A 55,397-nucleotide genomic window follows, 5' to 3' on the forward strand; every position below is an offset into this window, starting at 1 on the left:
GCCGCCATGGCGCATCTTCCGGCCGTGCTGCGCCGCTTTCTGGCCGATCACCCGACGATCGATATCGACCTGCAGGAAAAGCAGAGCCCGGATGTCGTCTCGGCTGTCGCGGGCGGTCTTGCCGATCTCGGCATTGCCGCAGATACGAGCGAGACAGGATCGCTCGAAACCCGCCCCTTCGAGATCGACCGCCTCGTCGTCGTGGCCGCGCTGGACCATCCGCTGGTCGCGGCGGGATCGGTGGCGTTCCGCGATATCCTCGGCGAACCCTTCGTCGGCCTCCCGGCGGACAGTGCGTTGCAGGGGCACCTGTCTGCGCATGCCGCCCGCGAGGGCCAGCAGTTCAAGCTTCGCGTGCGGCTCGACAGTTTCGAGGACATCTGCGCGATGGCCAGCAGCGGCGTCGGCCTCGCCATCGTTCCAGACGTTTATGCACGGCGCTATCAGGCCGAAATGGCACTCGGTGTGATCCCACTCACCGATGCCTGGGCGCTTCGCCATCTGCTGATCTGCGCCCGCAGCTTCGCCGCCCTGCCCGTCCATGCCCGCAAGCTGGTGGAGTACCTGACCAGCCCCTGAGGCTCAGCCGAAGGAGGCCGAGCGCTCGGCGGACATCGCCTCCCGCCGCGCGATTTCGCAGGCGAGCGCCCTCATGTCATAAGGCTTCGGCAGGAAAGCCGCTGCCGGACCCAAAGCGGAGATATCAACCTCCCGGCCCGAGGTGACCCAGAGCGGCAGCGACGGCCTTGTGGCCGCGAGCAGCCGGCTGAGATCCAGCCCGCTCAACCCACCGGGCATATCGACATCCGTCACGACGGCATCGATTTCGGCGCTCTTGCCGAGAACCGCGAGTGCCTCCAGCACATTGCAGCACTCGATCACCATATGCCCGCAAGCGATCAGTTCATCGGCCAATGCAAAGCGGATCAGGGCTTCGTCTTCCACGATCATCACGACTGCCATCCGGTTTCCCTCCGTTGTCGCATGATGGAGGAACGCACGGAAATGCGGATCGGAGCGCGGCCGATGATTAAGATTTTAGTTTATGTTTAACAAAATCCGAACGACCGGCAGGCGGTCACACCGCGCCCGTCCAGGCATAGATCTCGGCCGACTCCTCGACGCCCCGGAGCTTGAAATGTCCCGCCGCCCGGAAGGCGCCGCCGGTCTGGGCCGCAAATTGCGCCGAGGCCAGCAGGTTGGTTTCCAGCGCATCGGCGAGCTTTTCCATCCGCGACGCCTCGTTGACGGCCCGGCCGATGACGGTGAAATCGAGGCGCCGGTCGGTGCCGACATTGCCGTAGAAGATTTCGCCAAGATGCAGCACGATATCGACAAGGAGCTCAGGTTCGCCGCGTTCCCGCCTGCCCTGATTGAGCGCATCGTTCGTGGCGAGCGCCCTCTGCGCGGACGACAGCGCCAGACGGCAGGCCTGCGCTGTATCGGCAGCCTGCACCGGGAAGATCGCCAGCAGGCTGTCGCCCATGAATTTCAGGATCTCGCCACCTTCCTCGACAACCGGCTTGCCGATCGCGTCGAAATGCTCGTTCAGCCAGTCGACGATATCGTGCGGCTCATGCTTTTCATTAAGCGACGTGAAGTCCTTGAGGTCGGCAAACAGGATCGCGGCATAGATCGACGCGCCGTCGCCGCGCTGGATCTGCCCGGTCAGGATCAGCTCGCTCGTCCGCTCGCCGGTATAGACGGCGAGCACATCCTTCGCCACGCGGGTCATGGCGATGCGGCAGCAGGCGAGCGCCAGCGCGGGCATGACGCCCTCGAAACCGGCAAGCTGGCTCTCCGTAAAGCCGCCCGGCTGATCTGTGGCGATCGAGAAACTGGCGCCTGCCAGAGCGGTATCACCAGGAAAGGGCGTAATCTTGATGACGAAATCGGTGGCACCGAGATCGCTGAGATCTGTCAGAACCGGAAATGGCGGCGTCTCGGCATTGGCCGGAAGGCTCCAGCGCATGAATTCCAGCTGGTTCTGCAGCAGATAGGAAATTGGCGAGCGCCGGAACAGCGCCTCACCCTCTTCGCCATGCTCCTGCGCCTCCTTGGAGATGCCCGTGTCCCGGTACCAGGCAACCGAGAGACCGCGATGCTTCGGATCGATGGATGGCATGGCGATCGAGGCGCGCAGCAGCGGAAATCCCTGTTCAGTCAGGCGCAGCGAAAGGCCTTCGAGCAAGGCATCGATATCATCGGCGGCAAGTCCCTGCGCGATAATCCAGGCAATCAGGTCGGCCAAACCGTTCATCGAATCCCTCCGTCGTCACGCGATGATATCGCATAATTGCCATCCGCCCGAAACCAGACGCCGCCGCCCTGCCTTGCATAAGCAGGGTGGCTGCATTAGCTCAACGGGAAAGGGAGAACGGCCGATGATCTTGCTGATAGTCGCGATAGCGATTTTTGTGGTGTTCTTCTTCCTCTTCCCCCGGCCCGCGCTCGTGGCACTCGCCGTCATCATCGCCACCGTGGCCTGCATCGGAGCCTATCTCTACTACCAGCAGTCCGGCCGCAACACCTCTGCGAGCCTGGTGACCGCCACCAGCACCGGAACCCAAGGCTGCACCGATCCCGCCAAGCCGGTCTTCGTCGAAATCGCCAACGGCTCCGACCGCCAGGTGGACGCCGTCCGCTTCCGCCTCATCGCCAAACGCCCTGGCTACAGCGTCGAGGCCTATGCCGACTACCTGACGAGCTACAAGATCATCGAGCCCAAGGCCGTCTACGGCACCTGCTTCGCACTGAACCACTATCGCGGCCTCGACACACTCAACCTGTCGCCTGCCGACCTCGACTGGTCGGTAGAGATCTCATCGGTCGATTTTGCCGGGGATAACAGGTGATGGAGCTTATCGGCAGAACGTAACCGGTAGTCCTCCACCCTGCCTCGGCGCCCTCGCTGATTTCACAAACATGCAAATACACGCGCAGCCGCGTTGACTCCATTTTGCCTTTGTGATTTTGTTCGGTCATAGAACGAATTAATTGAGGACCTCGTGAGCGATACTCAGCGCATCTCCAGAAAGTTCTCCCAGCGCGCCGTCATGGAAGCGATCATCCAGAGCGGGCCGATCTCGCGCGCTTCGATTGCCAAGCAGACCAATCTTTCCAAGCAGACGATCTCGGAGATCGTCCGTCAGCTTGAGCTCGATGGCTGGATCCAGGAGACCGGACGCACGACGGGGCATATCGGCCGCAGCGCTGTGACCTATGAACTCATTCCCGATGCGGCCTTCATTGCCGCTGTCGACCTTGGCGGCACCAAGGTGCGGGTGGCGATCGCCGATCTCGCCTTTCATGTCTTCGCCGAAGAGGTGGCACCGACCGATCGCCGCGGCGGCCAGTTTGTCGTCGATCAGATCGCCGATCTTTGCTGGCAGGCTGCTGCGCGTCAGAATATCCCAAGAGAGAAGATCCGCATGGCGGTGATCGGGGCGCCCGGGGCGCCGGAGAAATCGACCGGCCGCATTCTTCTCGCTCCGAATATCCCCGGCTTCGACGCCATGGACGTGGCGTCTGCGCTCGAAAAGGCACTCGGCTTCAATGTGACGCTTGAGAACGACGTCAATCTCTGCGTCATCGGCGAGAACTGGCTCGGCCAGGGCCAGGGCATCGACAATCTCGCCTACATCGCCGTCGGCACAGGCATCGGCGGCGGTTTGATGGTCAACGGCCAGCTGGTGCGAGGCGTCGGCAATGCTGCCGGTGAGCTCGGCTTCCTGCCTTTCGGTGCCAATCCCTTCGAGCCGGAATCGCTGCGGACCGGCGCCTATGAGCGCGTCGCGGCCTCCTTCGGCATTATCGAGCGCTACCAGACGCTTTCCGGCCAAGCCGCGACGGTGCCTGAGATTTTCGAGAAGGCAGCGGGCGGCGACGGCGATGCCACCACCGTGCTTGACGACACCGCCAGGCTACTGGCGCAGGGTATCGCCGCCATTGCCGCGATCGCCAACCCGCAGAAGGTCATTCTCGGTGGCTCGATCGGGCTCCGCGATGAGCTGATCGAGCGCGTGCGGACATTCCTGCCGCAGTGCTTCCCCTACCCTGTCGAGGTCGAAAAGAGCGCGCTCGGCGCGCAGGCGGCGATCGTTGGCGCCATCGCGATCGGTCTCGGCCATCTGCACAATGCCCTGTTCGGCGCCGATGCCCCCGATAGCCGGATGTCTCTGCCGCCGGCGGAAACCATGCATTTCAGGGAGGCCGCCCGATGAGCGCAGACGAACTGACGAAGCGCCTGCGGGAAGCGCTCGACCGCGACGATGCCATCAGGCTGCTGCGCGCCGCGATCGGCCGCGACAGCATCACCGGCAACGAGGCCAATGTCGTCTCGCTGCTGAGGGATGAAATGGTCTCCCGCGGCATCGAGAACGTAAAGACCACTGATTTCCTTCCCGGCCGCCCGAATGTCTGGGGCGAACGCAAGGGTGCCGGTGGCGGCAAGCGGCTACAGTTCATCGGCCACACCGACACCGTCCACGTCGACGGCTGGCGGGAGCATTGGGCCGGGACCGAGCGTGAAGATCCCTTCGCCGCTCCGATCATCGACGGCCAGATCTGGGGCCGTGGCTCCGGCGATCTCAAGGCCGGGATCTGCACGTCGCTGGCGGCGCTGTCGCTGCTCGACAAGGCCGGCATCAGGCTGAAGGGCGATCTCGCCTTTGCCTTTGTCGGCGACGAGGAGAGCGGCCAGCCGGGCACAGGCATTTCCGCTGGCATCAAGGACTATGCCGCCCGCATCGAGGCCGGTGAAATCGAGCGGCCGGATTTCGTCGTCTACACCGAGCCGACGCAGCTTGCGGTCTATTCGGCGCAGATCGGCTTCTTCATCGCCGATATCACCATCACCGGCAAATCCGCCTATTTCGGCGTGCCGGAACTTGGCAAGGACGCGCTGAAGGCAAGCCATGCCGTCATGTCGGCACTCTGGAAACACTCGGACGAGATCGCCGCCCGCGGCGAGCATCCGCTGATCGGACGCGGTTTTCTGCTGATCACCGGCCTGACGGGCGGCGGCTTCATTGCGGTGCCAGAGGAATGCAAGCTTTCGCTGATCCGCAAGCTGCTTCCGGGCGAATCCCTCGACGATGCGGCGGCCGAGATGGAAGCGGTCATTCGCGGCGCCATCGCCGACCCCGAGATCAAGGTCGAGATTGCGTATCCCGCCGGACGCGACCATCGGGTCGGCGGGTCGGCAGCCGAGATCGATCCAAGCCTGCCTGCCGTGTCGATGCTCTGCGCGTCGGTCGCCCAATCCATTGCCGGACGTGGCGCGATCGAGGGCGCGCCGTTCTGGTCGGAATCGCCGTTCTTCGTCAACCGGCTGGGCATCCCGGCCGTCTATTGCGCGCCGGGCGATATCCGCAACTGCCACACATTCGAAGAGCATGTCGACATCGAGGAATACCTCGCCGGGATAGTCGCGTTCGCCAGCTTCATGGCGCGCTACTGCGGCGTGGCGGAATAAAGAGTGCCAAACCAACAACGACGAAAAAGGGAACATGACCATGCTGATGAGGAAGATTCTAAATGCCGCGCTTGTGACGAGCGCCCTGATCGCCGCGCCGATGCTGGCGCAGGCCGAGACCGTCGGCCCATCGGGAGAAGCCGCGACCAAGAGCGAGGAAATCAAGCTCTCCGACGCCGATCTCGCCAAGCTCAAGGGCAAGGGCTACAAGGCCGCCCTGCTCTGGCACACATCGTCGGATTTCACCAATGCCGTTTCGGCCGGCGCCAAGGATGAGTTCGCCAAGGCCGGAGTCGATATCGCCGTGACGACGGATGCCGGTTTCGACGCTGCCAAGCAGCGCAGCGACATCGAGACCGCGCTCGCCGCCAAGCCCAACGTCATCCTGGCGCTGCCGCTCGACCCGGCAACGTCGGCCGAAGCCTTCAAGCAGGCCGTCAAGGACGGCACCAAGCTGGTCTTCCTCTCCAACCTGCCCGCCGGCTACAAGCACGATACCGACTATGCGGCGATCGTCACCGACGACCTCTACCAGATGGGCAAGCAGGCAGCCGATGCGCTCGCTGCGGCAATCGGCAAGAAGGGCAAGGTCGGTTACATCTTCCACGACGCCACCTACTACGTCACCAACCAGCGCGACCAGGCGTTCAAGTCGACGATCGAGAAGGACTACCCGGATATTAAGATCGTTGCCGAGCAGGGCATCTCCGATCCGGCCCGCGCCGAGGAGCTGGCCAATGCGATGCTCCTCCAGCATCCCGATCTCGACGGCATCTACGTGACCTGGGCGGAACCGGCCGATGGCGTGCTCGCGGCCCTTCGTGGCGCCGGCAACAAGACGACCAAAGTGGTTACGCTTGACCTCTCGGAACCTGTCGGCCTCGACATGGTCAAGGGCGGCAACGTTACCGCTATTGTCGCCGACAAGGCCTATGAACTCGGCCGCGCCATGGCGGCTGCCGGACTGAAGTCGCTGATCGGCGAAAAGACCCCGCCCTTCATCGTCGCCCCGGCGCTGACGGTCACCAAGGCCAATGTCGCCGAGGGATGGAAGGAATCGCTCAACCGCGATGCGCCGAAGTCGGTTCTCGACGCCGCAAAGTGATTGCGCTCACCGGCGGCCTCTGCGGCCGCCGGCTCTCCGGAAACCGGGAGGCGGGTTCACCGCTCCCCTTGAGCATTCATGCCGTTCCAGCGGACGGCATGTCTATCGCCAGTAAACAGGCAGACCGGCCATGCCCCTGAAAATGCGCATCAATCTTCAACAGTATGTCGTCTATTTCGGCTTCGTCGCGATCTTCATCTTCTTCGCGGTGATGCTGCAGGATAGCGGCTTTCTGACGACCAGAAACCTTTCCAACATCGTGCTGCAGACCGCCCCGGTGACGATCATGGCGATCGGCCTGGTCTTCGTGCTTTCGGCAGGCGAGATCGACCTTTCGATCGGTTCGATCGTCGCGGTCTCCGCCCTCAGCGCCGCTGTCGTGATCGAGAGCTATGGCGTGGTGCCGGGCGTTCTCGCCGGCCTGGGCGCCGGGCTGACAATCGGCTTCGCCAACGGGGTGCTGGTCGCCTATGTCAGGCTGCCCTCCTTCCTCGTCACGCTTGCGACCATGGGCCTGTTTGCCGGTGTCGCCCGGTCGCTGACCAATCTGCGGTCTGTGCCTGTTACCGACGAGACCTTTACCGGCTTCTTTGGCTCGGGTTCGCTCCTCGGCATCCCGTCGCTGATCTGGTGGACCATTCTGGCGATCGCCGCCGGGCATATCGTCTATCGCGAGACCCGGTTCGGCGCGCATGTGCTGGCAGTCGGCGACAATGCGCGGGCCGCCAGCGTTTCCGGCATCAAGGTTCCGCACATCCGGCTGGCCGTGATGATGCTGAGCGGCGGTCTCGCCGGACTTGCAGGGCTGCTCTACTCCGGCCGCCTGCAGGCCGCCAAATATACGCTCGGCGAAACCGACCTGATGACCGTCATCGCCGCCGTCATCGTCGGCGGCACGCTGCTCAACGGCGGCAGAGGCTCGATCGTCGGCGCCCTCGTCGGTTCGCTGATGATGGGCATGCTCAACAACGGCCTGATCTTGATGGGTCTGTCCGTCTCCGACCAGATGATCGTTCGCGGCTTCATCATTCTTGCGGCAGTGGCCGTGTCCCTGCGCGAAAAGCTGCGCTGAAGAGAGGTTTTCCCATGTTTCTCGACGTTCTCCGCCGCCGTAACCCGAAGTTCATCGAAGCCGCCATCGCCCTCCATCGCGAAGGCCGGATCCCCGCCAATTCCTACGTGCTCGATCTCGATACGGTCGAGGCCAATGCCCGCGTCCTGAAGAACGAGGCCGACCGGCTGGGCCTGAAAATCTTCGCGATGACCAAGCAGGTCGGCCGCGCCAGCTCGTTTGCCCACGCCGTCATGCGCGGCGGCATCAACCGTTCCGTCGCCGTCGATATGGCCTGCGCCCGGGCGACCCACCGCGCCGGTCTCAAGGTCGGCCATCTCGGTCACCTGCAGCAGGTTGCGCGGCACGAGGCAAAGGCCGCCGCCAAGACCTTCCGCCCGGATTACTGGACGGTTTTCAACGATGAGAAGGCAGCCGAAGCCGCGGCTGGCGCCAAGGCCGCCGGTTATACGCAGAGCCTGCTCGCCCGTATCCGCGCCGAAGGCGACACCTTCTACCGCGGCCACGAGGGCGGCTTCGATGCGGCCGATGTCGCCGCAGTGGCAGAGCATTTCGACCGGCTCGACGGCGGCCGATTTGCCGGCATCACCACCTTCCCGGCGCTGCTTTTCGATCACCAGACGCGCAAGGTCATCCCGACCCACAATCTGGCGACGCTGACCAAGGCGGCCGAAGCGCTGGCCAAGGCCGGCCGCAAGGATATCGAGGTCAATGCCCCCGGCACCACTTCCTCCGTCCTGCTGCAGGCGCTTGCCGATGCGGGCGCCACGCAATGCGAGCCGGGCAACGGGCTGCACGGAACGACAGCGCTGCATGCCGTCGAGGACCTACCGGAACTGCCTGCCGTCTGCTACCTGACGGAGGTCTCGCACCTCTCCGGCGGCAAGGCCTATTGCCTCGGCGGCGGCTTCTATATCGACCCGATCTTCCCCGACTATGACGTCAAGGCGATCGTCGCCGACGAGCCGACAGTCGCAGCCTCCGCGCTGCGTAGCGTCGAGATCCCACCGCCCTCGATGATCGACTATTACGCGATGATCGATGCTGAAGGCGCCAAGGCGCCGAAGCCCGGCGACACCGCCGTATTCGGCTTCCGCGGCCAGGCCTTCGTCACCCGCGCCTATGTCGTCGGCGTCTCCGGCATCTCCAGGGGACAGCCGAAGGTCGAGAGCATCGAGAACGGCTTCGGCGAAGCCGAATCCTGGCCGGTCTGAGGTATTGCCGATGAACGCTTCCGCTCCCGTCCTGTCGCTGAAGGACATCAAGAAGAACTTCGACGCCGTGGTGGCGATCGAGAATTTCTCGCTCGACATTCATCCCGGCGAGATCGTCGCCCTCGTCGGCGACAACGGCGCCGGCAAGTCGACGCTGATCAAGATCATCTCCGGCGTCTATGCCCCCTCCTCCGGAACGATCACCATCGAGGGCGACACGGTGTCCATGTCGAGCGCAACGATGGCGCGCTCGCACGGCATCGAGGTCGTCTATCAGGATCTGGCGCTCGCCGACCAGCAGACCGTCTACATGAACATGTTCCTCGGGCGCGAACTGACCAACGGCCTCGGCCTGCTTGATCGCAAGACGATGATCGCCGAAACCGAGAAGCTGGTGAAGGAACTCGACGTCCGCATCCCGTCGGCACACGCGACGATCAAGGACCTCTCCGGCGGCCAGCGTCAGGGCGTGGCGATCGCCCGCGCCACCCGTTGGGCAAAGAAGCTGATCCTGCTCGACGAGCCGACCGCCGCACTTGGCGTTGCCGAAACGGCGAAGGTCGAGGCGATCGTGCAGTCGCTGAAATCGCGCAATATCGGTGTCCTGATCATCAGCCACAGCCTTGACCAGGTCTTCAAGCTCTCCGACCGCATCTGCGTTCTCAGACGTGGAAAGCAGATCGGCATCCGCAAGACGTCGGAAACCGACAAGAACGAGATCGTCTCGATGATCACCGGCGTGTAACGCACGCCGGCTGTTCTCAACGCCCGCCGCGCTTCGACCGTGAGTGCCGCGGCACGATGCGCCGCAAGAGCGATTTCGACTTCCGCTTTCGCGGGATGAGATCGATATCGCTGACGAGCTTTGCTCCGCCGTCGCGGCGTTCCAGGGTGATCTTGCGGCTGTGGAACGCTTCGAGCTCGGCCCGGTGGGCGACGCTGACGATGGTGACTTTCGGCAGTTCGCGGATGATCGTCTGCATCATCTGGTCTTGGCTCTTCTCATCGAGCGCCGAGGTTGCCTCGTCGAGCACGATGATATCGGGATCGTGGAGAAGCAGACGGGCGAAGGCGAGGCGCTGTTTCTCGCCGCCGGAGAGGGTCTGGTCCCAGGGCGCCTCCTCCTCGATCCTGGCGCTCAGATAATCCAGCCCGACGGATTTCAGCGCGCCCTTGATCTCCTCTTCGCTCCAGTCGTCGGCGGCACGGGGATAGGCCGTTGCCCGGCGCAGCGTGCCCGAGGGGATGTAGGGGCGCTGCGGCAGCATGAAGAGCCGGCTGCCGGCCCGAAAGTTGACGCTGCCCTGGCCCCAGGGCCAGAGACCGGCAATGGCGCGCACCAGCGTGCTCTTGCCCGTGCCGGATTCACCGGAGACGAGCACACGCTCGCCGGGTTCGATATCGACCTGCGTTTCCTTGACGACCGAGGTGCCGTCATCGAGCGACACCGAGAGATCGTTGAGGCTCAGCATCGCCTCGCCTTCCGTCTCGCCGTGCTGGATACGGCCGAGGGAGTCATTGTGTTCGGCGCGCTCGAGCCCATCGAGCGACATCATCAGCGAAGCGATACGGCGCGCGCTGGCGTTCCAGTCGGCAAGGCGTGGATAGTTGTCGACCAGCCAGCCGAAGGCCGCCTGGACGATGGTGAAGGCGGATGCGGCCTGCATGACCTCGCCAAGCGTCATGGCGCCTTCGAGGAATTTCGGCGCGCAGAGCAGGATCGGCACGACGGGCGCGATCAGGCTCGATCCCTGCGAGACCAGCGTCGTGCGCATATGCTGGCCGGCCAGCAGCGCCCATTGCCGGATAACCTTGCCAAATGTCCGGTCGACGTCGTTGCGCTCCTCCTCCTCGCCGCCGAGCAGCGCAATACTCTCGCCGTTTTCGCGCACATGCGTCAGCGTATAGCGGAACTCGGCCTCGGTCTGGTTCTTGACCTCGGAGACCGCGACGAAGTTGCGGCCGATGAAAGCGATCGAGGTCGAGGTAATCCCGGCATAGAGAACGGCGGCAACCACCAGAAAGCCCGGAATTGTGATCATCGAGCCGCCGACCGGCAAGGTCAGAGCGCCGCCGATCGTCCAGAGCACGACGATGAAGGTGGAGGCCGACAGGAAGGCGACGATGACACCGGCGATAAAATCGACCGGCGATTCCGTGGCGATCCGGAGGTCTTCGGAGATACGGGCCTCGGGGTTGGCGTGGTCGCCGCCGATCAGGTTCAGCTGATAATAGCGGCCATTGGCCAGCCAGCGCTGGATGACCGCCTTCGTCAGCCACGAGCGCCAGCGCCGCTGGATCATCATCCTGACCAGCACCTGTGCGGTGACGAGCGCCACGCTTCCGAGCACCAGCGGCAGGAACACCGCGCTCAGATAATAGACGGTGGCGGCATCATGCCGCTCGATGGCGTCGAAGATCTTCCGGTTCCAGAGATTGATGCCGTATTGGAAGCCGACATTGAGGACAATCATCGCCAGCAGCCCGAGCGTGCAGGGCCAGGCGAAGCTGTCGCCATGACGGCTCCAGTAGCCCCGCGCGCTGATCCAGAAGCGCCGCAGCAGATAGCGCTTGCGCGCATGCTCGGCTTCTTCCGGCGTCAGGCCCGGATCGGGTTCGGCAATATCCGGCGGCGGAGGGGCCTCAACAGTCGATCCCTCCCCTTGGTGCGACTTCGCGGCACCTTCCGGTTTGGTGCCATCGACCGATTTCGGTTTCAATTGAGCTTCGGCCATGAGCCGACAACGGCGCAAAAATCAAAAGGTTTCATGGACGCCTTGCGGCGCGTTGCGGCAAGACGTCCAATTCGCGTGGCGATCCCCTCAACCGAAGGTGAAGGCGTAGGCCTGCACGCCGGGATCGAGGAAATGGATCTCGAACGTGTGGTCGCCGACCGGGCCGGCCTCGCGCACCAGCTGGTAGAGCCTTTGGCCGGTTACCGTGCCGTTGCCGTCGGCATCGGTATCGACGCCGTGGCTATCCCCCGGAGGCTTGCCATCGACCGTGACCTTGAAGCGGATCGGCTTTCCGTCCGCATTCGGACCGAGAACGAGATGCAGGTCGCGGGCATGGAAGCGGTAGTAGATGCTGCCATCCTTGTCGTTGAGCCCGGCATTTTCGGCCCCGACCGTCCAGTTGCCCGTCAGGCCCCATTCGTTGAGCTTCGGCTCCGCCGCGCTATAGACATGCGGCGCATCGTTGACGGTACCCTTGGTGTCGACGAAGTTCTCGGAACGCTGCCAGCCGACATAGGTTTCGGGAGACTGCACGTCGTTCTGGTTCGATGCCGCCTCGGCGCCGGTCGCCTTCACATCGACGATGCCGCCCGCGACATTCAGCTTTCCAGCCTCGGCGAGCAGCTCTTGGATCACCCGCTCGGACTGATCGTATTCGCCCTCGCCGAAATGGTGATAGCGTATGCGGCCTTCGGCATCGATGAAATAATGCGCCGGCCAGTATTGATTGTCGAAGGCCCGCCAGATGGCATAGTCGTTGTCGATGGCAACGGGGTAGGTAATGCCGAGATCGCCGATCGCCTTCTTGACGTTGTCGACATTCTTCTCGAAGGCGAATTCCGGCGCATGCACGCCGATCACAACCAGCCCCTGATCCTTGTACTTTTCCGCCCAGGCTTTGACATAGGGAATGGCGCGGATGCAGTTGATGCAGGAATAGGTCCAGAAATCGACGAGCACCACCTTGCCCCTCAGCGCTTCGGCCGAAAGCGGCGGCGAGTTCAGCCATTGGATGGCACCGTCGAGCGGCGGCATCTTGCCTTCGACCGGCAATGCGTCCGCGGCCGCTTGCGGTTTTGCCAGCATCATCGTGTTGGCGCCGCTCATCATCATCTGGTTGCTGCCGCCACTCATCATCATCGCGCCGCCATCATTGCCGTTCATCACGACGGAAGACGGTTTCTGCGGCTGCAACTTGTCGATCAGTCCCTGCTCCAGCGATGCGGTGCTGGCGACCGACGCCTGTGTCAGGAAGCCGGTATCGAGGCCGAGGCCTATTGCGGCGGCGGCAACGAGAACCGCCACACCGACCCCGCGGCGCAGCCATTCGCCGACGCCGAGCGACCGCTTCATCGTCTGATAGACCTTGCCGCCGACAAGCAGCGCCAGCGCAAGAGAGGTCGCAGCGCCGAGCGCATAGGCAAGCAGCAGAAGCGTGGTGCCGACGCTGGCACCCTGAAGCGCCGCCCCGGTCAGGATGAGGCCGAGAACCGGTCCCGCACAGGGCGCCCAGAGCAGGCCTGTGGCAACGCCGAGAAGCAGCGAGGCGACGACGCTGGAGCCGCCGGCGCGGGCTCCCTTGTCGGCGGACTGCGACAGACGCGCGCCGAGCGAAACCAGCGGCCGCGTCAGATGATCCGACAAGGCGGGAAACAACAGGATGATGCCGAAGACGGCAAGCAGGGCCAGCGCGGCATAGCGGCCATACTCGTTCGCCTGCACCGCCCAGCCACCTCCGAGGGCGGCAAGTGTCGCGACCGCCGCGAAGGTCGCCGCCATGCCGATGAGCATCGGCAGGGTGCTGCGCATGAAGGGCTGCCCGGCGCGGGCGAAGACGAAGGGAAGCACGGGCAGAATGCAGGGGCTGACGATCGTCAGCACGCCGCCGAGATAGGCAAGGACGAAAAGGATCATGGAACTGTCTCTGGTCGATCAGGCCGAAGCCCTATGGAATGTCATGGCGACGCCATTCATGCAGTAGCGCAGCCCGGTCGGCTTCGGTCCGTCTTCGAAGACATGGCCGAGATGGCCGCCGCAGCGGCTGCAGTGAACCTCGGTGCGGATCATGCCCATCGAGCTGTCTCTCGTCGTGCCGACCGCGCCGTCGAGTGGCGCCCAGAAGCTCGGCCAGCCGGTTCCGCTCTCGAATTTCGTGTCCGACGAGAACGCATCCTGATCGCAGCCGGCGCAGGCGAACTTGCCTTTCCCATGCTCGTTGAGAAGCGGGCTGGTGAACGGGTATTCCGTCCCCTCCTTGCGGAGGACCTGATACTGGTCGGCAGTGAGCAGCTTCTGCCACTCCGCATCCGTATGGGTCAGCGGAAAATCTTGGGCGGCTTCGGCCGGCCGGGCCGAAAAGCCGAAGCGGAGCGCAAGGGCGCCAAGCCCGGCGCCAAAAAGGACATGACGTCTTCTGACCATGGTTTCAGTCTCCTCACCTGGTCTACCAAACGAGACATAAGACACGCTGGAGGGCGTTCTTATTCCATCACGCTATATTTTCCTGAATATAGCGCTGCCTGCATCTACGTGAGAAGCCTGCCGTTTGTTACACACGTCGCGGTGATCACACCAAAATGTGAACCAACGGCGCCTGCGCATGTTTTTCGAAGCGCGAGCAGGCGCCCGGCCGCGCCCTTTTGTCCCTTGCGAGACGGAAAACCGCGTCGTAGGGGAAATCACCAGACCCCGCGTTGGACCCGATCCGCCGATGATTGTTCGTGACAAGCCAAGTTTCCTCGTCCTGTTCTTCATCTTCCGGGGATCGGTGATCGAGCGCATCTATCCGCAGGTCCTGGCGGTGATGCTGCTGTCGGCGGTGATCGTCTGGGGGCACAACAACGATCCGGGCATCATTCCATCGGTGATCGGCGCCCCCTTCGCGCTGATCGGCATCTCGCTGTCGGTGTTTCTCGGCTTTCGCAACAGCGCCTGCTACGACCGCTGGTGGGAGGCCCGCAAGCTCTGGGGCCACCTCCTTGCCGTCAGCCGCGATTTCGCAAGGCAGAGCCTGCTGCTCGCCGGAAGCAAGGGCGGCAGCAAGCTGCGCCAGCATCTTCTCAATCTGAATATCGAATTCGCCGCAGAGCTCGTGCGCCACCTGCGTACCAGCGCGGAACCGGCCGGCTCGACAAGGCTGACCACCGACGAGGCCGCAGAACTTAGCAAGCAGCGAAACAAGCCGGATTATCTGCTGCGGCTGATGGGCGGCCTGCTCGCCGCCGAGCGCCATGCCGGGCGGATCAGCGATATCGAATTCACGCTGCTCGACCGCACCGTCAGCGAAATGAACGGCGTGCTGACCGCCTGCGAGCGGCTGCGCAACACGCCGGTGCCCTTCGGCTACATGCTGCTGCTCCACCGCACAGCCTATCTCTTCTGCTTCATGCTGCCCTTCGGCTTCGCCGACGTGCTCGGTTACGTCACACCCCTCGCCGCCGGCGTCGTCGCCTACACGTTCTTTGGCTTGGATGCGCTGAGCGAAGAGCTCGAAGAACCCTTCGGCACCCTGCCGAACGACCTGCCGATCGCCGCAATCGCCAAGGCCATCGAGCTTTCGCTGCGCGAAGCACTCGGCGAAAAGGACCTGCCCGAACTGCCGAAGCCGGTAAACTCGATCCTGCTTTGAACGATGCTAAGCCTTGTCCAAGTGGCGGATAAGGACCAGATAGTCGTCGCCAGCGAAACCCGGCCGCAATCCGCAGCCGAGTTCACCAGAGACATGCCTCAGTTCTGCGCCGGCTCGACCTTGTCCCAGAGCTCGTTGAAAGCGATGCTGTCGAAGAAAGCCGTTGCCTTCACCACCTTGCCGTCCTTCAGAGTCAGCAGCCAGACATAGCTGTTCTTGTAGGAGAAGCCGTTATTGGCCGTGCCGGCGCCGTCGAAATAGGCGGTGACCATGTCGCCGTCGGCATAGACGCCGTAGATCTTGGTCGGCCGGAAGCGGTCGCTCGATTTGTTGAAGCGGGCGCCGAAGGGGCCAAGCACCTTCTGCATCAGTTCGGCCCGGCCCTTCGTGGTGCCTGAGGCCGCCGAGTTGCCGGTTATCGTCCATTCGATGTCATCGGACAACAGCGGCTGCAGGGCGCCGCCATCGCCGTTCTTCCAGGCCGTGAGGACGGCTTCGACCGTTGCCTTGTTCTTCGTTTCCATGTCCAGGTTCCTTGTCTGCACCGCTGAAGTCTTTGCCGGTTCGGTAGCGGCTGCCGGAGCGAGCCCCATCAGTGCCACCAGCGCGCTGGCGGCCATGGTTCGAGCGAAATAGGTCGACATATGCGATACCCCCGTTGTTGAAGATCCCGTCGACGCAATGCGCGGCACCGCTGCCGTGGGATCCGCATTGCTGTGAAAGGAAATTTAGTGAGGGGTGATTACTGGGTCTATGCAGCAATATCTGCATGGGATACTGGCTTTTTCCCATGAATAGCAAGCGAGCGACCCTCACCGAACTCACGGCATTCACGACGATCGTTCGTCATGCGAGCTTTCGCGCCGCGGCCGACGAGCTCGCCATGTCGCCATCGACCCTCAGCCACATGATGCGCGGACTGGAGGAGCGGCTGGCAGTGCGCCTGTTCAACCGCACGACGCGCAGCGTCGCGCCGACCCAGGCGGGAACCAGATTGTTCCGCAGCCTCATGCCGATCCTCAGCGAACTCGATGCCGCACTCGCCGATGTCGATACGTTCAGCTCGCGCCCCTCGGGAAACCTGCGGATCAACGCGTCGGAATCGGCGACGCAGATGATGATGCAGGAGATCGTTCCGACATTCGTCGAGCGCTATCCGGACGTGCATCTGGACCTCGTCACCGAAGGCAAGCTGGTGGATATCGTGGCGGATGGTTTCGATGCCGGGGTCCGGCTTGCCGAAGCGGTGCCGCAGGACATGATCGCGGTGCCCTTCGGTACCGAAGGGCAGTTCCTCGTGGTGGCGTCTCCGGCCTATCTCGAGACATTCGGCGTGCCCCGCACCCCCGACGACCTGCATAATCATCGCTGCGTGCGCTTTCGCCTTCCGAGCGGCAAGATGTACCGCTGGGAATTCGAGCGGCATGAGCATTCGCTGAAGATCGACGTGCCGGGGCCGGTGACCATCGACCATATGGGATTGATGGTGCGCGCAGCGATCCAGGGCGTCGGCATCGCCTATGTCTCGGCCGACATCGCCCGGGAAGCCCTGGCAAAGGGCGAACTCGTCGCCGTGCTCACGGATTGGACACCGCCCTTTGCCGGGCAGTGCCTCTATTATCCAAGCCATCGCCTGGTTCCGCCCGGCCTGCGCGCCTTCGTCGACATCATCAAGGAAGTCCAGCGCAGATCGAGGCATGCCTGAGGCAGCGCCGGCGCTACGATTGCGAGGCGGCGAAATCCGTGGAAACCGATAGCGCCCGCCAGCTCTCGAGCTCGGCGCTCACCTGCTGATGCTTCGCTTCGATCGCCGCAACGGTATCGGAACCGAAGGGAATGCGCAGCGGCGGGTTCGGGGCATCGACAATCGTCAGCAGCGCCTTGGCCAGCAGCGCCGGATTTCCCGGCTGGTTGTGGTTCAGCGAGACCGCGAGCTTGCGGATTTCGCCGACGGTTTCGGCATAATCCACAATCGTGCTTTCGGTGGTCGTCAGCGACTGCGCGTCGAGGAAGTCGGTGCGGAAATAGCCGGGCTCGACGATCGTGACGTTGATACCGAGCGGCTTGAGTTCCATCGCCAGCGCCTCGCTGATCGCCTCGACTGCAAACTTGGTCGAAGCGTAGACGCCCCAAGCCGCCCAGCTGCGATATCCGCCGATCGACGACACGTTCAGGATATGGCCGGCGCGCTGGCGGCGCAGCTGCGGCAGAACCGCACGCGTGACGGCCAGCAGGCCGAAGACATTGGTGCGATAGACGGCCTCGACCTCCTTGCCGGAGATTTCCTCGATGGCGCCGATCACGCCGAAACCGGCATTGTTGACCACCACGTCGATACGGCCGAACCGCGAAACGGCCTGCGCGACCGCGTCCTTCGCCTGCTCTTCGTCGGTGACGTCGAGCTTGACGGCCAGGAGGTTCGGGCGCTCGCCGAAGCGATCGAGAATGGCCTTCGGATCGCGCGCCGTGGCGACGACATTGTCTCCGCGCTCAATCGCTTCCTTGACGAAGAGCGATCCGAAGCCGCGCGATGCTCCGGTGATGAACCAGGTTTTCATGGGTTGTGTCCTCAGGGGCTGAATGACCCCACTGGTAGACCACTTCGCCTCCCGCCTTAATCAGCCCAAACCGGCATTCCCTGCTGGCGATTCCCCAGCAATCGCCAGCAGGGTGGCCGCCTCATGAAGAAGCGGCCGATGCCGGTCGCAATTCCAGGGCGCGCGTGTGGGCGGCAGTCACCGCTTCGCGCAGGACATCGGCAAGCCGGTTGCCGCCGTTGAGCACGGCGAGCGCGGCTTCGGTCGTCCCGCCGCGGCTCGTCACCTGTTTGCGCAGCCCTGCAAGACTGCCGGGCTCCTTCAGCGCGAGTTCCCCGGCACCGACGACCATCTCCTTCGTCATCGCGAAGGCAAGCTCTTCGGAGAGCCCGAGCTGCATCGCAACTTCGGCGATGAGATCGACGATAAGGAAGATGTAGGCAGGGCCGGATCCGGAGACCGCCGTTGCCACATCGATCAGCTCTTCGCGGTCGACCGCATGCGAAAAACCGCCGAGCGCCAGCAGGTCCTGCACCACAGCCTTCTGCCCGGGCGTGACGAATGAGTTCGAGAACGACACCGTCGTCCCGCATCCGGCAACAACAGGAATGTTCGGCATGGCGCGGATGATCGGCCGGGGCCCGAGGCATTCCTCGAAGAAAGCGACGGGGACGCCGGCTGCAAAGCTGACGAAGACGGCAGACGACATCACGCTGTAAGGCGGCGTTACGGCGGCCAGCATATCCGGCTTCACGGCGAAGAAGACCGCGATGGGGTCGAAACCCTCCGGCAGCTCCGATGCCCCGGCATAAACCGTTGCTCCGGCCTGTCTGGCGCGCTCAGCGAGATCCGCGTTGGGCTCGACGACGTGATAGTCATTGCCCGTAGCATCACGGCGATCGAGCCATCGCTTCAGAAAGGCGAAGCCCATGTTGCCGCAGCCGACCAGAAGCACGCTCGCCCGCGGCGCGGAATTCGTGTTGGAACCAATGCCGGTCATTGATGAACCATCCCCGGGAAGGACTTGCGCAGGAAGGCTTTCGAGCGCTCATGACTCGGGGCGCTGAAGAAGGTGGCGGCAGACGCCGCCTCGACGATCTTGCCGCTTTCCAGGAAGAGGACGCGATCGGCAAAGCTTCGTGCGAAGCTCATTTCGTGGGTCACCACGATCATCGTCATTCCTTCCGACGCCAGCGACGCCATGACGTCGAGAACCTCGTGAACCATTTCCGGATCGAGTGCCGACGTCGGTTCGTCGAAGAGCAGAACCTGGGGCTTCATGCAAAGCGCGCGGGCGATCGCCACGCGCTGTTGCTGCCCGCCGGAAAGCTGCCCCGGATATTTGCCGCCATGAGCGGAAAGATGCACGCGCTCGAGCATCTTGCGGGCCAATGCATCGGCCTCGGTCTTGCTGGTCTTCAGAACCTTGCGCGGTGCCAGCGTCAGGTTTTCGAGAACGGTCAGGTGCGGAAACAGGTTGAACTGCTGGAAGACCATTCCGATCACGCCAGCCAGAACGCTGGCATTCGCACAGTCGCTGTCCAACCGGCGCCCAGCGATCGAAATCTCGCCCGAGACCCGCTTTTCAAGTCCGGCGATGCAGCGGATCAAGGTCGACTTGCCCGATCCAGAAGGCCCGCAGATGACGAGCTTTTCGCCCTTGCCAAGCTCGACATTGATATCGGACAGTGCATCGAACGTGCCGAACTTCTTGTTGACGTCGCGCACGGTGACGACGGGCGCATCGGTTGCTTGCCGAGCTGCAGGGCTCATGATCTTGCCTCCCAATAGGGCTTATTATGAAGCGCTTGCCGCACCGGGGCCGATGGGACCGAGCCTGCGCGCTTCGAGGAAACGGAAAACCTGTCCGGCAATCGAGCCGAACACGAAATAGAGAAGTCCGGCGACGGCAAAGACCTGGAAAGGCGCGTAGGTCTGCGCGACGATCGAGCGGGCGGCGCCCGTGACATCCATCACCGCGATCGCGCTGGCGAGCGTGCTGGCTTTCATGACGAGGATGAATTCGTTGCCGATCGCCGGAAAGATGGAGCGGTAGGCCTGCGGCAGAATGATGTAGCGCAGCGTCTGCCATTTGCTGAAACCGAGCGTCTGCGCGGCCTCGCGTTGTCCCGCCGCAACGCGCTGGATGCCACCACCGACGAGGGCGCCGGTGTAGGCCGCGGAATTCAGCGCGATGCCGATCGTCGCACAGACCAGCGGAGCGATCAGGAACGGCCATATGACAGTCCCCTTGAGGAGGGTCAGCCTTGGAAGGCCGTAGTAGATGATCAACAGCTGCACCAGCAGCGGAGTGCCACGCCAGACGAACGTGTAGATGCGGGCCAGCGTCTTGGCGGTGGTCGAATTTGAGCTGAGTGCGATGCCGACAGGCAATCCGAGGATCTGGCCGAACGCAAAGCCGAAAATCGTGAGCGCGATCGTCGTTCCGAAGGCTGCCAGGAGCGGCATGAATGTGGAAGCGAAAATGTCGAAATTCATCTGCATCCCCTAGACGAAGCGTGCTTTGACGGATCGCTCGAGAAGAGCGATCGACAGCACCGATATCGCGGTGATCACGAGATAGATGGCGGCGGCGACCAAATAGAAGGTCAACGGGCTGCGCGTCGCGTTGCCCGCCACTGCCGCACTGCGCATCACGTCCTCGATGCCGACGATGGAGACGAGAGAGCTGTCCTTCAGAAGGATCAGCCACTGGTTTCCAATACCCGGCAAGGCGCGATAGGCGACCTGCGGCAGCAGGATGCTTTTCCAGAGTTGCGCTTTGCTGAGCCCGAGAATCTGTGCCGCTTCGAACTGGCCGCGGGGAATGGATGAGATGGCGCCGCGGAAGATCTCCGAGGCATAGGCGCCGAAGACAATGGAAAGCGCAGCAGAGCCGGCCCAGAAAGCACTGATCTCGACGTGGCCGCCGAAGAGGCGGCTGAGCGCAACCGTGCCGCCGTAGAACAGCACAAAGATGATCAGCAGTTCCGGAAAGCTTCTGACGATGCCGGCATAGGCACCGACGAGGCGCTTCAGCCAGATATTGTTCGACACGGCCGCAATTGCCGCCGCGACGCCCAGGCCGGTTCCGATGACGAGACTCGTCACCGAAACCTTGACCGTTACCAATGCACCGTCTGCAAGCAGCGGCGCATATTTGAGGATATCAACCACGACGATCTGGCCTATTCGATGTTATAGGCAAACCAGTGCTGCCGGACCTTGTCGTACGTGCCGTCTTTGCGGATGGCCGCCAGGCCGTCATTGATGACACGCAGGCGGCATTCGTCGTCCTTGCGCAGGCCAAAGCCGTAGCCGTCTCCGAAGAGCTTGTCGTGCAGTTCCGGTCCGACGAAGGCGTAGGCTTCACCGCCGGCGAGTTTCAGGAAGCCTTCGGAAAGGCCAGGGGCATCGTTCAGGGCAAAGTCGAGACGGCCTGTCGCCAGGTCCTGGGTCATGCTGTCCTGGCTGTCGTAGAGCTGCAGCGTCACTGCATCGCCGAAGGACTTCTTCATGTAGGTTTCGCCGGTCTGGCCGCGCAGCACGCCGACGGTCTTTCCGGACAGGAATTCCTTCGTCAGCTGGAACTCGGCATCCTTCTGCCCGACGAAGCGCGCCGACGGATTGGCGTAGGACTGGCTGAACGCGATCTGCTTCTTGCGCTCGTCGGTGATCGACATCGCCGCCGAGATCGCGTCGATACGGCTCGTCACCAGGCTCGGGATCAGAGCGTCGAAGTCATTGATCACGAAGCTGCAGGTGGCGTTCTGCTGGGTGCAGATCGCCTTGATGAGGTCGATCTCGAAGCCCTTGGGCTCGCCGCTCTCGTCACGAAACGCGAAGGGTGCAAATCCGGCATCGGTTCCGAAGCGGATTTCCTTGCACTCCTGCGCCACGACCGGCGACGCGATCAGGCCGAGCATTGCGGCCAGAACGACATAGTTTCGCATGTAGTTTAACCTCCCGTGGATGCGTTCAAGGCGTAGCGCCTTAGAACGGACGATTGTTCTCCGACGCCATCAACTGGGCGACCCCCTCCGCCGCAGTCGATCCGGACGCCTTGAGATTTGAGATGACCCTGTCCTGCAGCTCGGGCGCCTTGTCCTGCCCGAGCTTGAAGGCGCCTTCGAGGGCGGTGACTTCCATGCGGAAGGCAACGACGCCAGAGGCGATGCGGTCGATATATTCAGCGGACGGGCCCGGATCCCACGCTGTCTGATACCGGTCCTCGAAGTAGTGAACCGTGCGCATCAGGACGCCGATGATCTCACCGACGTCGTGGATCCATTCGATCTTGCCGGTCGCCTGTACCGTCACGTAGTTCCAGGTCGGGACAAAGGGGCGCACGCCGTACCATGTCGGCGAGATATAGGCGTGGGGACCGTTGAAGATCGCCATCGCCGGCTTGTCCGCATCGGAAGCGCTCCATTGCAGATTGGCCTTGGCGAGATGCGATTCCAGGATCAGCGTATCAGGCCCCTCCGACAGGACAAGGAACGGGATCTGCGTCGCAAACAGCCCGCTCCCGCCACCCGTAACCAGCGTGCCGAAGCCGTTGTCGCGGATGACCTGTCCGAGCTTCTGGCGATCGGAACACCGGTATTCATCGGGGATGTACATGGCTTCAAGCCTGCGGACGGAAGGCGGAGATCAGGGGCTCGATAACATCGAGCGCCGTCGTGACGGCCGCCTGGCGCGCGTCGATGCTCTCCGGCGCCTCGAACTCGGCCACTTCGAGACCAAGAACCCGGTTGCTCGCGCCGATCGCCGAAAGCGCCTCGCGCAGTTCCGACGGCTGGAGGCCGCCCGGAACGACGTATTCGGTCGGGAAGGTCGAGGGATCCATGACGTCGCAATCGATATGAACCCAGATCGGATGCGAACCGATGGCCTTCTGCAGCTTCTCGATGAGACCCGGACCCGGCGGGATGATCGTCGCGCCGGCTTCGCGCAGCAGTTCTTCTTCGGGCGGATCGAGATCGCGGGCACCCACCAGCACGAACTGATCCGGGCGCATCTCCGTGCCGAAACCGGTATGCCAGTAGCCGCTCGCGCCGGTCAGCGTGATGCCGCCGAGATAGCGCGTGGTCGTGGTCTCCGGCGTATTGAAATCACCATGCGCGTCGAACCAGACGATCCGCGCATCCGGGTGCAGGCGGTGAACGACGGGGATCGTCCCGAGGCTGGTGGCGCACTCGCCGAGGCACAGGATCGGAAACTTGTTGCCCAGGAGGCCGTCCTCGATATGGGCAGCGGCCTTGGCGATCAGCGGCCGCGCCTGTTCGAGCGCGAAAGTCCAGTGATCGTCCAGTGGCTTCGACGGCGTGCCGTGCAGCGCAGCCGGAACACCAAGCTCGCGCTCCAGCGCCTTCGCCAGCAAGCCGGCGCCGATCATGCCACCGGGGCTACGGTCGGAGATGCGGCCCTGGATGGCGGCAACCGAAGGCTTTCTAGACGAATTTTCCACTGGCAATCTCCTTAAAAATCCACAATCGGATACATTGGATCCAATGTTGACGGTGTAGCCGGAGCGTGTCAAGAACGTTTTTGAAAATTGTTAGACAGACCCATCCGGACACCGAACGAGGCGACATACGAGCCAATGCCAACGCTTGCCGAGATTGCCGCACGACCCCGCGCCCGCTTCAAGACCGCGATGGAAATCGCCGTCGAAGGCCTCCGCGAAGCGATTCTGGAAGGGGCGATCAAGGCCGACTCCCCGCTTCGCCAGGAAGAGCTCGCAAAGGTTTTCGGGGTAAGCCGGATGCCGATCCGCGAGGCGCTGCGGCAGCTGGAAGCCGAGGGGCTGGTGCTGTCGGCACCTCACCGCGGCGCCGTTGTTGCCGAGCTGCTGCCCGCCGAAGTCCGCGAGATCGACCAGATCCGCTCGGCGCTGGAAACGCTTGCCCTCAGCCTGTCGCTACCCCTCCTCACCGACCGCCAGTTCGAGGAGGCCGAAGCGATACTCGACCGGATGGAGGCATGCCAGGATGCGGCGAAGTGGACGGCGCTGAACGAGCAGTTCCACAACAGCCTCTACGCTGGCACGGCATCGCCGCGCCTGAAGACGCTGATTGCCGGCCAGTATGTGGCGCTGGCGCGATATTCGAATGTTCACGTCGGCGCACTGGATTACCGGCGCCGCGCCGATGAGGAACATCGCGGGCTTCTGGAAGCCTGCCGCACACGCGACATCGCTGTCGCAACGTCGGCCCTCAGCAAGCACATCCGGGCAAGCGGCGAAGAGATCGCGAAAGTGCTGGAAGGCAGCCAGCAGGGCACATGAGAGCGGCGCCTCAAGAGCCTTCGGAGCCGATCACAGGTGGGTTTGGTCCCAGCCGTCCTTGACGGTTTCCATGGCCGGGTTGGTCGAGGTGCTCGCGACATGCGGCAGCGTCGAGATCTTTTCGCCGAGGACACGGCGGTATTTGGCGATGTCGCGGGTGCGGACCTTCAGCAGATAGTCGAAGCGGCCTGCGATCATGTGGCACTGCTCGACCTCCTTGATCTTCTTGACCGCATCGTTGAAGCTCTTCAGCGCGCCTTCGGTGGTATTCGAGAGTTTGACCTCGACAAAGGCGACGTGATCGAGTTCCATCTTGGCAGGATTGAGCACCGCCCTGAAACCTTCGATATAGCCTTCCGCCAGCAAGCGCTTGAAGCGAATCTGGCAGGGTGTATTCGACAGGCCGACGCGGGCAGCAAGGTCCGTGATGGACATTCGGCCGTCTTCCGAGAGGGCCTCCAGTATCTTCTTGTCGAACTGGTCAAGTTCACTAAAATTTGCCGCTTCTCTAGTCATGGCGCCTTCTCGAATGGGAATAGAATAGACGATTGCCACTGGATGATGCCGAAAGCAAGTTAGATCGACCTGAACCGGTCATGCTATGCTGCGCTTGCTGGTGACAGAGGGCTTTCGAGAAGCCCGAAGGCGCCGGCTTTTGGACGTTCAACAACCTTCGCCGCTAGGACCTTCCATGCTCAAAGACGTCGCCGACAACGCCTCCGGATCGAACCCGAATTCGCCCTTTGCCCAGTTTGCCCCGCCGATCCGCGAGCAGTCGGAGCTTCGCAAGGCGATCACCGCGGCCTACCGGCGTCCTGAGACCGAGTGCCTGCCACCGCTGGTCGCGGCCGCCAAGGTTCCCGACGATCTGAAGACGACGATCCGCGGCACGGCGCGCAAGTTGATCGAGGCGCTGCGCGCCAAGCACAAGGGCACAGGCGTCGAAGGACTGGTCCAGGAATATTCGCTGTCTAGCCAGGAGGGCGTCGCCCTCATGTGCCTTGCGGAAGCGCTGCTGCGCATTCCCGATACCGCGACCCGCGATGCGCTGATCCGCGACAAGATTTCCGAAGGCGACTGGAAGTCCCACGTCGGCGGCGGTCGCTCGCTGTTCGTCAATGCCGCGACCTGGGGTCTCGTTGTCACCGGCAAGCTGACCTCCACGGTCAACGACCGCAGCCTGGCGGCCGCGCTCACCCGTCTGATCGCCCGCTGCGGCGAACCGGTAATCCGCCGCGGCGTCGACATGGCGATGCGCATGATGGGCGAGCAGTTCGTCACCGGCGAGACCATCGACGAGGCGCTGAAGCGCGCCCGCCCGCTGGAGGCCCGCGGCTTCCGCTATTCCTACGACATGCTGGGCGAAGCCGCGACCACGGCGAAGGATGCCGAGCGCTACTATCGCGACTATGAGAACGCCATCAACGCCATCGGCAAGGCCGCCGCCGGCCGCGGCATCTATGAAGGCCCCGGCATCTCCATCAAGCTCTCGGCGCTGCATCCGCGCTATGTGCGCGCACAGTCGAAGCGCGTCATGGAAGAACTGCTTCCCCGCGTCCAGAAGCTGGCGCTGCTCGCCCGCACCTACGACATCGGCCTGAACATCGACGCCGAGGAAGCGGACCGCCTGGAGCTCTCGCTCGACCTCCTGGAAGAGCTCAGCTTCGATCCGGCGCTGAAGGGCTGGAACGGCCTTGGCTTCGTCGTCCAGGGATATGGCAAGCGCTGCCCCTTCGTGATCGACTATATTATCGACCTGTCGCGCCGCTCCGGCCGCCGGATGATGGTGCGCCTGGTGAAGGGTGCCTATTGGGATGCCGAGATCAAGCGCTCGCAGCTCGATGGCCTCTCGGATTTCCCGGTCTATACGCGCAAGATCCACACCGACGTCGCCTATGTCGCTTGCGCCCGCAAGCTGCTTGCGGCCACCGATGCGGTCTTCCCGCAATTTGCGACGCATAACGCCCAGACGCTGGCGACGATCTATCATCTGGCCGGCAACGATTTCCAGGTCGGCAAGTACGAGTTCCAATGCCTGCATGGCATGGGCGAGCCGCTCTATGACGAAGTCGTCGGCAAGGACAAGCTCGACCGCCCCTGCCGCATTTACGCACCGGTCGGCACGCATGAAACGCTGCTCGCCTATCTGGTCCGCCGCCTTCTCGAAAACGGCGCAAACTCCTCCTTCGTCAACCGCATTTCCGACCCGAAGGTCTCGGTCGACGACCTGACGGCGGATCCGGTCGACCTCGTCGAGGCGATGACGCCGCCCGGCAAGCCGCATGATCTGATCTCCCTGCCCGACGATCTCTACGGCGCGGAACGTCGTAATTCCGCCGGTATCGATCTGGCGAACGAGGCGGAACTGGCGCGCCTGGGCGGCAACCTGTCGAAGACTGTCACGATGACCTGGCATGCCTTGCCGCTTCTGGCGGACGGCGACACGCAGGGTGTGACGCGCCCGATCCTGAACCCCGCCGATCACGGCGATGCCGTCGGCGAGGTGACCGAGGTCGAACCGGCGGCCGTTGCGAAGATCGCCAAGCTGGCGGCGATCGGCGCCACCGAATGGGCCCAGGTCTCCCCGGCCGATCGCGCGGCCTGCCTCGATCGCGCAGCCGATATCATGCAGTCGCGCATCGAAACGCTGATGGGCGTCATCATGCGGGAAGCCGGCAAGTCGGCGGCGAATTCGATCGGCGAAGTGCGCGAAGCGATCGACTTCCTTCGCTATTACGCCGAGCAGGCCCGTCGCACGCTCGGCCCCTCGCACGCCCCGCTCGGCCCGATCGTCTGCATCAGCCCGTGGAACTTCCCGCTGGCGATCTTCACCGGCCAGGTCGCCGCGGCGCTCGTCGCGGGTAATTCGGTCATCGCAAAGCCGGCCGGCGTGACGCCGATCGTCGCTTTCGAAAGCGTCAAGATCCTGCACGAAGCAGGCATCCCCCGTCATGCCCTGCAGTTCACGCCCGGCGACGGCCCGCTCGGTGCCGCGCTGATCGACGCACCGGAAACGGCTGGTGTCATGTTCACCGGCTCCACCGGCGTTGCCCGCCTCATCCAGGCGCAGCTCGCAAACCGGCTTTCGAACTCGGGCAAGCCGATCCCGCTGATTGCCGAAACCGGTGGCCAGAACGGCATGATCGTCGATTCCTCGGCTCTCGCCGAGCAGGTCGTCGGCGATGTCATCGCCTCGGCCTTCGACAGCGCCGGACAGCGCTGCTCGGCGCTTCGCGTGCTCTGCCTGCAGGACGATATCGCCGACCGCACGCTCACCATGCTGAAGGGCGCATTGCAGGAGCTGTCGATCGGCCGCACCGACCGGCTGAGCGTCGATGTCGGCCCTGTCATCACCGCAGCGGCGAAGGCAGGCATCGACGGCCATATCGAGAAGATGAAGGCGCTCGGCTGCAAGGTGGAGCAGCTGCCGCTTCCCGAGACGGCCAACCTCGGCACCTTCGTGCCGCCGACGATCATCGAACTGAAGAAGCTCTCCGATCTCGAGAAGGAAGTGTTCGGACCGGTGCTTCACATCATCCGCTATCGCCGCGCCGATCTCGATCGTCTCATCGACGATATCAACGGCTCCGGCTATGGCCTGACCTTCGGCCTGCACACGCGCCTCGACGAGACGATCGCGCATGTGACGAGCCGGGTGCAGGCTGGCAATCTCTATGTGAACCGCAACATCATCGGCGCCGTCGTCGGCGTCCAGCCCTTCGGCGGGCGCGGCCTTTCCGGCACGGGTCCGAAGGCGGGCGGTCCGCTCTATATCGGCCGCCTCGTGCAGAAGGCGCCGGTGCCGCCGCAGCACAGCTCGGTCCACACAGACCCGGCGCTTGCCGATTTTGCCGTCTGGCTTTCGGGCAAGGGCAAAGCGGACGATGCCGAAGCCGCCCGCGAGCTCGGCAGCCTCTCGGCCGTCGGCCTGCAGAAGGAGCTCGTCGGCCCCGTCGGCGAGCGCAATCTCTACGCCCTCCATCCGCGCGGCCGCGTGCTTCTCGCCCCGTCCAGCGAACGCGGGCTTTACCGGCAGATCGCTGCGGGTCTCGCGACCGGCAACCAGCTCGTCATCGACGAGGCCTCCGGCCTTCGCCAGACACTGAAAGACCTGCCGGGCAGCGTCGCGCATCGCATCACATGGACCTCGGACTGGAACAAGGATGGTCCCTTCGCCTCGGCTCTCGTCGAAGGCGATGCCGAGCGGATTCTCAAGGTCAACAAGGCGATCGCCGCTCTCGACGGTCCTCTCGTTCTGGTGCAGTCGGCAACGACGGCGGAGATCGAGAGCGATATCGAGGCCTATTGCCTGAACTGGCTGGTCGAGGAAGTCTCGACATCGATCAACACGGCTGCGGCCGGCGGCAATGCCAGCCTGATGACGATCGGCTGATCGCCAGCACAATGGCGCCGGGGCGGCTAGTCGCCCCGGCGCGATCCATATTGAAAACTACCCCGCAATCGCCACAGCGTCGCTCCAGGAAGCGGCGATCTGCGCCCGGTCCATCGAGCGGGCAATACGCCCGGCATCCATGATGACGGCGCGGTCGCACATATGCGCGACAACGCCGGGATCGTGGCTGACGAGGACGAATGTCATGCCCTCGGATGCCTTGAGATCGTTCAGCAGATTGAGGATTCCGGCCTGTACGGAAACGTCGAGCGCCGAAGTCGGCTCGTCGAGCAGCAGCAGCTTCGGCTTCAAAAGCAGCGCCCGGGCGATTGCCACGCGCTGGCGCTGACCGCCGGAAAGCTGATGCGGATAGCGGCCGGTAACAGTTGCCGGAAGACCGACCCGCTCAAGCGCGGTCCGCACCTGACCCTCCATATCGCGTTCGCCACGCAGCGACAGCGGCTCACCGAGAATGCGGGCGATGCGATGGCGCGGGTGGAGCGAGGAATAGGGATCCTGAAACACCATCTGGATGCTGGCGCGTAGCGCTCCGGTGATCTTCCGTCCTGGCTGCAGCGGCTCACCGGAAACGGCAATCGAGCCCTGCCAGTTGGTGTTGAGACCGGCGATGGCGCGAAGCACTGTCGTCTTGCCGCAACCCGATGGACCGATCAGCCCGAAGGTCTCGCCCGCGCCGACATCGAAGCTGACATCCCGCACCGCGGTGAAGCCCTTGTCGCGCCCCTGAAAGGTTACGGAGAGATTGGTGACGGACAGCGCGCTCATGGCTGCTCTCCATAGACCGGCAATCTCATTCCGTAAGTCGCGGCCGACGGACGGGCAGCCCAGAGGGCACGCGTATAGTCCGACTTGGCATTTGCGAGATCGGCCGACGCCATCTGTTCGTCGATCTTTCCGCGGCGCATCACCATCACACGATCGGCGTAACGCGACACCTGCTGCAGGTCGTGGCTGATCAGCAGCAATCCCATGCCAAGCTCCTCGCTCAGCGAGCGCAGCAGCGTGAGGATCTGATCCTGCAGCCCGCGATCAAGCGCGGAGGTCGGCTCGTCGGCGATCAGGAGCTTCGGGCGGTTGATCAGCATCGCAGCGATCATCACGCGCTGCCCCATGCCACCCGACAGCGCCGCCGGATAGCTGGAATAGATACGGCCGACATCCGGCAGGCCGACCTTGTCGAGCATATCGAGTGCGCGCTCCCGGCGCTCGGCGGCCGAGAGCTTGGTGTGAAGAAGCAGGGCTTCCTCCACCTGGCGGCCGATCCTGTGTGCCGGGTTCAGCGAGTATTTCGGATCCTGAAGGATCAGACCCATGCCGCTGCCGCGCAGGCTGTTCCAGCCCTTTTCGGGGAGGGCCGTCAGATCCTGCCCGTCGAAGGAAAGGCGCGCGGCCGCGACCTGTGCCCGTGACGGCAGCAGACCCATGATGGCGCGGCCGGTCATCGATTTTCCGGAGCCGGATTCTCCGACGAGTGCCACGACCTCGCGGCCGACCGAAAAGGATACGCCATCGACGATCCGCACCGGTCCGTTCGCCGATGGAAAGGAGATCGACAGATCCTCGACCTGAAGCAAGGGATCAGTCATGGCGGGGATCCAAAATGTCACGCAGGCCGTCGGCCAGCAAATTGAAGGCAAAGGACGTGATCAGGATGGCGATGCCGGGAACGGCGGCCACCCACCACTGGTCGAAGATCACCTGCGTGCCCTCCGAAACCATCGAGCCCCATTCCGCCGTCGGCGGACGCACGCCGAGGCCAAGGAAGCCGAGGCCCGCGGCGGCAAGGATGATGCCCGAAAGATCGAGCGCCAGGCGGATGATCGCCGAAGGCAGCACGAGCGGCAGGATATGCCCCCAGAGCAGCCTGATGCCGCGAATGCCGACCATTTCGGCGGCGGCCAGATAGTCGCTGCGTCTCAGCGCTGCCGTCTCGACCCGGGCCTGGCGCGCATAGGCGGGCCAGCTCGTCAGCGCGAGAGCCAGCGCCCCGTTGATCAGCCCAGGCCCCATGATCGCGACGAAGGCAAAGGCAAGCAGCAGGCGCGGGAAGGACATGACGATATCGGTCAGCCGCATCAGCACGCGCTCGATGATGCCGCCGAAGAAGCCCGCGAGAATGCCGACGAGTATTCCAAGCGGCGCCATCAGCAGCACGACGACGAGGACGAGCAGCAGTGTCGGGCGCGCGCCGTAGATGATGCGTGAGAGAATATCCCGGCCGAAACCGTCGGTGCCCAGCCAATGGGCCGCATCCGGCGGCATCAGCCGATTGGCCGTTTCCTGCAAGTTCGGATCGTAGGGCGCGATCCAGGGCGCAAAGAGCGCCAGCGCAAGGATGACGACAACGACCAGGCATCCTACGGCAGCGGCCGGTGAGCGCAGCAGACGTTGCAGAAAGACGGATCCGCCGAGCGGCGGCTGAACGGTCTCGCTCATCGCTTCTTCCCCGCTTCCAGCCGTGCGACGCCGAGATCGGTCAGCGCGTTGAGCAGCACGAAGGAGGCGCCGACGATCAGTGTGGCGCCGAGAATGGCCGGCATGTCGCCGGAAAACATCGCCGTCGTCAGATAGCGGCCGATACCGGGCCAGGCAAAGACGGTTTCGGTCAGCACCGCGCCTTCGAGAAGGCTGGCATAGGAAAGCGCGATCACCGTCAGCAGCGTCCCTGAAATATTAGGGAGGATATGGACGAAGACGATGCGGCGCAGGCTCGCGCCCTTGGCACGCGCCGTCGTCACATATTCCTGGCCGAGCTCGGTCAGCACTGCCGCGCGCGTCAGCCGCGAAATGGCGGCAAGCGCATGAAAGGCAAGCACCGTCGCAGGCAGCACGAGATGCGCCAGCGCATCGCGGAAGGCGCCCGCCTTGCCCGACATCCAGGTATCGATCAGGGCAAAGCCGGTGACCGGCTTGACCGTGAATTGAAAGACGACGTCGGCCCGGCCGGGTCCCGGCGCCCAATGCAGCCGGGCATAGAACAGGAGCAGCATCAGCAGCCCCAGCCAGAAAATCGGCACGGAATAGCCGAAGAGCGAAACGAACCGCGCCAGGCTATCCACCCATGTCCCCTGCCGCATCGCGGCGGCGATGCCGAGCGACAGACCGACAATCGCGCCGATGACGATCGCTGCGGTGGCGAGCTCGATCGTTGCGGGAAAAGTGCGGGCGATATCCTTGGCGACAGGTTGGCCCGTGGAGATCGACTGCCCGAAATTGCCCGACAGCGCCGTCTCGACATAGCGCAGGAACTGCAGCGGCAGCGGCTGGTCAAGCCCGAGCTCGACGCGCGCCTGCTCGTAGGTGGACTTGCTTGCGTGATCGCCGACGAGCTGCAGCGCCGGGTCGATCGGCGAAAGCCGCGTCATCGCGAACGTCACCAGCGCCAGGCCGAAAAGGGTCAGCGCGAATGACCAGAACCACTTGAAAAGAGGCCAGATGAAAGACAACTCCCGCCAGCTGTTTCGCTGACGGGAGTCGGTCATGCCGGCACTATTGTTCGTTGCCGTTTGCGGCACTTATTTTTCTACCTTGTCGTAATAGACCTGGTCTGCGTTCAGACCCTGCGCATAGTTCTTCACCTTGTCGCTTAGCACGACCGGATCGTTGCCTTGAAGCGTAAAGATGAAGGGCGAGCTCGCCTGGATCTTCTTCTGTAGATCCTGATAGAGCGCGATGCGCTTGGCCGGATCCTGTTCCTTGACGGCAGAAAGCGTCTCGTCCGTCAGTTCCGGGATAACCCAGCCGGCATATTTCGCCGCAGTGTTGGTCGAGTTGTCCCTGTTGATCGCGAAGGCGCTGGCATTGGAATGCGGATCGAAATAGTCCGGGATCCAGTAGCGCAGCGTCATCTCGAACTTGCCGGAGCGGCCGCGGGCATAGATGTCGCTCGCAACACCCGGCTGGATGTCCAGCGTGATGCCGGCTTGCGCAAAGGTCGACTGAAGCGACTGCGCGATCGAGAGATAGGGCTGATCGTTGAAGACGATGAATTCGATCTTGAACGGCGTCTTGATGCCAGCGTCGGCCAGGATCTTCTTCGCCTTCTCAGGATCGAGCTTGAACGGCGTGTCCGTCAGGGCGCCCGGGAAGCCGACCGGAAGGAAGGACTGGTGGACGCTGCTCTGGCCGCGCAGGAGGTTCTTGGCGATACCGTCATAGTCGACGAGATAGCGTGCCGCCTCCCAGAACGCCGGATTGCCGAGCGTCGGGTTCGCCTTGGTGTTGAGCAGGATATAATCGGTACGGGCGGAAGGAACAGAGAGAACCTTGATGCCGCTCTTGTCCTTCAACGCTTCGATCTGGTCCGCAGAGAGACCACGGGCGATATCGGCATCACCCTGCTCGACGAGCAGACGGCGGGCACCGACGTCAGGCACGTTGCGGATGATGACGTTTTCGAGCTTCGGCTTGTCCGACGAATTGGCATTCGCCTGCAGCACGAGGGCTTCATGCGGCGTGTAGGCAGCGATCGAGAAGGCGCCGCTGCCGGCCGAATTGGTCTTCAGCCAGCCATTGCCGAAGTCGTTATCCTTGACGTTGGCAGACACCGTCTGTTCGTCGACGACGGAGGCAATCGGGGCGGTCAGCAGCGAGAGCGCAAAACCGGCACCGACATCGGCGCTCCAAGTGAGCTTCACATGCTTGTCGTCCACCTTGGTGACGGCGCTGTCGACGGTCTCGGGCTTCCAGCCGAGTTCGTTGAGGATGAAGGCCGGAGACTTGTTGAGCTTGACGGCGCGCGTCAGCGAGAAGACCACATCTTCAGGACGAACCGGATTGCCGGAGGCGAATTTTGCATCGGCGAGCGCAAAGGTCAGGCTCTTGCCATCGCTGCCGGCTTCCCAGGAGGCGGCGAGCGCCGGCTCGATCTTCGTGCCATCGTCGCGGTTGGACTGCACGAGACGCTGGTAGAGGTTGTTGAAGGACTGCACCGTCGTCAGCTCGAAACCTTCGGCCGGATCGAAGCTCGTCGCGTCATCGATCGACTGGGCAACGACGAGCGTGTCGTTCGGGGTTTCGGCGTGAGCGGCAAGCGGGCCGAGCGCAAGGCTGAATGCGGCGCCAAGAAGCGCTCCCCGCCAAGATTGCAGCAACATTTTCGTCTCCTGATTATATTTATATGCGCGTTGGACCCGGCAGAGCGCCGCACGCTAACAAGTGCAACTTACTGCGCAGCCTCACCTTTCATCAGGCCCGATCGTTGCGATTATCACGGTGAAGTGAGAAAAAAATTCCCTGAGAAAGCCGAAATCCGGCGCTCCACAGAAACAGCCAAACGGGTTCTGCAACTGAAAGCTGGTTGAAAGCTTCGACCGGATACCTACAAGGCCGCATCGTGGAGGAGGCACAATGTTCGTGGCGAAATGCGATGCGCCCATTTTATCCCGGAGGAGACCTTCATGCGTTTCACACGCAATCTATTCAATGGAATCGCCCTTTCTGCCGTCGTCACCGCCGCATCGCTTGGCGCATCCGCCGCACATGCTGCCGATAAGATCACCATCATGGTCGGTGGCTACGAGAAGCAGATCTATCTGCCCGCCAAGCTTGCCGAGAGCCTCGGCTACTTCAAGGATGAAGGCCTGGATGTCGAGCTTCTGAACGAAGCCGCCGGCGTCGATGCCGAAAACCAGCTGCTGGCTGGCGCCGTTCAGGGCGTCGTCGGCTTCTACGACCACTGCGTAGACCTGCAGGCCAAGGGCAAGTTCGTCGAATCCATCGTCCAGTTCAGCCAGGCGCCGGGCGAAGTGGAACTCGTTTCCACCAAGCATCCCGAAATCAAGTCGCCGGCCGACTTCAAGGGCAAGAGCCTCGGCGTCACAGGCCTCGGCTCTTCGACCAATTTCCTCACCCTCTTCATGGCTTCCAAGGCCGGCCTGCAGCCGGGCGACGTCGTGACGGTTCCGGTCGGTGCCGGCGGCACTTTCATCGCCGCCATGCAGCAGGACCAGATCCAGGCGGGCATGACCACCGAGCCCACCATCTCGCGCATGCTGAAGACCGGCGAAGCCAAGGTTCTCGTCGACATGCGCACGGTCGATGCGACCCGCCAGGCGCTCGGCGGCACCTATCCGGCAGCCTCGCTCTATCTCGAAAGCTCCTGGGTGGACGAGCACAAGGAAGAAACCCAGAAGCTCGCCAACGCCTTCGTGAAGACACTGAAGTTCATCAACACGCATTCTGCGGCCGAAATCGCCGACAAGATGCCGAAGGATTTCTACGTCGGCGACAAGGATGGTTACATCAAGGCGCTTGAAGAAGGCAAAGGCATGTTCACGCCGGATGGCGTGATGCCGGAAGATGGCCCGAAGACGGTTCTGGCCGTGCTGTCCGAGTTCTCGAAGAACGTGAAGGGCAAGCAGATCGACCTCTCCAAGACCTACACAACCGAGTTCGTCAAGAACGCGAAGTAACTTCTGTCGCGACGGCTCCCGCCGGATGGCGGGAGCGCAGCGCGCTATGGGCACTGCGTGCACGCCCGCAGAGGCACGCATAGGTATCGCCATGCAGCAGGAAAACATGAAGACGCCTGCGGTCGAGCTGATCAATGTCAGCCGCCGCTTTGTCTCGCCGACCGGCAAGTCCCTCACCGCTCTCCGCGACTTCAACATGACCGTCGAACGCGGCGAGTTCGTTGCCGTCGTCGGCCCGACCGGATGCGGCAAGTCGACGACGCTCAACCTCGTGACCGGGCTCGCCCGGCCGAGCGCCGGCGAGGTGCGCCTGATGGGCGGCCCGATCACCGGCATCGACCGCCGCGTCGGCTTCGCCTTCCAGACCGATGCGCTCTTTCCCTGGAAGAACGTCATCGACAACGTGATGGCCGGGCCGCTGTTTCGCGGCAAGTCGAAGACAGAAGCCGAAAAGAGCGCCAAGGACTGGCTGGCCCGCGTCGGCCTGTCGAAATTCCTGCATCACTATCCGCATCAGCTTTCGGGCGGCATGCGCAAGCGCGTCTCGCTGGCGCAGACCTTCATCAACGAGCCGGAAATCCTGCTGATGGACGAGCCCTTCTCGGCGCTCGACGTGCAGACCCGCACCGTCATGCATGAAGAGCTGCTGAAGCTCTGGGCCGAGCGCAAGGCATCGGTGATCTTCGTCACCCACGACCTCGAGGAAGCCGTGGCTCTCGCCGACAAGGTCTATGTGCTGACGGCAGGCCCGGCGACGGTGAAATCGGTCTACACAATCGATCTGCCGCGGCCGCGCGTCGTGTCCGAGATCCGCTACGAGCCGAACTTCATCGATTACTGCAAGACCATCTGGGACGACCTTCGCGAAGAGGTGGAAACCAGCTACCGCCGCGCAAGCGAAGCGGCCTGAGGGAGGGGACAATGACTGATACGACAATTGGCGCAGGCTCGGCCGCGCTGTTTCGCCCGGGAACCTCGGATGCGGAAATCGAGGCATCCGCGATGAAGGCGATGAAGCGGCGCACCGCGCTTGTCCGCTTCTGGCAGATCGCCATCCTCGTCTTCGTCATCGGCATGTGGGAGCTGTCCTCCAACATGCAGTGGATCGATCCGTTCTTCTACTCGAGCCCGAGCGGCGTCATCGAGCGCCTGTACGAATGGGCGACCGAGGGCACGACCGAAGGCTCGCTCTGGTACAATCTGTGGGTCACGATGGAAGAGGCGCTGATCGGCTTCTTCGCCGGCTCGATCACCGGCGTCTTCGTCGGCATCGGCCTCGGCCGAAACCGTTTCCTCTCGGATATCTTCTCGGTCTATATCAAGGCGATCAATTCGATCCCGCGCGTCGTGCTGGCGCCGATCTTCATCATGATCATGGGTCTCGGCCTACCTTCCAAGGTGGCGCTCGCCTTCATCATGGTGTTCTTCGTGGTCTTCGCCAACGCCTTCCAGGGCGTGCGTGAAGCCGACCGCAACATGATCGCCAATGCCCGCATTCTCGGCGCCTCCGACTGGCAGGTGACCCGCACCGTCGTCATTCCCTCGGCGATGAGCTGGATCTTCGCCAGCCTTCACGTGTCGTTCGGCTTTGCAATCATCGGCGCCATCGTCGGCGAGTTCGTCGGCGCCCGCTTCGGTATCGGTCAGCTGATCTCGATCGCCAAGGGCACCTTCGACGCCGCCGGCATGTTCGCCGCGATCCTGCTGGTCATGGTGGTGACGCTCGTTGCCGAATACATCATGACGATCATCGAGAACCGTCTCGCCAAATGGCGGCCGCAGCAGCAGATGGACGTGCAATAAAAGAGGCCATCCTCCCAAGGCTTCGGAAGGCCGGATCGCGAGATCCGGCCTTTTTCATGCCGATCCCGCAGCCGCGACGGGAAGCCGGACGCTGATGACGAGACCGCCGCCATCAGCCTCCGCAAGGGCAACCGTGCCACCGGCACCATCGACCACCTCGCGGACGATCGCCAATCCCAGACCGCTGCCGTCGCCTTCGGTGCCGAGCACCCGATAGAAGCGCTCGAAGACCTGTTCGCGCTCATCGGCCGGAATGCCGGGACCGTTGTCCTCGACATCGAGAACGGCAAGTTCCCCTGCCCGGCGGACCGAAATAGTCACCCGGCCGCCGCGGCGGGTGTAGCGGATCGCATTGTCGACGAGATTGACGAGCATTTCCCGCAGCATCGTGCCGTCGCCCTCGACCGGCACGGGGCCTGAAACCTCCAAACCTAGATCGATATCGCGCTGGAGCGCCTGCTCGGCATGGGCTGCGACGATATCGCGGGCAGCGGCAGAAAGATCGATCGTATCGCTGCGCGGCCTCCGGCTTCCGGGCTCGGCGCGCGACAGCGTCAGAAGCTGACTTGCCAGACGCGACATGTGGCGGGTGCTGCTGCGCAGCGCCTGCAACGCCTCGTCGCGCTTCATCTCATCCGTCTCGCGCGCTGCCACGCTCGCCTGCGTCGACATCAGCGCCAGCGGCGTCCTGAGCTGATGCGCAGCATTCGACACGAAGCGCCGCTGCGCCGCCATCTGGTTCTGGACGCGCTCCATGTGATCGTTCAGCGCCCGCACGAGCGGCTGGAACTCTGTCTGGACCATGGCCGGCGACAACGGATCGAGCCGCTCGCGCCCGCGGGCGCGCACGGCATCGCGCAGGCGCAGTGCCGGTGCCAGTCCCCGCTGAAGGCCAATGATGGTGACCGCGCCTGCGAGCAGCACGAGAATGAACTGCTTGCTAAAATCGTCGAGCCACAGCCGCCGGCGCAGCGCATATTGGCTGTTGTGGGTGATCGCCACGGTGACCGAGATATCGCCATCGTCAGGCAGGCCGACGACCGGGTGATTGAGCGTCAGCGCCCGAACCGTCGAGTTGCGGAACGTCACGTCCTGGCCGGTGCGATCGACGGTCGGCAGCGGCAGATCGGGAAAGCCGCTGACCAGGTTTCCCCAGGCGGTGATCACCTGATAGAAGACCTGATCGCCATAGCCGGTATCGAACATCTCGAGCGCCGCAGGCGGAATATCCGCCTCGATATTGCCGCCCTCATCGACCCGCACCGCTTCGGCGATCACCCGCGCCGAACTCAGCAGCGTACGGTCGGAGACCAGCTTCGCGGTCTGGTCGGCCGTCCGGTAGCTGTCATAGAGATTGAAGCAGATTGCCCCGACGAGCGTCAGCACCACCCAGGCCAGAAGCTGGGCGCGCAGGCTTTGCCGCAAGCTCCACACACCCGTCAGCGCATTCCGCAGACGGCTCATCCTAGGACGCGTCCCGCAGCAGATATCCAAGCCCGCGCAGCGTCGCGATCTGGGCAGAGCTCGTCTCAAGTTTCTTCCGCAGCCGGTGGACGTAGATCTCGATGGCGCTCGGGTCCGCCTCGTCATCGAAACCGAAGACGCTTTCCGACAGCGCCGCCTTCGACACCGTCGTTCCGACCCGGGTGATCAGATGCTCGAGAACAGCATGTTCCCTGGGCGTCAGGGCGAGCGGCTCGCCATTGATAGAAAATTGCCGCGTCGCGCCTGCAAAGGTGAGATCGCCCACCACCACCTCGGGCGCCGCACGATCCTGCCCGCGCCGGACGATCGCCCTGATGCGCGCCTCCAGCTCGGCAATCTCGAAGGGCTTGGCGAGATAATCGTCAGCACCGCCATCCAGGCCGGCGACGCGGCCGTCGAGGCTGGCATTGGCCGTCAGGATGATGACGGGAACCCGCTCGCCACTCTGCCGCAGCCGCTTCAGAAGCGTCATGCCGTCGACTTTCGGGATCGAGAGATCGAGGATCACCGCCGAATAGCTCGCCACCTTGAGCATCAATTCGGCATCCTCACCATCAAAGGCTATGTCGACTGCATATTGTGCCTGGCGGAGCGCCTTTGCGAGCCAGTCGGCCAGCTCTCTATTGTCTTCGACGATGAGGATTTTCATGCGCTAGCTATATCATTTCCGGGAGCCGGAAAGAAAGCGTCCGGCCTTGCTGCGCGGGAGAAAAGCTCGCGTTTTCGCAGGGGATGCGGGCTCCCGGAAGGAGCCCGCTGACCTCGCTACCCGCTCAGGACTTTGTGGTGCTCGCGGTATAGATCTCGTCGATCGTCTTGCCGAGGCTGGTGTCGAATTCAGCATCCGCCATCGTCACCCTGAGGTCTTCGGTCAGCGCGCGTGAGAAGCTGGCGATCATGCCGTGGTTATGGCTGAGCTTGTCGCAGGCATCGGCGCGGGTGTAGCCGCCGGAGAGCGCCACAACGCGGATGACCGACTTGTGGTCGCTGAGCGGCTTGTAGAAATCGGCGACACTCGGAAGCGTAAGCTTCAGCATCACCTTCTTGCCTGCCGGCAGCGCATCGAGCTCGCGCAGGATTTCTTCGCGCAGGATTACCTCCGCCTCACGCTTGGTCGGGCTCTTGATGGAGACTTCAGGCTCGATGATCGGAACGAGACCGTGCTCGAGGATGCGCTGACCGACCGTGAACTGCTGATGTACGACGGCGGCAATGCCCGCCCGGTTCGCTTCAGCGATCACCGAGCGCATCTTGGTGCCGAAGATGCCCTTCTTGACCGCCCGCTCCAGCAGCCCATCGAGCTCCGGCATCGGCTTCAGCACCTGGACCCCATTGACCTCGGCCGCCAGTCCCTTGTCGACCTTGAGGAACGGCACGACGCCGCGCTCTTCCCAGAGGAATGTCGGCACAGGCTTACCTTTGGCCTCGCCATCCATGGTCTTTTCGAAGAGGATCGCGCCGATCACCTTGTCGCCGGAAAATGCCGGCGCCGTCATGATGCGCACGCGCATCTCGTGCATCAGCCGGAACATTTCGTCTTCGCCGCTGTAATCGCTATCGGCGATGCCGTAGAGGCGCAAAGCCCCCGGCGTCGAGCCGCCGCTCTGGTCGAGCGCTGCGATGAAACCCGCTTTGTCAGCCATCTGAGACATCATTTTTGCATCAGCCATTATTTTCCCCATTGCGCTGCAACTCGCGCGTTTCAGAAGACGGCATCGAACCGGGCAGCCGCCCGGCGCAAAAGCAACGTCTCACATTCCTGCACAAACGGCCACCTTCTTGCGAAGGCGGCCGGAGCTAAAAATGGAGCAGGCTGAGCCCGGCTCAAGACGGGCGTATGGAGCAAATTATTGTGTCAGGCGCGGCAGACCTGTTGCGGCCACCTGGCCGATGGTTTTGAAGGCCGCCGTTAGGTCGGTAGCGTTCTCGGCGTAGAAGAAAGTCGCCGCAGATGTCGCGCATTTCGACAGCAGGTTCTTACCCTGGTCGGAGGCGCTGAAGGCAACGGTATAGACGGTGATGCCCTTGCTCTTTGCAGTGGCGCAATGGGTCAGCGTCGTCGTGTCGTCGGACGACGAGGAGTTTTCGCCGTCGGTCATGAAGACGATCGCCTTGTTTGGCGTCAGGCCGTTCTTGTTCTTGTGGATCGTGTCTTCACTGGTCGAGTTCAGCGCATCGAGCGCCACCTTGAAGGCGCCCGTCGAGCTCGTGCCTCCGGTCGGGGTCAGCGCATCGATATAGTTATCGGTTGCCGACCAGCCCCAGGCGAGCGGCGTCTCCGTCTGCTTTGCGGAATTGTAGGACACGGCGCCAGTGCGGATCAGGCCGGCGCTGGGGTCGGCGGTCGCAAAGGTGCTGAACAGCGTGTCTGCCGCCAGCTTCAGTGCCTCGATGCGCTGATAGTAGCAGGGCGTCTTGCTGCCGCCGTCTTTGATCGTGCTGGCATTCGGCATGTAGTAATAGTGGCAGGGCTGCGTCGTCGACTTGATCGAGGTCGTGCTCGTCTGCATCGAGCCCGAGCGGTCGAGCACCAGATACATCGACAGCGAATTGCTTGCGCCGCGCGACGAGGTCGACCGGCTGCTGATGGAGATCTTCGCAGTCTGCTGGTTGAAGACACTCATCATCGGCGACAGCGCCATGGAAAGATCGAAGGCAAGATCGACGGTATAGGTTTTGCTGTTGTTGACGCCGGTGACCGTCGAGACGGTGATCTGCGGCGAGACAGTCAGGCCCTCGCCTGTCATCTGGCCCTTCAGATAGTCCGTCGCCAGCGATTTCGCCTGCGCCTCGGTAATGCCGTTCGATGCCAGCGCCGAAGATGCCGCGAGTGCCGCGCCATCGGCGTAGTTCTGCAGGTTCTGCTTCGTCAGCAGCATATTGGAGAAATCGACGGCGACGCCCGCCGATCCGATCAGAACCGGCATCAGCACCGCCGTCATGATCCCGAAATTACCGCCGATATCACTGACGAATGCACGAATTCTACGCTTGAACATCCTGGCCCCCGCCGCTTTTGTTTCGGCCAGCATCTCCCGCCGCTAATTAAGATCGGCCTTCAATTGACGGGAGACGGACGGAGATTTCGGAAATATCCTTAAGAATTACAATGCTTTCCAGTTGGTAAAGGCAGTGCGGACCGTCCAGAGGGCGCCACGCCGCCTAGATAAGAAACGCATCATCGATGGGAATCTGCATGGCCGTCAGCAGGTGGTTGTTCTGCCCCGCAAGCGCGATCACCGAGAGCAGTTCGGCATGCTGGGCCTCGGTCATCCCCCGCGCCTTTGCCGCTGCGGTATGCGAGTGGACGCAATAGGAGCAGCTGTTTGCCGTCGAGACGGCGATGTAGATCATCTCGCGCGTCAGCGGGTCGAGCGCGCCTTCGGCCGACATCACCGTCTTCACCCCTTCCCAGGTCCGCTTCAGAAGGGCGGGATCGTTGGCGAGGCCGCGCCAGAAGTTGTTGACGAAATCTGACTTGCGGGTGGCTCTGATGTCGTCGAACACCGCCTTGGCAGCGGGATTTGCTTCGACTTCGGCATCGGTGAGGAGCTTGACGGTGGCCATTGCGGTTCCTTTCCTGATCAAGAACCGTGAACCTACATGATTTTCCGCGGCTTGCAGCCGGGCGGCGCGAATTCTTCGCCTGCCCCGGGGCTCACCTGACGGACCGGCCATCCCGAAATCTTGCGATACCTCTATCGGTGTGCATATGACACTGAAAATCAGAACGAATCTAATTTAGAGAGCGCAAATGTCCCTCACCCAAAGCGGATCAGCGGATATCGGTTCTGCCGCCGATTTGGCGGAGGCCGGCGTCTTCACCTGGGATCTCGGCACCGACACCGTCTATGCCGATACGACATTGGCAGCCCTCTTCGGCTTCGATGCCGAGGTCGCCCAGTCGGGACAACCGATCATTCACTTCCTCGACCGCATCGATGCGGTCGACAAGCCGCGCATCGCGCAGGCGATCCACGAGGCGATCGTTACCGGCGCGGCCTATCAGCAGGACTACGACATCCTGCGCCCCGACGGCACGCGCGCAAGTGTCTCGGCCTTTGGCCGCTGCTTCCGTGACGCCGCGGGTACGCCGTCGCATTATGCCGGTATCGTCTGCCCGAAGGCGGATGAGCGCGCGCCGCAGGACAGCCTCTTCTGGCACTGCCTGCAGGCCTATCACCTCGCCCGCCAATGCGGCCAATGGGATATGGTGCGCCATCTGGAGCTGGCGCTCAAAGAATTCGGCCACCCGCTGCGGGCGACGGAAGCCATGCACTGAGCCAGCGCTGGAGCTGATCGCGCGGCAGGCGAAAAATACCACTTCCCTTCGATGGCAATCGGATGCATCTCTTCGGCCCTGCGCCGGCGGGTGTCGCCGGCGGTTCGAATGAGAATGGATAAGCATCATGATGCAGCAGGTATGGAACCACCCGGTCGCCGCCATTACCGAAACCGAGCGCGCCGAACGCCTTGAAAGCCTGCGCCGCCGCATGCGCGAACAGGGCATCGCCGCCACCCTGCTCGGCCCGACCGAGAGCCTGCGCTATTTCACCGGCCTCGTCTGGCACCTCAGCGAGCGCCTGCTCGGCGCCGTCGTCACGGACGACAAGCTCACCTATATCGTTCCGGGCTTCGAACTCAGCCGCGTCGAGACCCTGCCGCACCTGCCGGGTGAGATCGCCGTATGGCAGGAAGAGGAAAGCCCGGCTGCCCTCGTTGCCGCGCTCGCGGGCGACAAAGGCCTGCTTGCACTCGACGATGCGCTGCCGCTTGCCTTCTACCACGCCTTTTCAAAGGTCATGGATCCGGCGCGCCTCGTCGACGGCGGCCCGCTCATCAACGGCCTTCGTCTCATCAAGTCGCCCGCCGAAATCGCCCTGATCAAATACGCAATGGGCCTTACCCTCGATATCCACGCCAAGGTGCGCGGCATGCTGCAGCCTGGTATCGCCGCCTCCGAAGTGATCCGCTATATCGACCAGCAGCATCGCGCCGCCGGAGCCGATAACGGCTCGAGCTTCTGCATCGTCTCCTTCGGCGGTGCCACGGCGCTGCCGCATGGCGCCGATGGCGAGCAGATCCTGCAGAAGGGCGATGTCATTCTGGTCGATACCGGCTGCCGTCTCGACGGCTATCACTCGGATTTGACGCGCACCTATATGCTTGATGGCGGCAATGCCGAATTCGAGCGCGCCTGGACGATCGAGCGCGCCGGGCAGCAGGCCGTGTTCGATGGGGCCAAGCTCGGCGCTGCCTGCGAAACGCTCGATGCCGCCGCCCGCGAAACCTTTGGCAGCCACGGCCTCGGCCCGGACTATCGCCTGCCCGGCCTGCCGCATCGCGCCGGCCACGGCCTTGGCCTGGAAATCCACGAGGGTCCGTTTATCGTGCGCGGCAACAAGACGCCGCTTGCCGCCGGCATGTGCTTCTCGAACGAACCGATGGTGGTCTTCCCCGGCCAGTTCGGCGTTCGCCTCGAAGACCATATCTACATGAGCGAAACCGGCGCCAACTGGTTCACGCATCCGGCGAAAGACCCTGTCTCGGTCTGATCGCTGACGAAACAGCAAATGCAAAACGGCCTGCGCGAGATACCCGCGCAGGCCGTTTTCATTTTGGCGAAGCCTGGATCAGCCGGCCGGATGCGCTTCTCTTCGGGCAAGCTTGCCCTCTTCGGCCTTGTAGAAATACTGGCTGGCAACCAGCCACCCCTTCAGAGGCCTCAGCGGCGGAATGCAGGTGAGCGCCATGAACGGGCCGGTGACCAGGAACTGAACCCAAAGCGGCGCCGAGAAGGCGACTTCGAGCCAGACGCCGAGCAGCACGCTTGGCACGCAGGCAAAGCAGATGACGAAGAAGGCCGGGCCGTCCGCCGGGTCGGCGAAGGAATAGTCCAGGCCGCAGGCCTCGCATTCGGTTTTCAGCGTCAGGAAGCCATTGAACATGTGCCCCTGCCCGCAACGCGGACAACGGCCGCGCACGCCGGTCTGCATGGGAGGAAGAGGAGGATAATCGGTATCCACGGCAGTCTCGCTTTTCGGGTTGCGAGGCATCCTTAAATGCATTCAATGCCTCAAAATGTATGCATACAATATAATTACATTGAACGCGGATTGCTAGTCTATTAGTCACAATGCCGCAGGATTGTGGGAAGAGGATTAATGGAGCCCTTCCGCGCGTCCCCGGCGCTTAACGATAGCGCCGGCAAACGCAAAAAGCGGGCACAACGGCCCGCCTTCATCAAAGTCGATCAAATGAAGCGTCAGAAGAAGGACGCGGTCATCTCAGGCGGCCCTTCGAGCGCATGCGCCATGAAATCCAGCGCGCCACGCAGCCTCTCGCGGCTGATCGGGCCGCCGACGCAGACGCGAACGGCTTCGGCGGCCGCACCATCGACAGTAAAGACATCGCTGGCGACGACGCCGATGCCGGAACTGCGCATATGGCTGCCGAAGGTCGAGCGGGTCCAGCCATTGGTCAGCGGCAGCCAGATATTGAAGCTGATCGGATCGGCCCTGTAGCTTCCCTCCGGCAGGATGCCGGCCACCATCTGCTGACGGGCGGCGGCCTCGGCGCGGATGAAGCGCAGGATGGTGTCGGCCGTGCCATCCTCGATCCAGCGCGTTGCCAGCGCCAGATTGAGCGGCGAGGCCATGACATTATTGGTGCGCATGGCGCTGACGAAGGGCCAGATCGCCTTGGTATCGGGCGCCACGACGAAGGCAAGCCGCAGCCCGGCGCCGATGCATTTCGCCAGCCCGCCGATATGCCAGGTCAGGTCGGGCGCGATGGCAGCGAGCGGCGGCGGGCCATGCAGCGGAATGAAACCATAGGCGTCGTCCTCGACGATCGGCACATAGTATCTGCGGGCAACGGCCGCGATTTCCTCGCGCCGGCGCTCCGGAATGGTCAGCGTCAGCGGGTTTTGCAGCGTCGGATTGAGATAGAGCGCCTTCGGCTTCAGCCGCTCGCAGGCATCCGCCAGCGCATCCGGCAGAATGCCCTCCTCGTCCATCGGCAGGCCGGAAAGGTTGAGCCGCAGCTGTGCCGCGATCGAGCGCATGCCGGGATAGGTGATGTTTTCGGAGAGAACCGTATCGCCCGGCCGCGCCAGCAGGCCGAAGATCGCCAGCAGCGCCGGGTGTGCGCCGGGGGTGACGAAGATGCGCTCCTGCGATGGCACGAGGCCACGGCGGCTGAGCCAGGCGGCCGCCGCCTCCTTGTCCATGCCGGAACCGCCGAAGCCCTGATAGCGCAGCAACGGAATGAGATTGGTGGCAACCGCCGACATGCCCTCGCGCATGCGGTCGAGCAGCTCGGGATCATCGGGCTCGGGCGGCAGGTTCATCGAGAAGTCGACGACGGAAGCGCGGCGCGGATCGGGCGCTGCATCGGAAGCAAAGCCGCGGCGCTCCTTGTCCTGACCGCCGGTGATGAAGGTACCACGCCCGACATGCGAGCCGACCAGCCCGCGCTTCTGCGCCTCGACATAGCCGCGAGCGACAGTGGTGAAGTCGATATTGAGCCTGCGTGCAAGCTCACGCTGCGGCGGCAGCCGGTCGCCGACCGCAAGCACGCCGCTACGCAGATCCATCTCGATCAGATCGGCGATCGCCATATAGCGAGGGCTGGAGGAACGGCTGAGGTCGGGATGCCAGTCTTTCATTTCATATCCGCAATTCGTGATCGTCGTCGGAAGGGAATCCGGGGACATTGATGGTATATTGTTGCACCCTCGTCCTGTCACGCGAAATCACGGCGACAATCGGCCGCCGCGCAACGGCGGAATGCCGCATCTGCAGCTCGGCAGAGCAAAACAGCTGACATTTGATTGCATATTGAATGCATTCATTCAAGTCATAGATGCACTCATTTTTGGCAGGGAACTGCACGCCATTTTAGCGGCAATCCAAGCGATCATCGACATTGAATGCAATATTGATCGCATTTCCTGTGATTTTGACTGCTATTTGTGCAGATTCAATCTGGCACGGTGCTTGCAATTCAATGGCTGTACCCCGCGACAGGGGCCTGACTTCAAACACAGGAGCCATTCATGCCCGCAGTTACCGCACCGGCCCACGCAGATGGAGACTTCTTCGTCGACTACGAAGACAAGGTCTTTGAAGACGTCCAGGCAAAGGAGGGCGAGAAGGCCCTCATCACCTTCCATACCGTCGCCTTCGAAGGCTCGATCGGCCTCGTCAACCTGCTGCAGGCCAAGCGCCTGAAGCGCAAGGGCTTCGAGACCTCGGTGCTGCTCTACGGCCCGGGCGTCACACTCGGCGTGCAGCGCGGCTTCCCCAAACTCGGCATGGAAGCCTTCCCCGGTCATCTGAACTTCAACAACCAGATCAAGGGCTTCATGGATGAGGGCGGCAAGGTCTATGCCTGCCGCTTTGCGCTGCAGGCGCTTTACGGACACGGCGAACCCTCTCTGATCCCCGGCATCACGCCGATCAGCCCGCTCGATGTGCTCGACCTGATCCTGCTCCACCGCCGCGACGGCGCCTTCATCCTCGATACCTGGACGCTCTGACCCCCGCTCCCTTCTCCCCGCCGGGGAGAGGGGAAACCGAAGCAAGGATTTTTTTGCCATGGAGAAGAAACTGACCGTCCGGGCCGCCGCCGCGCAGATCGCTCCCGATCTGACCTCCCGGGAGAAGACTCTGGCGCGCGTGCTCGACGCCATCCGCGAGGCGGCGTCGAAAGGTGCCGAGCTGATCGTCTTCCCGGAGACCTTCGTTCCCTGGTATCCGTATTTCTCCTTCGTGCTGCCACCCGTCCTTTCTGGACGCGAGCACGTTCGCCTCTACGAGGAGGCCGTCACCATCCCGAGCCCGGCAACCGATGCCGTCGCGGCTGCCGCCCGTGAGCACGGCATCGTCGTGGCCCTCGGCGTCAACGAGCGGGATCACGGCTCGCTCTACAATACCCAGCTCCTCTTCGATGCCGACGGCAAATTACTGCTGAAGCGGCGCAAGATCACCCCCACCTTCCACGAGCGAATGATCTGGGGCCAGGGCGATGGTTCCGGGCTCACTGTCGTCGATAGCCGCATCGGCCGGCTCGGCGCGCTCGCCTGCTGGGAGCATTACAATCCGCTCGCCCGCTACGCACTGATGGCGCAGCACGAGGAAATCCATATTGCCCAGTTCCCGGGCTCGATGGTCGGCCCGATCTTCGCCGAGCAGATGGAAGTGACGATCCGGCACCATGCGCTGGAAAGCGGCTGCTTCGTCGTCAACGCCACGGGCTGGCTGACCGACGAGCAGATCGTCTCGATCACGCCGGACCAGAATCTGCAGAAGGCGCTGCGCGGCGGCTGCATGACGGCGATCATCTCGCCCGAGGGCAAGCATCTGGCGCCGCCGATTACCGAGGGCGAAGGCATCCTGATCGCCGATCTCGACATGAGCCTGATCACCAAGCGCAAACGGATGATGGACTCGGTCGGCCACTACGCCCGCCCCGAACTGCTTCACCTCGTCATCGATGGCCGCGCCACCGCGCCGATGATCGCTTCCCAGAATTCTTTCGAAACCGCAGCCGCAAGGAGCAACACCGATGGATACCAGTACGACGACACGTCTTCCGACCGAGATCCTGATCAACGAGTTGCAGTCCTACGGAGCCAGGCTGGTTGATCCCAAGGCCGGGCACGAGAGCCGCCGCGGCGGCGCCGGTCCGTCCGACCATAAGCCGATGACCATCGACGGGATGACCGTCATGGTACCGGTGCACACCGCCCCGGCCTTTGAAAGCCCCTATCTGGTGGACAAGCCTGATGAAGAGGGCAAGAGCCGCATCAGCCGCGATGGCCGCGTGCTCGGCGAGGTCTCGTTCCCGCTGCGCCCCCGCTTCTACGAGCGCACAACGGCGGATGGCGTCCCCTATTCGCAGATCGCCGTGCTGCATGGCCGCGATGTACTGGCAACGACGGTGCTGCAGACCTGCATCCGCTATCAGAGCCGCACCAAGACCTGTCAGTTCTGCGCCATCGGCCAGTCGCTCGCCGCCGGCCGCACCATCGCCCACAAGACGCCGGAGCAGCTTGCCGAGGTGGCGAAGGCCGCCATCGAGCTCGATGGCGTCAAGCATATGGTGATGACGACGGGCACGCCGAAGGGTCCGGATCGCGGCGCCTCCATCCTCGCCGACAGCGCCCGTGCCATCAAGGCGGCGGTCGATATCCCGATCCAGGCGCAATGCGAGCCGCCGGAAGACGATGCCTGGTTCCAGATCATGAAGGATGCTGGCGTCGATGCGCTCGGCATGCATCTCGAGGTCGTCACACCGGAGGTGCGCGCCCGCATCATGCCCGGCAAGGCGCAGGTCTCGATCGAGAAATACATGGCGTCCTTCAAGGCGGCAGTCGAGGTATTCGGCCGCGGCCAGGTCTCCACCTATATCCTCGCCGGTCTCGGCGATACCCGCGAAGCGATCCTCGACATCTGCGAGAAGCTGGTGGCGATCGGCGTCTATCCCTTCGTCGTGCCCTTTGTGCCGATCTCCGGAACGCCGCTCGAAAGCCACCCGGCGCCGAAGCCGGATTTCATGCATTCGATCCTTGGACCGCTGTCGAAGATGCTGGTCGATAGCGGCCTGAAGGCCGTCGATATCAAGGCCGGCTGTGGCAAATGCGGCGCCTGCTCGGCCCTTTCGACCTACGAAAGGATGCTGACCAAATGATGCACGAACCCTTCGCTCCCTACCGCGCCGCGGAATTCCAAGTGAAGTTCGCCACCTCGTCCTGGGAAAGGCAGCAGGCACATGCGCTGCGCCGCACCGTCTTCTGCGAGGAGCAGAAGATTTTCGACGGCGATGATCGCGACGCGATCGACGACCACGCCATCCCGATCGTCGCGCTCTCGATGATGGGCGTCGCCTCAGACCGGCTGGCCGGGACGGTGCGTATTCATGAGGAGGAGCCCGGGCTCTGGTGGGGCTCGCGCCTCGCCGTCCACGAGGATTTCCGCAAGATCGGAGCGCTCGGTGCGACGCTGATCAAGCTCGCCGTCTCCTCGGCCAATGCCATGGGCTGCCGCACGTTCCTTGCCAATGTGCAGGTGCAGAACGGCCTGCTCTTCCGCCGCCTGCATTGGGATGTCGTCGAGGAATTCGAGATCTACGGCAAGCCGCATCTGCGGATGAAGGCCGATCTCGCCTGGTATCCGCCCTGCCCGACACCGGAGGCCGGTTTCGTGGCACTACCAAAGAAGGCGGCGTGATGGGCGAAGCAATCGACATCGCGGCGCTGGCCGAAAAGCTCCGGGCATCCGCGAGCATGGCTGCAAAGGCTGATATTGGGTTTGCGGCGGAGAGTTTGGGGTTGATGGGAGCTGCAAACCCCTCCCCAACCCCTCCCCACAAGGGTGAGGCGCCAACCCAGCCGCACTCGCTGCGTCATCTTGGCGGGACGGCGCCGCACGTCCTCTTGTCGCCAGCCATCCCCGTCGGCGACGATTGCGCCGCGCTGCCGGATGGCGACGGCTATCTGCTGTTTGCCATCGAAGGCTTCATCAACGAGTTCGTCACCGCCGATCCGTGGTTGGCCGGCTGGTGCGGGGTGATGGTCAATATCTCGGATGTCGCCGCCATGGGCGGACGGCCGGTCGCTGTCGTCGATGCGCTCTGGGCGAATGGCGAGGAGAATGCCGCTCCAGTGCTGGAAGGCATGCGGGCGGCGGCACAGACCTATGGCGTGCCGATCGTCGGCGGTCACACCAATATCCGCACCGACCGCCACCAGCTCTCCGTCGCCATTCTCGGCCGGGCGAAAAGGCTGCTGACCAGCTTCGACGCCCGCCCCGGCGATGTGCTGATCGCCGCGGTCGATCATCGCGGCCGCTACCGCGAGCCCTTTAACAACTGGGAAGCAGCGACAGACGCGCCGCCTGCCCGGCTGCGCGGAGATCTGGAAATCCTGCCCGAAATCGCCGAGGCCGGATTGGCGCTCGCCGCCAAGGATATCAGCCAGGGCGGCATTCCCGGCACCGCGATCATGCTCGCCGAATGCTCCGGCGTCGGCATCGAGATCGACGTCGCGGCGATCCCGCTGCCATCAGGCGTGACGCTCGACCGCTGGCTCGCGACTTTCCCGAGCTACGGCTATCTGCTGTCGGTCGCGCCGGAGAATGTCGACGCCGTTATTTCCAGGTTCTCGGCCCGCGGCATCACAGCCGCCGCAATCGGCACGGTCGTACCAGGCAGCGAGGTTGCGATCACTGACGGCACTGCGCGCGCCGTCATCCGCGACTATGCGGCCACCCCGCTGCTGCGGCTCGGCCCCTCCGCGAACACCGGGAGGATGCGGCATGACCCGCCCGCTGCGCATCGCCATGCTCTCGCACTCCACCAACCCGCGCGGCGGCGTCGTCCACGCCATGCAGCTCTCCGAGGCACTGACCGCGCTCGGGCACGATGTCGTGCTGCATGCGCCGGATGCAAAGGGGACAGGTTTTTTCAGGGCAACGGCATGCCAGACAGTCTGCATACCAGTTGCCCAGCCCGCAAACGCTGAGACTACAGCCCCCTCACCCTACCCTCTCCCCGAGGGGAAAGGGGATGTTGAGCAAGCCGCAGATTCCTTCTCCCCATCGGGGAGAAGGTGCCGGCAGGCGGATGAGGGGGCCGCGAACTCCATGCTCTCGGACATGACTGTAATGGTCGAACAGCGCATTGCCGACTACCTTGATCACTTCGACAATCCCGCCAACCGCGATTTCGACCTCTACCACGCCCACGACGGCATTTCGGGCAATGCGCTGGCAACGCTCAAGGAACGTGGCCTCATCGCCGGCTTCGCCCGCACGGTCCATCATATCGACCAGTTCAGCGATGCCAGGCTGATGGCGCTGCAGGACCGGTCGATCGACAATGCTGACCTGTTCTTCACCGTCAGCGCCCTGTGGCGCGACAGGCTGAAGCGCGAACGCGGGATTTCCTCGACCATCGTCGGCAACGGCGTCGATACCGCCCGCTTCTCTCCATCCGCCGATGGTTCGGCGCTGCGCCGCAAGCTCGGCCTGCCCGCAGGGCCGGTCTTCCTGTCGGTCGGCGGCATCGAGGAGCGCAAGAATACGCTCTCGATGCTCGAAGCCTTCCGGCAGGTGCGCGCCATCCGCCCCGACGCACAGTTCGTCATCGCCGGTGGCGCATCACTGCTGGATCACCGCGGCTATCAGGGCGAGTTTCGCGCAGCCGTCGCCGCCCTTGGCGATCATGCGGGGGCCGTCCATATCCTCGGCACAGTCGCCGATGAGGACATGCCTGCGCTTTACCGCCTCGCCGATACGCTGGTCTTTGCGTCCGTCAAGGAGGGCTTCGGTCTTGTCGTGCTGGAAGCGATGGCAAGCGGCATTCCTGTTGTCGTCTCCTCGATTGCGCCCTTCACCGAATATCTCGGCTCCGGCGATACCATCTGGTGCGATCCGAACAACCCCGCCTCGATTGCCGAAGCTATGGCTATTTCGCTGATGCCGCCGGTGCGGCAGCGGCTGGTCCCGCGCGGCCTGGTGATCGCCGCCGGTCATGGCTGGCGGCGCACCGCCGCTGCCCATCTCGACGCCTACGAGACATTGAGGGAGCCTGCCCATGCCTGAAATGCGCTTCGTCATCGCCTGGCCCGATGGCCGGGAGGAAACCTGCTACTCGCCCTCGCTGGTGATCCGCGACTTCTTCGAGGAAGGCCAGACCTATCCGATCCGCGACTTTCTCGACCGCAGCCGTCAGGCACTTGGCATCGCCAGCGACCGGGTCGAGGCGAAATACGGCTACCCCTGCTCACTCGCCCGCGGCCAGCTCGCCCGCATCGAGGAGGCCGGTGCCCGCTTCTTATCCGACGCCGATGCGCGCGTGCGCTGCCAAAGCTTCATTTTCTGAAAGGAACGTCCCATGACATTTCTCCTCAAGCCGCATTACAGCACTGCCGTGATCGGCGGCGGACAGGCCGGTCTTTCCGCCAGCCATTATCTGAAGAAGCACGACATCGATCATGTCGTCTTCGAGAAGAAGACGGTGGCGCACAAATGGAAGAACGAGCGCTGGGATGCCTTCTGCCTGGTGACGCCAAACTGGCAGTGCCAGCTTCCCGATCATCCCTATGACGGCGACGATCCGCACGGCTTCATGGTGAAGGATGAAATCATCGGCTATGTCGACCGCTTCGTGAAGAAGGTGAATGCGCCGGTGCTGGAAGGCACCAGCGTCACCTCGCTGGAAAAGACCGGCGATCTCTTCAAGATCGAGACCTCGGCTGGCAGCATCACCGCCGACAGCGTCATCATTGCCACCAGCCTCTACAGCGCGCCCGCAATACCGCGCGCCGCCGAGCGGCTGCCCGACGATATCCTGCAGATCCACACGGCCGATTACCGCAATCCAAGCCTGCTGCCGGACGGTGCCGTCGTCGTCGTCGGTTCGGGCCAATCCGGCTGCCAGATCGCCGAGGATCTGCATCTGGCCGGGCGCAAGGTGCATATGGTCACCGGCAACGCGCCGCGCTGCGCCCGCTTCTATCGCGGCCGCGATGTGGTGGACTGGCTGGCCGATGTCGGCCAGTACGACATCACCGTCGAGCATGACGGCATGACCAAGAAAAAGCACGACACCAACCACTATCTCACCGGGCGCGATGGCGGCCGTGACCTCGATCTGCGCAAGTTTGCCCTCGAAGGCATGGCGCTCTATGGCCGCATGGAAGGCGTCTCGAACGGCAAGATGCTGTTTGCGCCCAATCTGAAATCCAACCTCGACAATGCCGACCGCGTCTATAACGGCATCAACGCGCTGATCGACCGCCACATCGCTGAAAAGGGCATCGATGCGCCGCCCGCGAACGTCTATACGCCGCTGTGGGAACCCGAGGGCGAACCGGCCGAACTCGATCTCAAGGCGGCAGGCATCACGTCGGTGATCTGGGCGACAGGCTTCTCGCCAGACTGGTCCTATGTCGGCCTGCCGATCTTCGACGGTACTGGCTACCCCGTCCAGCGGCGCGGCGTCACCGGCATCGATGGCGTCTATGTGCTGGGGCTGCCGTGGCTGTGGACCTGGGGCTCCGGTCGCTTCCTTGCCGTCGGCAAGGATGCCGAACATGTCGTCGGCCACCTCGCCGGGCATCTGGAAAGCGGCCGGCCAGTGCTGAAACAGGCGGCGGGCGGCTGAGCATGAATATCGCCGTCCTCGACTTCGCGAATGCCCGGGAAACGGAAAGCCATCTGCCACCGCAAATACCATCGGTGGCGGAACTGATGGAGCAGGCACTGTCGCCGCACCTGCTGATCGGCATGCCGCATATGACCTCCGCCGGCCTCTCCGATACGTGGCTGATGAAGGAACTCGGCCACCGGCACTGGCTGATGCTCGCCCGTCATCTCGGCATGCCCGACGCCGATTTCCGCACGTCCGACGGCGGCGAAGCCTATGCGGCGATCTGCGCGACCTCGCTGCAGGATGCGCGCTTCGACAAGGCGCGCGCCAACGACGTCCTGACCATTCGCTCGGCGTTGACCCCGGTCTCGCGCACACAGGTCTCTACCCGCCACGCGCTATCAGTGCGAGGCATACCCATCGGCGATGTTGAGCTGATCTCCACCTTCGTCCACCGCACCCGGGACGGTGACAATTACTCGATCGCCCGCGTGCCCCTGCCCGGCATGGCGGAGGCTACTGCGGAGAACGCGCTCGCCCGCACTGCCTCGCTGCTACGCTCCGGCCAGCTCGATACCCATCTCGGCCTACAGGCAAATCCGCCGAAGCGATTGCGTGGCTTCCGCTTCGAGCCGGATGCATCGCAGGAGTTCAACGGTGCGGGGCTTTTCTATTTCGCGCAGTTCCAGGCGATCACCGATCGCGCCTTCGGGAGATGGTTCGGCACAACGCGACCGATCCGGCACCGCGACGTGTTCTTTTCCGGCAATATCCGTCAGGGGGAGACGGTCTATCTGGAGCTGATGGCGATGACGCCTGAACGTCGCGCCGCACTTTGCCGCCTCCTGCGCGAAGACGGCAAAGTGATCGGCCAGATCTTCTCGGCCTGGAGCTGATTACCGCCAGCCGAGCGCCGGCGCGACATGCTTCAGGATGCTCTCGATCACATGCGCGTTGTAGGCGACGCCGAGCTGGTTCGGGACGGTGAGCAGCAGCGTGTCGGCCTCGGCGATCGCCTCGTCCTTGCGCAACTGTTCGATCAGCTTGTCGGGCTCTGCGGCATAGGAACGGCCGAAGATCGCCTGGGTCTGCGGGTCGATATAGCCGATCTGGTCCTGGCTCTGGCCGCTTGCGCCGAAATAGGCGCGGTCCATGTCGTTCATCAGCGCGAAGATGCTGCGGCTGACGGAGACGCGCGGCTCGCGTGCGTGACCGGCTTCCTTCCAGGCCTCGCGATAGATGCGGATCTGCTCGGCCTGCTGGACATGGAAAGGCTTGCCGCTCTCATCCGTCTTCAGCGTCGAGCTCTGCAGGTTCATGCCGAGCTTGGCGGCCCAGACCGAAGTGGCATTGGAGCTCGATCCCCACCAGATGCGCTCAAGCAGACCTTCCGAATGCGGCTCGAGGCGCAGCTTGCCGGGCGGGTTTGGAAACATCGGCCGCGGATTGGGCTCGGCAAAGCCTTCGCCCCTGAGCACATCGAGGAAGACTTCGGTATGGCGGCGGCCCATATCGGCGTCGCTCTCGCCCTCGGCGGGCGCGTAGCCGAAATAGCGATAACCATCGATCACTTGCTCCGGCGAACCGCGGCTGATGCCGAGCTGCAGGCGACCGCCGGCGATCAGATCGGCCGAACCGGCATCTTCCGCCATATAGAGCGGGTTCTCGTAGCGCATGTCGATAACGGCCGTGCCGATCTCGATGCTCTTCGTCCTCGCGCCGACGGCGGCGAGCAGCGGGAAAGGCGAAGCCAGCTGGCGCGCGAAGTGATGGACGCGGAAATAGGCGCCATCGGCGCCGAGCTCTTCGGCGGCAACGGCGAGATCGATCGACTGCAGCAGCGTATCGCCGGCCGAGCGGGTCTGCGATTGCGGAGAGGGCGACCAGTGGCCGAAGGAGAGAAAGCCAATCTTTTTCATGGTATCACCAATTGCAATGTTTCGTTGCCGGCTTCTTCGCACGGGAGCGCCGCCCGGTATAGCCGCAGCTGATTGAACAGAGTGTCGCCACGGCACCGGAAAATGCGTGTTGCTTGCAGCGCAGTCCCGCTATGCGCCAAGCGGGACACTC

53 protein-coding genes and 1 pseudogene (1 of these 54 cut by a window edge) are annotated in these 55,397 nt (G+C 63.3%); 26 read left to right on the forward strand and 28 right to left on the reverse strand.

From position 1 onward, the window contains the following. Positions 1–579 carry the 3' portion of a LysR substrate-binding domain-containing protein gene (locus tag ACQZ5H_RS15495; protein ID WP_449098257.1) on the forward strand. The gene continues 303 nt to the left of window position 1, outside the view, so only the last 579 of its 882 coding nucleotides appear in the window; the start codon falls outside the window, past its left edge; it ends in the stop codon at positions 577–579. Positions 580–582: 3 nt separating this feature from the next. On the opposite strand, the gene ACQZ5H_RS15500 is transcribed toward ACQZ5H_RS15495, so the two are convergent. Together ACQZ5H_RS15500 and ACQZ5H_RS15505 are read right to left on the reverse strand one after the other, a co-directional pair. After that, positions 583–963, reverse strand: coding sequence for a response regulator (locus ACQZ5H_RS15500; protein WP_449098258.1), 381 nt, complete (start codon positions 961–963; stop codon positions 583–585). Between the two features lie 115 nt (positions 964–1,078). Next, complete coding sequence (locus ACQZ5H_RS15505) at positions 1,079–2,260, reverse strand: adenylate/guanylate cyclase domain-containing protein (protein ID WP_449098259.1); 1,182 nt, start codon at positions 2,258–2,260, stop codon at positions 1,079–1,081. A 124-nt stretch (positions 2,261–2,384) separates the two neighbouring features. On the opposite strand from ACQZ5H_RS15505, the gene ACQZ5H_RS15510 reads away from it, so the two are divergent. The 7 genes from ACQZ5H_RS15510 to ACQZ5H_RS15540 all read left to right on the forward strand — a co-directional run bounded on the left by ACQZ5H_RS15510 (position 2,385) and on the right by ACQZ5H_RS15540 (position 9,612). Then, complete coding sequence (locus tag ACQZ5H_RS15510) at positions 2,385–2,855, forward strand: hypothetical protein (protein ID WP_449098260.1); 471 nt, start codon at positions 2,385–2,387, stop codon at positions 2,853–2,855. Positions 2,856–3,008: 153 nt separating this feature from the next. Beyond that, positions 3,009–4,223: an ROK family transcriptional regulator gene (locus ACQZ5H_RS15515; protein ID WP_112711196.1), complete on the forward strand. Its 1,215-nt coding sequence runs from the start codon at positions 3,009–3,011 to the stop codon at positions 4,221–4,223. Further along, complete coding sequence (locus ACQZ5H_RS15520; protein WP_449098261.1) at positions 4,220–5,476, forward strand: M20 family metallopeptidase; 1,257 nt, start codon at positions 4,220–4,222, stop codon at positions 5,474–5,476. The genes ACQZ5H_RS15515 and ACQZ5H_RS15520 overlap by 4 nt, the downstream gene beginning before the upstream one ends. Before the next feature lie 46 nt (positions 5,477–5,522). Further along, the gene (locus tag ACQZ5H_RS15525; RefSeq protein WP_449098262.1) at positions 5,523–6,581 is read left to right on the forward strand and encodes a substrate-binding domain-containing protein; all 1,059 of its coding nucleotides are present in this window, start codon (positions 5,523–5,525) and stop codon (positions 6,579–6,581) included. Positions 6,582–6,711: 130 nt separating this feature from the next. Further along, positions 6,712–7,653 carry an ABC transporter permease gene (locus ACQZ5H_RS15530; protein ID WP_199628270.1) on the forward strand — a complete coding sequence of 314 codons (942 nt, stop codon included), beginning with the start codon at positions 6,712–6,714 and terminating at the stop codon, positions 7,651–7,653. A 14-nt stretch (positions 7,654–7,667) separates the two neighbouring features. After that, a complete protein-coding gene (locus ACQZ5H_RS15535; protein WP_449098263.1) occupies positions 7,668–8,867 on the forward strand; it encodes an alanine racemase in 1,200 nt (399 codons plus the stop codon). Positions 8,868–8,877: 10 nt separating this feature from the next. Further along, positions 8,878–9,612, forward strand: coding sequence for an ATP-binding cassette domain-containing protein (locus ACQZ5H_RS15540; protein ID WP_112711200.1), 735 nt, complete (start codon positions 8,878–8,880; stop codon positions 9,610–9,612). A 16-nt stretch (positions 9,613–9,628) separates the two neighbouring features. Here the strand turns inward: ACQZ5H_RS15540 and ACQZ5H_RS15545 are convergent, their stop codons facing one another. The 3 genes from ACQZ5H_RS15545 to msrB all read right to left on the reverse strand — a co-directional run bounded on the left by ACQZ5H_RS15545 (position 9,629) and on the right by msrB (position 14,023). Next, a complete protein-coding gene (locus ACQZ5H_RS15545) occupies positions 9,629–11,602 on the reverse strand; it encodes an ABC transporter ATP-binding protein/permease (RefSeq protein WP_449098264.1) in 1,974 nt (657 codons plus the stop codon). A gap of 87 nt (positions 11,603–11,689) precedes the next feature. Next, complete coding sequence (locus tag ACQZ5H_RS15550) at positions 11,690–13,516, reverse strand: cytochrome c biogenesis protein DipZ (protein WP_449098265.1); 1,827 nt, start codon at positions 13,514–13,516, stop codon at positions 11,690–11,692. A gap of 18 nt (positions 13,517–13,534) precedes the next feature. Next, positions 13,535–14,023 (reverse strand): peptide-methionine (R)-S-oxide reductase MsrB, encoded by a 489-nt coding sequence (msrB, locus tag ACQZ5H_RS15555; RefSeq protein WP_449098266.1) that lies wholly within the window; start codon positions 14,021–14,023, stop codon positions 13,535–13,537. Between the two features lie 289 nt (positions 14,024–14,312). On the opposite strand from msrB, the gene ACQZ5H_RS15560 reads away from it, so the two are divergent. Then, on the forward strand, positions 14,313–15,230 hold the full coding sequence (locus ACQZ5H_RS15560; protein ID WP_449098267.1) for a bestrophin family protein: 918 nt from the start codon (positions 14,313–14,315) through the stop codon (positions 15,228–15,230). A 98-nt stretch (positions 15,231–15,328) separates the two neighbouring features. Here the strand turns inward: ACQZ5H_RS15560 and ACQZ5H_RS15565 are convergent, their stop codons facing one another. Beyond that, positions 15,329–15,874 (reverse strand): nuclear transport factor 2 family protein, encoded by a 546-nt coding sequence (locus ACQZ5H_RS15565; protein WP_449098268.1) that lies wholly within the window; start codon positions 15,872–15,874, stop codon positions 15,329–15,331. A 146-nt stretch (positions 15,875–16,020) separates the two neighbouring features. Here ACQZ5H_RS15565 and ACQZ5H_RS15570 point away from each other — a divergent pair, with 146 nt between their 5' ends. Further along, on the forward strand, positions 16,021–16,935 hold the full coding sequence (locus ACQZ5H_RS15570) for a LysR family transcriptional regulator (RefSeq protein WP_449098269.1): 915 nt from the start codon (positions 16,021–16,023) through the stop codon (positions 16,933–16,935). A gap of 13 nt (positions 16,936–16,948) precedes the next feature. On the opposite strand, the gene ACQZ5H_RS15575 is transcribed toward ACQZ5H_RS15570, so the two are convergent. The 8 genes from ACQZ5H_RS15575 to ACQZ5H_RS15610 form a co-directional block, all read right to left on the reverse strand. Next, a complete protein-coding gene (locus tag ACQZ5H_RS15575; RefSeq protein WP_449098270.1) occupies positions 16,949–17,788 on the reverse strand; it encodes an oxidoreductase in 840 nt (279 codons plus the stop codon). Between the two features lie 121 nt (positions 17,789–17,909). Further along, positions 17,910–18,767: a pyrroline-5-carboxylate reductase family protein gene (locus tag ACQZ5H_RS15580; RefSeq protein ID WP_449098271.1), complete on the reverse strand. Its 858-nt coding sequence runs from the start codon at positions 18,765–18,767 to the stop codon at positions 17,910–17,912. Beyond that, positions 18,764–19,540, reverse strand: a complete 777-nt coding sequence (locus ACQZ5H_RS15585) for an amino acid ABC transporter ATP-binding protein (protein ID WP_449098272.1) — start codon at positions 19,538–19,540, stop codon at positions 18,764–18,766. Before ACQZ5H_RS15585 ends, ACQZ5H_RS15580 begins: the two co-directional genes overlap by 4 nt. A gap of 24 nt (positions 19,541–19,564) precedes the next feature. Further along, positions 19,565–20,266: an ABC transporter permease gene (locus ACQZ5H_RS15590; protein ID WP_449098273.1), complete on the reverse strand. Its 702-nt coding sequence runs from the start codon at positions 20,264–20,266 to the stop codon at positions 19,565–19,567. Positions 20,267–20,275: 9 nt separating this feature from the next. Beyond that, the gene (locus ACQZ5H_RS15595) at positions 20,276–20,944 is read right to left on the reverse strand and encodes an ABC transporter permease (RefSeq protein ID WP_130281619.1); all 669 of its coding nucleotides are present in this window, start codon (positions 20,942–20,944) and stop codon (positions 20,276–20,278) included. Positions 20,945–20,955: 11 nt separating this feature from the next. Continuing rightward, on the reverse strand, positions 20,956–21,720 hold the full coding sequence (locus tag ACQZ5H_RS15600; protein WP_449098274.1) for a transporter substrate-binding domain-containing protein: 765 nt from the start codon (positions 21,718–21,720) through the stop codon (positions 20,956–20,958). 40 nt (positions 21,721–21,760) lie between these two features. Beyond that, complete coding sequence (locus ACQZ5H_RS15605; protein WP_449098275.1) at positions 21,761–22,390, reverse strand: FMN-binding negative transcriptional regulator; 630 nt, start codon at positions 22,388–22,390, stop codon at positions 21,761–21,763. 4 nt (positions 22,391–22,394) lie between these two features. Further along, positions 22,395–23,237 carry an arginase family protein gene (locus tag ACQZ5H_RS15610; RefSeq protein WP_449098276.1) on the reverse strand — a complete coding sequence of 281 codons (843 nt, stop codon included), beginning with the start codon at positions 23,235–23,237 and terminating at the stop codon, positions 22,395–22,397. 135 nt (positions 23,238–23,372) lie between these two features. Here ACQZ5H_RS15610 and ACQZ5H_RS15615 point away from each other — a divergent pair, with 135 nt between their 5' ends. Continuing rightward, entirely contained in the window at positions 23,373–24,056 is a 684-nt protein-coding gene (locus ACQZ5H_RS15615) for a GntR family transcriptional regulator (RefSeq protein ID WP_199628285.1), read from the forward strand. A 30-nt stretch (positions 24,057–24,086) separates the two neighbouring features. On the opposite strand, the gene ACQZ5H_RS15620 is transcribed toward ACQZ5H_RS15615, so the two are convergent. Further along, on the reverse strand, positions 24,087–24,572 hold the full coding sequence (locus ACQZ5H_RS15620) for an Lrp/AsnC family transcriptional regulator (RefSeq protein WP_112711213.1): 486 nt from the start codon (positions 24,570–24,572) through the stop codon (positions 24,087–24,089). 175 nt (positions 24,573–24,747) lie between these two features. On the opposite strand from ACQZ5H_RS15620, the gene putA reads away from it, so the two are divergent. Continuing rightward, positions 24,748–28,449: a trifunctional transcriptional regulator/proline dehydrogenase/L-glutamate gamma-semialdehyde dehydrogenase gene (gene putA, locus ACQZ5H_RS15625; RefSeq protein WP_449098277.1), complete on the forward strand. Its 3,702-nt coding sequence runs from the start codon at positions 24,748–24,750 to the stop codon at positions 28,447–28,449. 57 nt (positions 28,450–28,506) lie between these two features. Here putA and ACQZ5H_RS15630 read toward each other — a convergent pair whose 3' ends face one another. The 5 genes from ACQZ5H_RS15630 to ACQZ5H_RS15650 are packed head-to-tail and all read right to left on the reverse strand — an operon-like array spanning position 28,507 to position 33,566. Then, positions 28,507–29,235: an ABC transporter ATP-binding protein gene (locus ACQZ5H_RS15630; RefSeq protein WP_449098278.1), complete on the reverse strand. Its 729-nt coding sequence runs from the start codon at positions 29,233–29,235 to the stop codon at positions 28,507–28,509. After that, positions 29,232–30,056, reverse strand: coding sequence for an ATP-binding cassette domain-containing protein (locus tag ACQZ5H_RS15635; protein ID WP_449098279.1), 825 nt, complete (start codon positions 30,054–30,056; stop codon positions 29,232–29,234). Before ACQZ5H_RS15635 ends, ACQZ5H_RS15630 begins: the two co-directional genes overlap by 4 nt. Beyond that, positions 30,049–30,906 (reverse strand): ABC transporter permease, encoded by an 858-nt coding sequence (locus tag ACQZ5H_RS15640; protein WP_449098280.1) that lies wholly within the window; start codon positions 30,904–30,906, stop codon positions 30,049–30,051. Before ACQZ5H_RS15640 ends, ACQZ5H_RS15635 begins: the two co-directional genes overlap by 8 nt. After that, entirely contained in the window at positions 30,903–31,985 is a 1,083-nt protein-coding gene (locus ACQZ5H_RS15645) for an ABC transporter permease (RefSeq protein WP_449098281.1), read from the reverse strand. Before ACQZ5H_RS15645 ends, ACQZ5H_RS15640 begins: the two co-directional genes overlap by 4 nt. Next, positions 31,986–33,566 (reverse strand): ABC transporter substrate-binding protein, encoded by a 1,581-nt coding sequence (locus ACQZ5H_RS15650; protein WP_449098282.1) that lies wholly within the window; start codon positions 33,564–33,566, stop codon positions 31,986–31,988. Positions 33,567–33,869: 303 nt separating this feature from the next. Between ACQZ5H_RS15650 and ACQZ5H_RS15655 the strand changes: the two genes are divergently transcribed. From ACQZ5H_RS15655 to ACQZ5H_RS15665, 3 genes are all read left to right on the forward strand, one after another. After that, a complete protein-coding gene (locus ACQZ5H_RS15655; RefSeq protein ID WP_112711220.1) occupies positions 33,870–34,883 on the forward strand; it encodes an ABC transporter substrate-binding protein in 1,014 nt (337 codons plus the stop codon). Between the two features lie 91 nt (positions 34,884–34,974). Further along, positions 34,975–35,793, forward strand: a complete 819-nt coding sequence (locus ACQZ5H_RS15660) for an ABC transporter ATP-binding protein (protein ID WP_449098283.1) — start codon at positions 34,975–34,977, stop codon at positions 35,791–35,793. Between the two features lie 11 nt (positions 35,794–35,804). After that, a complete protein-coding gene (locus tag ACQZ5H_RS15665) occupies positions 35,805–36,686 on the forward strand; it encodes an ABC transporter permease (protein ID WP_449098284.1) in 882 nt (293 codons plus the stop codon). Between the two features lie 54 nt (positions 36,687–36,740). Here the strand turns inward: ACQZ5H_RS15665 and ACQZ5H_RS15670 are convergent, their stop codons facing one another. The 5 genes from ACQZ5H_RS15670 to ACQZ5H_RS15690 all read right to left on the reverse strand — a co-directional run bounded on the left by ACQZ5H_RS15670 (position 36,741) and on the right by ACQZ5H_RS15690 (position 41,738). Next, positions 36,741–38,150 (reverse strand): sensor histidine kinase, encoded by a 1,410-nt coding sequence (locus tag ACQZ5H_RS15670; protein ID WP_449098285.1) that lies wholly within the window; start codon positions 38,148–38,150, stop codon positions 36,741–36,743. 1 nt (position 38,151) lies between these two features. Beyond that, positions 38,152–38,820 carry a response regulator gene (locus tag ACQZ5H_RS15675; protein ID WP_413712313.1) on the reverse strand — a complete coding sequence of 223 codons (669 nt, stop codon included), beginning with the start codon at positions 38,818–38,820 and terminating at the stop codon, positions 38,152–38,154. A gap of 124 nt (positions 38,821–38,944) precedes the next feature. Next, positions 38,945–39,841, reverse strand: a complete 897-nt coding sequence (locus ACQZ5H_RS15680) for a fructose bisphosphate aldolase (protein WP_130281643.1) — start codon at positions 39,839–39,841, stop codon at positions 38,945–38,947. A gap of 177 nt (positions 39,842–40,018) precedes the next feature. Further along, positions 40,019–41,170 (reverse strand): vWA domain-containing protein, encoded by a 1,152-nt coding sequence (locus tag ACQZ5H_RS15685; protein WP_199628296.1) that lies wholly within the window; start codon positions 41,168–41,170, stop codon positions 40,019–40,021. Positions 41,171–41,333: 163 nt separating this feature from the next. Next, positions 41,334–41,738: a carboxymuconolactone decarboxylase family protein gene (locus tag ACQZ5H_RS15690; protein WP_449098286.1), complete on the reverse strand. Its 405-nt coding sequence runs from the start codon at positions 41,736–41,738 to the stop codon at positions 41,334–41,336. A 187-nt stretch (positions 41,739–41,925) separates the two neighbouring features. Between ACQZ5H_RS15690 and ACQZ5H_RS15695 the strand changes: the two genes are divergently transcribed. After that, positions 41,926–42,453 (forward strand): PAS domain-containing protein, encoded by a 528-nt coding sequence (locus tag ACQZ5H_RS15695; protein WP_449098287.1) that lies wholly within the window; start codon positions 41,926–41,928, stop codon positions 42,451–42,453. A gap of 127 nt (positions 42,454–42,580) precedes the next feature. Beyond that, complete coding sequence (locus tag ACQZ5H_RS15700; protein WP_449098288.1) at positions 42,581–43,726, forward strand: M24 family metallopeptidase; 1,146 nt, start codon at positions 42,581–42,583, stop codon at positions 43,724–43,726. Between the two features lie 78 nt (positions 43,727–43,804). Here the strand turns inward: ACQZ5H_RS15700 and ACQZ5H_RS15705 are convergent, their stop codons facing one another. Then, positions 43,805–44,197, reverse strand: a complete 393-nt coding sequence (locus tag ACQZ5H_RS15705; protein ID WP_112711335.1) for a DUF983 domain-containing protein — start codon at positions 44,195–44,197, stop codon at positions 43,805–43,807. A 239-nt stretch (positions 44,198–44,436) separates the two neighbouring features. Continuing rightward, positions 44,437–45,840: an aminotransferase-like domain-containing protein gene (locus tag ACQZ5H_RS15710; RefSeq protein ID WP_449098289.1), complete on the reverse strand. Its 1,404-nt coding sequence runs from the start codon at positions 45,838–45,840 to the stop codon at positions 44,437–44,439. A 390-nt stretch (positions 45,841–46,230) separates the two neighbouring features. Here ACQZ5H_RS15710 and ACQZ5H_RS15715 point away from each other — a divergent pair, with 390 nt between their 5' ends. The 9 genes and pseudogenes from ACQZ5H_RS15715 (at position 46,231) to ACQZ5H_RS15755 (ending at position 54,223) form a co-directional block, all read left to right on the forward strand. After that, positions 46,231–46,713 carry an MSMEG_0572/Sll0783 family nitrogen starvation response protein gene (locus ACQZ5H_RS15715; RefSeq protein ID WP_112711228.1) on the forward strand — a complete coding sequence of 161 codons (483 nt, stop codon included), beginning with the start codon at positions 46,231–46,233 and terminating at the stop codon, positions 46,711–46,713. 58 nt (positions 46,714–46,771) lie between these two features. Next, entirely contained in the window at positions 46,772–47,821 is a 1,050-nt protein-coding gene (locus tag ACQZ5H_RS15720; protein WP_449098290.1) for a Nit6803 family nitrilase, read from the forward strand. Beyond that, positions 47,742–48,866: an MSMEG_0568 family radical SAM protein gene (locus ACQZ5H_RS15725; RefSeq protein WP_449098291.1), complete on the forward strand. Its 1,125-nt coding sequence runs from the start codon at positions 47,742–47,744 to the stop codon at positions 48,864–48,866. The genes ACQZ5H_RS15720 and ACQZ5H_RS15725 overlap by 80 nt, the downstream gene beginning before the upstream one ends. Beyond that, complete coding sequence (locus tag ACQZ5H_RS15730; RefSeq protein ID WP_449098292.1) at positions 48,863–49,405, forward strand: MSMEG_0567/Sll0786 family nitrogen starvation N-acetyltransferase; 543 nt, start codon at positions 48,863–48,865, stop codon at positions 49,403–49,405. Before ACQZ5H_RS15725 ends, ACQZ5H_RS15730 begins: the two co-directional genes overlap by 4 nt. Next, a pseudogene (locus ACQZ5H_RS15735) lies at positions 49,405–50,463 on the forward strand (sll0787 family AIR synthase-like protein); the annotation flags it as partial. The gene ACQZ5H_RS15730 and the pseudogene ACQZ5H_RS15735, both read left to right, overlap by 1 nt. Before the next feature lie 28 nt (positions 50,464–50,491). After that, on the forward strand, positions 50,492–51,778 hold the full coding sequence (locus ACQZ5H_RS15740; protein WP_449098293.1) for an MSMEG_0565 family glycosyltransferase: 1,287 nt from the start codon (positions 50,492–50,494) through the stop codon (positions 51,776–51,778). Next, positions 51,771–52,058, forward strand: coding sequence for an MSMEG_0570 family nitrogen starvation response protein (locus tag ACQZ5H_RS15745; RefSeq protein ID WP_199628304.1), 288 nt, complete (start codon positions 51,771–51,773; stop codon positions 52,056–52,058). Before ACQZ5H_RS15740 ends, ACQZ5H_RS15745 begins: the two co-directional genes overlap by 8 nt. A gap of 12 nt (positions 52,059–52,070) precedes the next feature. Further along, the gene (locus ACQZ5H_RS15750) at positions 52,071–53,342 is read left to right on the forward strand and encodes an MSMEG_0569 family flavin-dependent oxidoreductase (RefSeq protein WP_449098294.1); all 1,272 of its coding nucleotides are present in this window, start codon (positions 52,071–52,073) and stop codon (positions 53,340–53,342) included. A 2-nt stretch (positions 53,343–53,344) separates the two neighbouring features. Further along, positions 53,345–54,223, forward strand: a complete 879-nt coding sequence (locus tag ACQZ5H_RS15755; protein WP_449098295.1) for a Pnap_2097 family protein — start codon at positions 53,345–53,347, stop codon at positions 54,221–54,223. On the opposite strand, the gene ACQZ5H_RS15760 is transcribed toward ACQZ5H_RS15755, so the two are convergent. Next, positions 54,224–55,246, reverse strand: a complete 1,023-nt coding sequence (locus ACQZ5H_RS15760; protein ID WP_449098296.1) for an LLM class flavin-dependent oxidoreductase — start codon at positions 55,244–55,246, stop codon at positions 54,224–54,226. It lies immediately after the preceding gene. Between the last annotated feature and the right edge of the window lie 151 nt (positions 55,247–55,397).

Source organism: Rhizobium sp. 21-4511-3d, assembly GCF_053522545.1.

Excerpts from the sequence above, each read along its gene's own strand:
- ACQZ5H_RS15500 (WP_449098258.1), bottom strand. The coding sequence starts at position 963 with ATGGCAGTCGTGATGATCGTGGAAGACGAAGCCCTGATCCGCTTTGCA.
- ACQZ5H_RS15505 (WP_449098259.1), bottom strand. The coding sequence starts at position 2,260 with ATGAACGGTTTGGCCGACCTGATTGCCTGGATTATCGCGCAGGGACTT.
- ACQZ5H_RS15510 (WP_449098260.1), top strand. The coding sequence starts at position 2,385 with ATGATCTTGCTGATAGTCGCGATAGCGATTTTTGTGGTGTTCTTCTTC.
- ACQZ5H_RS15520 (WP_449098261.1), top strand. The coding sequence starts at position 4,220 with ATGAGCGCAGACGAACTGACGAAGCGCCTGCGGGAAGCGCTCGACCGC.
- ACQZ5H_RS15525 (WP_449098262.1), top strand. The coding sequence starts at position 5,523 with ATGAGGAAGATTCTAAATGCCGCGCTTGTGACGAGCGCCCTGATCGCC.
- ACQZ5H_RS15530 (WP_199628270.1), top strand. The coding sequence starts at position 6,712 with ATGCCCCTGAAAATGCGCATCAATCTTCAACAGTATGTCGTCTATTTC.
- ACQZ5H_RS15535 (WP_449098263.1), top strand. The coding sequence starts at position 7,668 with ATGTTTCTCGACGTTCTCCGCCGCCGTAACCCGAAGTTCATCGAAGCC.
- ACQZ5H_RS15540 (WP_112711200.1), top strand. The coding sequence starts at position 8,878 with ATGAACGCTTCCGCTCCCGTCCTGTCGCTGAAGGACATCAAGAAGAAC.
- ACQZ5H_RS15545 (WP_449098264.1), bottom strand. The coding sequence starts at position 11,602 with ATGGCCGAAGCTCAATTGAAACCGAAATCGGTCGATGGCACCAAACCG.
- ACQZ5H_RS15550 (WP_449098265.1), bottom strand. The coding sequence starts at position 13,516 with ATGATCCTTTTCGTCCTTGCCTATCTCGGCGGCGTGCTGACGATCGTC.
- msrB (WP_449098266.1), bottom strand. The coding sequence starts at position 14,023 with ATGGTCAGAAGACGTCATGTCCTTTTTGGCGCCGGGCTTGGCGCCCTT.
- ACQZ5H_RS15560 (WP_449098267.1), top strand. The coding sequence starts at position 14,313 with ATGATTGTTCGTGACAAGCCAAGTTTCCTCGTCCTGTTCTTCATCTTC.
- ACQZ5H_RS15565 (WP_449098268.1), bottom strand. The coding sequence starts at position 15,874 with ATGTCGACCTATTTCGCTCGAACCATGGCCGCCAGCGCGCTGGTGGCA.
- ACQZ5H_RS15570 (WP_449098269.1), top strand. The coding sequence starts at position 16,021 with ATGAATAGCAAGCGAGCGACCCTCACCGAACTCACGGCATTCACGACG.
- ACQZ5H_RS15575 (WP_449098270.1), bottom strand. The coding sequence starts at position 17,788 with ATGAAAACCTGGTTCATCACCGGAGCATCGCGCGGCTTCGGATCGCTC.
- ACQZ5H_RS15580 (WP_449098271.1), bottom strand. The coding sequence starts at position 18,767 with ATGACCGGCATTGGTTCCAACACGAATTCCGCGCCGCGGGCGAGCGTG.
- ACQZ5H_RS15585 (WP_449098272.1), bottom strand. The coding sequence starts at position 19,540 with ATGAGCCCTGCAGCTCGGCAAGCAACCGATGCGCCCGTCGTCACCGTG.
- ACQZ5H_RS15590 (WP_449098273.1), bottom strand. The coding sequence starts at position 20,266 with ATGAATTTCGACATTTTCGCTTCCACATTCATGCCGCTCCTGGCAGCC.
- ACQZ5H_RS15600 (WP_449098274.1), bottom strand. The coding sequence starts at position 21,720 with ATGCGAAACTATGTCGTTCTGGCCGCAATGCTCGGCCTGATCGCGTCG.
- ACQZ5H_RS15605 (WP_449098275.1), bottom strand. The coding sequence starts at position 22,390 with ATGTACATCCCCGATGAATACCGGTGTTCCGATCGCCAGAAGCTCGGA.
- ACQZ5H_RS15615 (WP_199628285.1), top strand. The coding sequence starts at position 23,373 with ATGCCAACGCTTGCCGAGATTGCCGCACGACCCCGCGCCCGCTTCAAG.
- ACQZ5H_RS15620 (WP_112711213.1), bottom strand. The coding sequence starts at position 24,572 with ATGACTAGAGAAGCGGCAAATTTTAGTGAACTTGACCAGTTCGACAAG.
- putA (WP_449098277.1), top strand. The coding sequence starts at position 24,748 with ATGCTCAAAGACGTCGCCGACAACGCCTCCGGATCGAACCCGAATTCG.
- ACQZ5H_RS15630 (WP_449098278.1), bottom strand. The coding sequence starts at position 29,235 with ATGAGCGCGCTGTCCGTCACCAATCTCTCCGTAACCTTTCAGGGGCGC.
- ACQZ5H_RS15635 (WP_449098279.1), bottom strand. The coding sequence starts at position 30,056 with ATGACTGATCCCTTGCTTCAGGTCGAGGATCTGTCGATCTCCTTTCCA.
- ACQZ5H_RS15640 (WP_449098280.1), bottom strand. The coding sequence starts at position 30,906 with ATGAGCGAGACCGTTCAGCCGCCGCTCGGCGGATCCGTCTTTCTGCAA.
- ACQZ5H_RS15650 (WP_449098282.1), bottom strand. The coding sequence starts at position 33,566 with ATGTTGCTGCAATCTTGGCGGGGAGCGCTTCTTGGCGCCGCATTCAGC.
- ACQZ5H_RS15655 (WP_112711220.1), top strand. The coding sequence starts at position 33,870 with ATGCGTTTCACACGCAATCTATTCAATGGAATCGCCCTTTCTGCCGTC.
- ACQZ5H_RS15660 (WP_449098283.1), top strand. The coding sequence starts at position 34,975 with ATGCAGCAGGAAAACATGAAGACGCCTGCGGTCGAGCTGATCAATGTC.
- ACQZ5H_RS15665 (WP_449098284.1), top strand. The coding sequence starts at position 35,805 with ATGACTGATACGACAATTGGCGCAGGCTCGGCCGCGCTGTTTCGCCCG.
- ACQZ5H_RS15670 (WP_449098285.1), bottom strand. The coding sequence starts at position 38,150 with ATGAGCCGTCTGCGGAATGCGCTGACGGGTGTGTGGAGCTTGCGGCAA.
- ACQZ5H_RS15675 (WP_413712313.1), bottom strand. The coding sequence starts at position 38,820 with ATGAAAATCCTCATCGTCGAAGACAATAGAGAGCTGGCCGACTGGCTC.
- ACQZ5H_RS15680 (WP_130281643.1), bottom strand. The coding sequence starts at position 39,841 with ATGGCTGATGCAAAAATGATGTCTCAGATGGCTGACAAAGCGGGTTTC.
- ACQZ5H_RS15685 (WP_199628296.1), bottom strand. The coding sequence starts at position 41,170 with ATGTTCAAGCGTAGAATTCGTGCATTCGTCAGTGATATCGGCGGTAAT.
- ACQZ5H_RS15690 (WP_449098286.1), bottom strand. The coding sequence starts at position 41,738 with ATGGCCACCGTCAAGCTCCTCACCGATGCCGAAGTCGAAGCAAATCCC.
- ACQZ5H_RS15695 (WP_449098287.1), top strand. The coding sequence starts at position 41,926 with ATGTCCCTCACCCAAAGCGGATCAGCGGATATCGGTTCTGCCGCCGAT.
- ACQZ5H_RS15700 (WP_449098288.1), top strand. The coding sequence starts at position 42,581 with ATGATGCAGCAGGTATGGAACCACCCGGTCGCCGCCATTACCGAAACC.
- ACQZ5H_RS15710 (WP_449098289.1), bottom strand. The coding sequence starts at position 45,840 with ATGAAAGACTGGCATCCCGACCTCAGCCGTTCCTCCAGCCCTCGCTAT.
- ACQZ5H_RS15715 (WP_112711228.1), top strand. The coding sequence starts at position 46,231 with ATGCCCGCAGTTACCGCACCGGCCCACGCAGATGGAGACTTCTTCGTC.
- ACQZ5H_RS15720 (WP_449098290.1), top strand. The coding sequence starts at position 46,772 with ATGGAGAAGAAACTGACCGTCCGGGCCGCCGCCGCGCAGATCGCTCCC.
- ACQZ5H_RS15725 (WP_449098291.1), top strand. The coding sequence starts at position 47,742 with ATGGATACCAGTACGACGACACGTCTTCCGACCGAGATCCTGATCAAC.
- ACQZ5H_RS15730 (WP_449098292.1), top strand. The coding sequence starts at position 48,863 with ATGATGCACGAACCCTTCGCTCCCTACCGCGCCGCGGAATTCCAAGTG.
- ACQZ5H_RS15740 (WP_449098293.1), top strand. The coding sequence starts at position 50,492 with ATGACCCGCCCGCTGCGCATCGCCATGCTCTCGCACTCCACCAACCCG.
- ACQZ5H_RS15745 (WP_199628304.1), top strand. The coding sequence starts at position 51,771 with ATGCCTGAAATGCGCTTCGTCATCGCCTGGCCCGATGGCCGGGAGGAA.
- ACQZ5H_RS15750 (WP_449098294.1), top strand. The coding sequence starts at position 52,071 with ATGACATTTCTCCTCAAGCCGCATTACAGCACTGCCGTGATCGGCGGC.
- ACQZ5H_RS15755 (WP_449098295.1), top strand. The coding sequence starts at position 53,345 with ATGAATATCGCCGTCCTCGACTTCGCGAATGCCCGGGAAACGGAAAGC.
- ACQZ5H_RS15760 (WP_449098296.1), bottom strand. The coding sequence starts at position 55,246 with ATGAAAAAGATTGGCTTTCTCTCCTTCGGCCACTGGTCGCCCTCTCCG.